Genomic DNA, 57,671 nt, shown 5'->3' on the forward strand with positions numbered 1-57,671 from the left:
CATACTATTATTATGCCCTCGTATGAGAACATATATTCTATTTGCAAATTATAAAAATGTTTTTACTAGCATAAAAGAACCACTAACTCACGATTGAAATCACGAGTGTGCATGGTTCAGTTATCAATAAGACTTCCAGCACATGCTATTAATACTTCTAGTTTATTTCTAACTAACTCCATTTGTTCGTTCATAATTATCACCCTTTTCATAAAACCCACAAGCTTAATGATAATACATTTTTTGTATATTTGCAACATAAAATGTTAATTTTCACTATATCTAAACAAATAAAGGTGAATATTTTTTTATTGTTTTTTATATTTTTAAAAAATTTTATGGGAATAACTTTAATAAAAGGAATATTTATTATGGCTTAAAAAACTATATAACCATCTTATTGCTCCATTTGCCACACCTATCTCCAAAGCAACCTACAATTTTCTCTCCATCTTTTATTGCAATTACTTCGCAATTATTACCACAATCTTTACACTCAATACTTCTAGGTACAAAATTATTATTTGCCACTTCAAAACCTTTAAAATTAGTTTTTCCATTTTTCATAAATTCTTCCTTCCCAAGTATTGCAGCCCCTATAGCTCCCATTACATCATGGTGCTCTGGAACGTAGATTTCAGTGCCTAGTGCACTTTCAAAAGCTGCTTTTATCCCCTTATTTGCTGCAACCCCGCCTTGAAAAAATACTTTTGCTCGAATTTCTTTTCCTTTCCCTACATTACTAAGATAATTTCTTACCATAGCTTCACAAAGGCCACCTATTATATCTTCTTCCTTATATCCAAGCTGTTGCTTATGTATCATGTCAGACTCCGCAAAAACAGCACATCTTCCAGCTATTCTTACGGGCGATTTTGACCTTAAGGCATACTCCCCGAATTTTTCAATAGGTATCCCTAGTCTTTCTGCCTGCCTATCCAAAAATGATCCCGTACCCGCAGCGCATACCGTATTCATTGCAAAATCTGTAACTATTCCATTTTTAAGTAAGATTATCTTTGAATCTTGCCCTCCAATTTCTAATATTGTACACACATCTTTATCAAGTTGAAGCGCTGCTACTGCATGAGCTGTGATTTCATTTTTTACTATATCAGCACCTATTAAAAAAGAAGCTATCTGCCTTCCACTACCAGTAGTTCCTACTGAAATTATTTGTTGACTACCATATTGCTCACCTAAAATTTTAAGTCCAATTTGGATAGCCTTTATTGGTTTGCCTTTTGTTCTTAAATATAATTTTTCAATAACCTTTAAAGTATTATCTAATAGTACAATGTTAGTACTTACAGATCCTACATCAACTCCCATATAATACATTGTTTTTCTTCCTTTCTAGCATATCTACAAATGCTTCTATTCTAGTAATATATCCAGCCTCTCCAGTCATTTCATCTACTATTAAAGTCATTATGGGAAAATCTTTATCATTGGAAATAGCAGGTAAAATAGCTTTTGATACAATTTCTGGCATACATCCCATTGGGAAAATTTGAATTGCCCCATCAAAATTATCTTTTTGCGCAAGTAGCACCTCTCCTATACATTCTCTTCCGTGCCCACCAATATAATGCGGAAGATATTCTCTAGAAGCCATTCTTATTCCAATGGAATTAAGCTTAAGTGGACTAAGTATAGCATCTTTAATCCACCAACTAGGAGTAAGCATCCTTTTAGTTGATACACCGTAATCCATAAGCTTATCTTCTATGTAAAAATTAGAAAAAGGTTCAATTATGGTATATATTTCACCTATAATTGCAATTTTTACTGGAGACTTATGTTTATTAATAGGAACTTCTTTAATCTTTTGCTTGTATTCTTTTAGACTATCCAACATTTGTAATGGTGTAATTGCCTTTGCAGCATTAAGCTTGCATTCTTTCAAAATTCTCTTGAATTGTCCTTTTTCAACTTCAAATCCTGTTAAATAATGTGCCTGCGCTTCAATTTTCTCTATTAGTTCAATTACATTATAAGATAGCTTTAGTGCTTTGATTTTTTGAATTTTGCCTTTTGTAGTATTATCAGAAATCTTAGATAGACGATTTAATAATTCTTTTTTGCCTATATCGAAAGGATTATCAACTACAATAAAAGTCAAATCGTGTCCTATTTTCTTTAGTGCATTAATTTGTAATTCACAGTACTCACCGAATCTACAAGGGCCACAACTTCCAGGAATAATTATAGTATCTGCCCCCATTTCTATGCTTTGTAAATAATTACCTATCATAATTTTATAAGGCAGACACATCTCTTCTGGAGAAAACTTTGAACCTAGTTCTAGTGTCTCATTACTACTAAATGGTGGAATTATACATTCTATTCCAAGTCCATTAAATAGTGCTTTAGCTGCAAGATGTGTGTTCCCTAAATGTGGAAATGTTATCTTCATTATTATTTTTCCTTTCGATCATATCAGTAAAAGCCTCAATCCTTGTATCTAAACCACCTTCACCAGTATGTTCATCAACTTTCAAAACGAGTAGAGGAAAATCCCCAATTTTTTCTTTAATAAGTTCTAAGACCACAGAGTCTATCCCGCAGGCAAAAGATGATATATATATTGCTCCATCGATTTCATTATTTTTTGCTATAGCAGTAGTAAATCCATAGGAATTTCTAGCAAAAGTCCAAAATGGTCTTTTAAAGAGATTACCTACTTCTAAGTTAATTTGATCTTCCTCCATATATTCTTCTGTTATAACCCCAACTCCCAGTTTGTTTAATTTTTTAACTACATTCATATTGATGAAAGTGTCATAAATATTATACGGATGACCAACTAGAGCAATATTTTTATTATAGCCTTCATCTTTAATACCAAATTTGAAGTTTCTCTGTTCTTCTAAAGCTTTGGTAAATGCGCCTTTTATCTTTCTCTTATCTTTAGTAATCATTTCCCCAAGTTTTTTACACCAATTATATAATTCATTCTCACTGGTAGCATATATGGGTTCTATCATTACCTTTGGCATATTGGGTATGCTATTTATTATCATTTCTGGAAGCCCACAAAATTTTGGACAAATAAATTCATGGCAGTGAACCCTCATAATTCTAGGTATTATTAATAAACCACATTTATCTTTTATGTCTATTACGTGTCCATGAAATATCTTTATAGGTAAACAGGCCTCGTCTACGCAGTATTTAACCCCTGCATTTATAATGTTTTTATTTGTATCTCTAGATGTAATTACTTCAACATCTAATTCAATTAAAAACCTCTCTATAAAAGGGTAGTATTTATAATACAACAAGCCTTTTGGAACACCAACTTTCATATTTCCTCCTTTTAATTCCATTCACTATAAAACAATTATTAATTATCTTGCTAGTCATGCTTCTATCTATAGGTACTTTCCTATTCTGAACTATTAAGCTAAAAAATATTCTTAAAGTAAAAAAAATCCTGATTAAATATCCAGATTTATCATCCTATTAATTTAGTCCAAATAACGTTTATCATTAAAAATATGTCAATATAACTACATTGTGTAATAAAATATTATTATTTAACATATTTTATTTACAAGGACTAAGGACTAAAAGGATGTGATTATTTGAATATTAATAGAAAGAAATATATTCTCATAGTAGGCTGTATGTTTTTTTGTTTAAGCCTCTTTGGCTGTAATTATAAATTGCATAAAAATGTTTTTACGAAAAGTAAGCCAAATAATTATTACTACACTAATTTATTAATGAAAGATTTATCTCTAGAAAAGCCAACAAGCCTTTATGCACTATACATGAATTTTTACAGAAAAAAAGATTTTTCTAAAGATGATATAGCCACCTTCACTAAATTTTTTAATTCATTAAATAAAGATAGCTTCATAGAAAAACCAGCTAATCTTCCAATTAAACCAATTTATAAGATATTTTTAACCTTTAGTGAAAATAAATATGTTATAAATATCTATAACCAAGATCTCATATCCATATATCCTTGGGACGGTGGCTACAACATGGATTACATTGACACAAGTAAAATGTACAAAGCCTATAATCTTTATGGCCTATGCAAATACCTTATACCTAAATAAGGTATTTGTTTTTTTCTAAAAAAATTACAGTATCCCCTATAAATAATCAAATTTAAAGTATATAATTTAAAATATAGATAAGATACATGGAAATAAATAACAATCTGTATAGTAGCCATAATTATCATGCACATAGGAACAAGGAGATATATCAAAACTCAATACACCACCGTTTGACATTGGCAAGAAGAAAAATACCCACTAGGAGGATATATATGCAGGTTTTAGATTTTAAAGAAGTTAATCAAAAAATATCTAAAAAATTATTAAGCCCTAAATTTTTAAAAAATCTTGGTATTCCAAAAATTACAATTGAAGATTTTTTATCCAGTTCCTGCTATTTAGAAAATTTAATAACTATGATAGAAAACATGGACTTCACATGTAACCGTACGCTTTTAATTTGTGAACATGTTATGAGCCAGTTATGTAAAGATATATTACCGGAAAAAACACTTCATTACTTATATAATTATGCATTAAACAAGTCCTTTCCAGAGGCTGTAACCCTACCACTTTATTCTACTCTGGATACAGCCTGTGAACTATATCTAACTGTTCTTCGAGTTGTATGCAATGTTCAAAAGGGCTCTGAGGATAACACCTGGCAAAGTAACTACGCCATGAATTTTTTGTCCCAAGAAGAAATAGAAAACTTAGAAAATAACGATGAATACATAAAATTCATTAAAGCTTTTAAAAAAGATTATATCTATGAAATGATGAAATTAAATGGTGAAGTGTTTAAATATAATACCCTAGATCACATTTGTGGAGTTCATTACCTTTCATTACATATCGCAAGGCAGCTCAAGCTGAAGGATGTTAAAATAGATTTGGGCAGAGTTTCAGGCGCTGCTGCTGGACATGATATTGGAAAATATGGTTGCATAGGTGAAGAACTTAAAAGAGTTCCTCATTTACATTATTATTATACAGATCAGTGGTTTAAAAAACATGGCATAAATTACATTAGAAATATTGCCATAAACCATTCTACCTGGGATTTAGAGCTTGAAAACCTTTCACTGGAATCATTAATATTAATTTATTCTGACTTTAGAGTTAAAAACCTTGAAACAAGCGCTGGCTCTACCATGAACATATTTTCCTTAGCTACCTCCTTTAAAGTTATACTCCATAAATTAGAGAATGTTGATGAAAAAAAAGAAAAAAGATACAGGAGAGTTTATGCTAAATTAAAAGATTTTGAAGATTATTTAATTAGTATTGGCATTAACACCTCCTCGGACGAAAAAGAAACTCCAGGAATTCAAGAGACACCAATTTATTCTTTGATGCAAGGAAATGATATAGTTCAAAATCTTAAATATCTTTCTATTAATCATAATATAAACTTAATGTATACCTTGCGTGATGAGTTTTCATTAGATGAAATACTAGAGCAAGCTAGAAGCGAAAAAAATTGGAAAAATTTAAGACAATATATAATGGTATTTGAGGAGTATTATACCTATTTAACTCAGAAACAAAAACTTCAGACTATTAAATTTCTCTACGATAATCTAACTCATTCTGAAGATGATATAAGACGTCTTTGTGCTCAGCTCATTGGATTGCTTTTAGCTATCTTTGACGAAGATTACAGCAAGGAAATTCCTAAAAATGTAAATATAGAAGGTCCCCTCGTATCTAGTTCAGATTTATTTGAGGATTATTTGAATGGGCTGCTCTACCCAAGTCACAAAATCATTCCAGACCATAGAACTTGGATGGGTTATAGCACTAAAATTATGGTTAACGCACTATTTAAAAATTGTAGAAAAAGTATGCTTATTCACTACAGAAACATTATTCTTAAATATTATGACATATCATGCTTTAGTAATACAGAAACTCAATTATTTTTATTAGAAACTGCAAAATATATTCCTATGGATCCATTTGAAGATAGTCTTAATATATTGTTTAATTATATTATTTCAATGACAATCAAACGGAGTAGCATTTTAAGACTCTCTGCCTTAGAAGTTATAAATGACCTATTAATTAAGCTACCAAAAGAGAATTATTTCAAAGATAGTTTATCAGTTCATTTTGCTAGTTGCTGTAATAAAAGTAAACTTCCTGCAGAAAATTTGCTTAGACTTAGAATTTTCACTCTACTTAATATGAAAACATATATTCCTGTTTTTCAAAGTTATTGTGAAAAAGATTATGTAAAGATACCTGATATCTTCTTAAGTAATTTAAAAACCGCAACTGATTGGATAAAAAAGAAAAACCAAATCGATTTATTGTTAAATTACACTATAAATAAAGCTCCCAGCACTAGTTTGCATACAGCCATTCACTTTTGTAATTTGCTTAAAGTAAGTGCTGTAGATAGTGTTAGAAATAGAGCCGGCATGGCCATACTTAAAATTATGCCTTATTTAACACTACCTGAGAGAAATGAAATTTCAGTGGAACTTCTTCGTGCACTAGAAATAGAAGGCCATAGATTTACTGAATATATTCCTCCCTATTTAGGTGAAATATTTCTTTGGCTACAACCTATGGAGTTAAATGAAATTATTGATGATTTGAAGGTTAAGATAAAGATAGCTAATGAGAATGTAAAGCCTCTTATTCTTAAGACCCTAGGTATTTTTCTAGCTAACTATCCAAAGTATAAAATTAGATTTATTGAAAAATCTGAAGACTATGATAGTCGCCTATTGAATATACTTGGCATACTGCTAAACGGACTTGGCGATTACAAAATAAAAGTCAAGCAGTCAGCCGTAAGTACCTTTGGAAAAGATGTTTTTGGCTCTAAGACTCTATCACTAGAAGAGAAAATTGTTATATTTAAATTAGCATCAAAAAAGATTCTTACTCTAATTACAGAGGATAATACAGAACAATTACTTTTTCTTACAAATTCTGCAGCACTTAATCACATATATAGATTCATATCAGACTATAATTTTTTTGTAGGCGAAATTGATATACCTATCCCTGAAAAAACAGCATTTTTTCCAGGCACCTTTGATCCTTTTTCACTTAGTCATAAAAATATCGCAAAATCTATTAGAAATATGGGTTTTGAAGTATATTTATCTGTGGATGAGTTTTCTTGGTCAAAGAAGACCCTTCCAAACTTACTACGTAAAAATTTGATAAGTATGTCAATAGCAGATGAATTAAATATTTTTATTTATCCGGAAAATTTTCCTACAAATATTTCTAACGAAAAAGATTTGAAACAATTAAAAGAAAACTTTAAGGAATCCCAAGTTTATTTCGCTTCTGGCAGCGATGTTATATTAAATGCTACTTGCTATAAAAAGCCTATAACTGAAAATTCTATACACAATTTCCCACATATAATTTTTGAACGTGGAAAAAACAAGCTATTAAACGAAGCTACTAAAAAAATTCTTGGAGAAATTAAATTTATAAATCTTCCTTCTACTTATGCTAGCATTAGTTCTAGTCAAATAAGACATTATATTGATGATAATCGTGATATTTCCAGTTTAATTGATCCGCTAGTTCAGCAGTATATCTATGAGAATGGTTTTTATCAAAGAGAACCTCTAGATAAATTATCACTGGGCTATCCGCATATAGATATTGAGTTTGCGGAGGAATTTACTGAAGTTTTCATAAAAAAGCTCTCTAATTCCTGTAATGAAAAAGGGCTAGTTTCCCAAATTTTAACTGATCTCTCAAAAAAAACTGCTCCAAAACTTGTAATAATTAAAGATATACAAACTCATGAAATACTCGGTTTTGCATCAATGCACTGGGTTCGTTCCAATATTTTATACAGTGAATTATATGATGATAAATTATCCAAATATGTTCGTGAAAATGCGTCTGGTAGAATTATCCTTATCGATTTAATGTATATAAACAATAAAGAAAAGAATAAACTACTTGAGCAAATACTTATTACGGAATCTTTAGCTTATGCCATATCTAAAGACTACGAATATGCAATTTTCAAACCAATTTTGCAAGAATTATATGCTCCTTCATTAATTGAGCTTCTATATTTACATGGTTTCACAAAGGTTGATACTACTGATCCTAGCTTAACGGTCCTTGTTGTAGATATGAATAATCCTTGTGTACTAAACCTAGATTTAGAAAATATTCTTAAAGAACCCTTCAGAAGCATCCCAAGAGTAAAGCAAGTTATTAGTAGTACACGAAAGAATTTGCAAGCAGCACTTTCCAATTTGTATCCTGGTGAATTAATATTATCCTTTGATAGTGATGTACTTCATCAACAAATGATAAAAAAGGTTTGCAATGAAAATAATGTTCCAATTAAAGTAAGTCACAATAAACAAAATGGGGATGCCATGTGCGTACCTTATGGGGATATCCTCGATGGATATATAGTTCCTAATACAGTTACAAAATCACTGCATACTGAGAAGTTCTTTAGCCCAGATATTAAGGAATTTCATATTGGTGAATTCCCCTATTACTTAAACCTTCAGCATCAAATTAAAATGATAAAGTCCTTTAATAGACCTGTAATACTAGTTGACAATATTCTTAATAAAGGTTATAGGATGAAAGCTTTAGATCCACTTTTAAAAAATGAATCCATCAATGTTAAAAAAATAATTGCTGGAATTCTATCTGGACGTGGAAAAGACCTTATGGATATGCAAAATCGGGATGTTGATAGTGTTTACTTTATACCTAAGCTTAAAATTTGGTTTAATGAGAATACACTATATCCCTTCATTGGTGGAGATGCGCTTTGGAGAGGTTTTTATCCTAACAGAAATTTGCTACCTTCCATTAATTTGATACTTCCTTATACTTATCCTGTTTTTATAAAAAATGCACCCGCAAAGGAAATATATGAATTATCAAAAGTGTGTATTGAAAATTCAATAGAACTTTTAAGAATTTTAGAATATGAATACCATATTTTATATACTCGTAATTTGACTTTGGCTTCTCTGGGTGAAGTGTTCACAATCCCTCGTTGCCCTGATATTGGACACGATATGCATTATGATTTAAATATATCTCCCTCCCACTATCTAGAAAACGATTTACAACAATTACGTAGATTAACCAATCTATTATAAAATATTAAATTATCCTGTAAATAATTATAAAGAGGTGTTTTAAAATGTTTTACTATATCTCCCATGAAAAACTATTAATATCTAATAAAAAGTATTCTAGTCTAGAAGTTATATCTGAAAGTAGTGCAGAAAAATATACGGGAATGATTTTTGCTCTTAATAAACTTGCCCCAGGACGTTCCCGAAGAAGTTTCTCTGTTTCACATGAAAACTTTCTATTTTTAAAAAAAGAAAACTTAGACCTGCTTGTTGAACCTACCTACTCTACTATCAACATACCACAGTGGTTAAAACAAGCTATTGATAGTAATAGAGTTACCTCTTTAAATACTGAGTATCCTAATTGGCAAGAAGTCTTAACCTATATTGAGCCTAATAAATGGAGAATAAACGTCATAGGACTTGGGGATGTTGGCGGTACTTTGCTTACAGGTTTAAAACTTTTAGGTGTTGAAAAAATTCAATGCTTAGGACTTTATGATAGAGATATTAATCGCAATAAGCGTTACAAATACGAACTTAGTCAAATCTTATCACCTGACATGAGTGAAAGTTCTATAAATATACTCTCTTTAAAAGAGGAGGATGTCTTTGACTGTGATATGTTTGTATTTTGCGTATCTGTGGGAGTGCCACCAGTTGGCAGTGAATCTACAGATGTTCGATTAGTACAGTTTAAAGGCAATGCTAAAATAATTGAACACTATGCTTGTCTTGCTAGGCAGAAAAACTTTAAAGGCATATTTGCTGTAGTATCAGATCCAGTGGATTTGCTTTGCAAAGCAGCCTTTATTGAAAGTAATAAAGATAATGACGGTAATATGGACTTTAAAGGCCTTGCCCCAGAACAAATTAGAGGCTATGGACTAGGTGTTATGAATGCTAGAGCCTGTTATTATGCATTGCAGGAAGATGCCACAAAACATTATATACATGAAGGTAGAGCTTTTGGACCACATGGAGAAGGCCTTATTATAGCAGACAGCATTGAAAATTATAATGAATTGCTTTCAGATGCTTTAACTCATAGCACTGTCACCGCTAACCTAGAAGTTAGGTCAACAGGATTTAAACCCTATATTGCTCCAGCTCTTTCTTCTGGCAGCTTGTCAATACTTGCCACTATTAATTCTAAGTGGCATTATAGTGCTACATTTATTGGTGGTACTTTTATGGGCTCTAGAAATAGACTTCTTCCTTCTGGCTTGGAGCTTGAAACAACCCAGCTAAATGAAACACTACTCCGCAAGCTAAATTCAACCTATAAACTTCTTAGTGAATTTATCTAATCTAATAAATTATTTGATTATTAAATTAATTGATTTATTTAACTATTTAAGAAGAACATGAAAAAGGGGTTTTATGATGGATATATTTGTAATTGCACCAAGTAAAAATATCTCTACCATGCTTTCAGATATGATAGAAAAGGTTACTCATTACATAAATTATACCTTAGTAGAAGATTGCAATAATATTCCTAATCTTCAAAACAAAAAAATATTCTTTGCATCTGAAAGCACAGATATAAATTGTGATATTGCAATGCTCCAATTCTTTTCAAAGCTATATGAAAAAGGTAATAAATGCCTTTTAGGTTCTACTGCTGCTGTGCTTGTTCATAGTAGTACGGAACATGGTACTAAACGTACCAGTCAAGACATTATATATCTTGCAAATAATTTAGGTTGCTCATTCATAGGTCATAGTGTAGTAGAAGCTACTTCTTCACTTAGAAATTTTCTCACCAGGCAAAAGAATTTAAATTTACCATTAGAAGAAATTTGTTTAATCATGTGCACTAGGTTAAAGAACCGATTATTAGAATATAACCCAGTTACTATAAATAATCCTAAAATATTAGTGCTTTACTCAAGTCCACATAAAACTTCTAATACTTTGGATTTATGGCATATGGCCTCAAAATGCCTCTCACTTTGTGATATTAAAGAACTCCAGATAGAAAATGGAGATGTTTTAGACTGTAAAGGTTGCTCTTATAAATTATGTACTCATTACGGCACTCAAAACAAATGTTTTTATGGAGGAGTCATGGTAGATGATGTCCTTCCCTCAATTGAGAAATCTGATGCAATAATATGGCTATGTCCTAACTATAATGATGCAATAGCTTCAAATTTGACTGCTGTAATAAATAGACTTACAGTACTATATCGGAAAATAGTTTTTTACGATAAGAATATCTTTGCAGTGGTAGTATCAGGTAGTTCTGGAAGTGATTCTATTAGCAAACAATTAATTGGAGCCTTAAATGTAAATAAAGGTTTTAGATTGCCACCATATTTTTCTTTAATGGCTATTGCTAATGATCCTGGTGAAATTTTTAATGTTCCACGAATTCATGAGCTAGCTAAAGATTTTGCAGATAATATAAAAAAAGAAATAAAAGCATAATACACTTTTATTTCCTTTAGGTATCTTTGAAAATTAACGTAGCAAAGTCAATAAGCATACTTACTAGTTATTTTTTAAAGATGCCTTGATTTGAATTATAGGTTTGTTTAGTATTGGATGCATAGCATATGGAGCTATATCGCATAGTGGCTCCAAAACAAACATTCGCTCCTGCATTCTTGGATGAGGTATAATTATTTCTTCTAGTGAACTTATAATATCGTCATATAATAGCACATCCAAATCTACAGTTCTAGGCCCCCATCTTATGACTCTCTCACGATTAAATTCCTTCTCTATAGATAAAAGGAATCTTACAAGTTCTAATGGGCTTAAAAGTGTTTTTACTTCAATAGCACAATTTAAAAAGTCATCTTGATCCAAATATCCTACTGGCCTGGTTTCATAAAATTTAGAGGTTTTTGATATTTTGGTATGCTGTGACTTATTTATATGTTCTAGTGCTCCTTTTATATTCTTCTCCTTATCACCCATATTACCACCTATACCAATATAGCTGGTATGCCACCTCCTATCAATCTCTACTGCCGCATATTTAAGTGGTTTTCCAATAGGTGCCCAAGGTTTTTTGATTTTAACTTTTACTCTATCAACTAAATCATATTTTAAAAGTATAAACTCAGCTATTTTTTCTGTAGCCTTTTCTATTAAATCATAGCTTTCTTTCACAAACTCTTCCTCCACCAGTTGGCAAAGTTCACCATAATGAACCGTTTTAGATATATCATCAGTAACACCTGCTTGTCTTAAACTTAGGAAAAGTTCCAATGAAATTAAAAATCGCTGTCCTAAGGTTTTCTCCTCTTTAAAAACACCATGGTGAGCAAAAACTTCTAAATCTTTTATATAAATTTTGTCCATAATATTGTCTCCTCGCTATATTCTTTTATAAATATGAATATTTTTATAACCTCTGAAATATTAAAGTATTGTGGCTTATCTATTTTTTAAAAGTCCTACATATAGCATCCGTCATAGCGCAAACTCTTTTATTTTCAAGTACATCATGTACCCTTATAAATTCGCAACCCTTCATTATCCCTATAGCCGTAGTTGCCAATGTACCCTCAAGCCTTTCTCCTACAGGTAAATCCATTGCAAATCCTATCATAGATTTTCTTGATGTTCCCAGAAGCAATGGATATCCTAATTCATTTAGCTTTTCTAGATTATTCATTGTTTCTAAATTATCCTCGTAACTTTTTGCAAAACCAATACCTGGATCTAATATTATATTTTCACTTTTAACTCCTGCTTTTAATGCAATTTGGATGCTTTCTTCTAAATCCACTAACATATCTTGAATTAAATTATTATATTTTCTATTATCTCTATTGTGCATTAAGCAACAAGGCACATTGTACTTAGCAGCAACTTTAGCAATGTATGCGTCCTTCTTAAACCCCCATACATCATTAATCATAGCTGCTCCCGCCTTAACTGCAAGTTCTGCAACCACACCTTTATATGTATCCACAGAAATAGGAACATCTATTTCCCTACAAAGCGCTTCTATAATAGGAACTACCCTTCTGATTTCTTCCTCTTCACTTACAGGCTCATGACCTGGTCTTGTAGATTCCCCACCAATATCGATAATATCAACTCCATCAGCAACCATTTTTTTTGCCTGCACTATGGCTGCTTCCATCTCATTAAATCTTCCTCCATCAGAAAAGGAATCAGGGGTAACATTTAATATTCCCATTATGTATGTTCTTTTACCTATTTCAAAATCACTATTTCCTATTTTCATAAGATTCCTCCAATAATAATCAATAAATATTTTTTCTAAAGCATTAAAATTTATCGAATCTAGATTTTATCCGCTCTAAATTTTCAAATAAATTCCTGGCAAACTTCTAGTACGTTATCTTGAAATTTTTCTTCTCCACTGGCCATTTGCAATTATCAGCAGCCTTGCAGTTAGCACAATTTCTTGAAAGCTTGTCGCACACATATAATATACGGCTTAAACTATTTGGTTTTTTAGTATCGCTTCTATGGTTACCTATAGCCTCTAGAATCTTATTTGTTTCCTCTGTATTATAACTACACTGTTGCAGTATGTTTTTAGCTATAATTATGCTAGAAGTGTCGTGTGGTGTACCATTCTCATACTCTTTTGCGCGACCTATATCATGCAAAAGTGCAGTTGCATAAATTACATGTTTGGGTAAATCTAAAGTATTTTCTAAACTCATTATATACATAATACGAGCCACATCTAAAAAATGCTGCATATTATGCTTACAAAATTCTCTTGATTTTTCTAAGCTTTCTATATTATTTATGTTATTCTGAAAAATATGATTTTCTATAATAAGATTGATTTTATCATTCATTAAATTATTATCTATGATTTCCACCCCTTTGGAGTAGTATTTAGGCTGAAACACACCTTACTATCTCCTATTATATCAAATAATTCGCAGAAAATCCTGCTACTTAAAATAAGGTCACTTTACAATGATTTCTCCTCAATTATTTCTTTATAATAATAATTTAATTATAAAAAGCAACTATAATTTTTATAAAGTAACAAATAATAATTATTATTTATCAAAAACCCCTTTTAATGTTCATCATTATTAGTTAAAATGGTATAGAGTTAATAAAAATATATAATTTATCATAATTATTTTATTTATTTTAATGTGATTTACGGTAAACTTTAGATTCGAGGTGATTATATGTACAATAAAGGAGACTTCCATCTTCATACAAATGCATCTGATGGAAAATTAAGTCCTAAGGAATTAATTTATACGGCTTCTTCAAGAGGTTTAGATATTATTGCAATAACAGATCATGACACTACTTTAAATGTTGAAGAAGGAATTAGGGAAGGTGAACGAGAAAATATAAGGGTAGTACCGGGTATAGAACTCTCCACTATTCACAATAAAGAAAGCATTCATGTTCTAGGTTATTTTAAAGATGATAAATATAAAAATGGAGATTTTCAAAATTTCTTAAAAGACATGGAAATCTATAGAAAGACAAGAGCTGAGAAAATAGTGGAAAATCTAGATACTTTTTTTGATATAAAATTAGATTACGAGAAAATTTTAGAAGATGCTAAAGGAGTAATAGCTAGGCCTCATATAGCTAAAGCCATAATGAATGCTGGTTATAGGTATGATTGGAAATATATATTTGATAATTTACTTTCCAATGATAGCCCTGCATATGTACAAACCAAGAAAATTTCAACAGCTGATGGTATAGAAATGTTAAAAAAGGTTAATGCATTAGTGGTACTTGCACACCCTGTGCTAATTAAACATTCTTCTATAGATGAAATGTTACACTTTGATTTTGATGGTATTGAAGCAGTATATCCAATAAACACAAAAAAACAAAAGGCTTTTCTAAAAGCAAAAGCTAAAGAATATAGTAAATTTGTTACGGCAGGTTCAGATTTTCATGGAATTACAACCTCTGATACCAGTCATGGTTCTATTGGTTCGGTATTCCTAAGTCATAATGAACTAGCTATTTTTGTAAAAGCATTAGATTCAAAAGAGGGATGTTAACCACATCCCTCTTTTTATTTTGTGCCCTATATACTTTGCGCCTTTAAGACGCAAAAGAAAGTATATATTACGTAAACTGCATTCGAACAAGCGTTAGTAATTCTTAGATGATTTTATGGAAGATACGTTAAGAAAAGTACATGTTTGAGCGTCAGCGAGTTTGTACTTTTTAGTATCTTTCATAAAATCAGCTTAGAATTACTCAGCGCAGTGAGTGCAGTTGTAGTAATATATACTTTCTTAGATTTCTATTAAGAATGCCTCATAAGCTCTACAAGCTTCATATATATCTGCTTTACTTGCTACTTCCCATGGTGCATGCATGTTATGAAGTGCAACTCCTGAATCAATAACTTGCATACCATACTCAGCTAATATATAAGCAATAGTACCACCGCCGCCTTGATCCACTTTTCCAAGCTCTGATGTTTGCCATGAAATTTTATGTTTTTCCATTATCCCTCTAAGCTCTGCAATAAATTCTGGGTTTGCATCGTTACATCCGCCTTTTCCGCGAGCTCCAGTATACTTATTTAAAACTATACCTTTTCCGAAATATGCAGAATTACGTTTTTCCATAACAAGTGGGAAATTCGGATCAAAAGCAGCACTAACATCAGAAGATAGCATTTTTGAATTAGCTAATGCTCTTCTTACTTTTAGATCACTATATTCTCCCATTAAATTAACAACTTCAGCAACAGTGTTTTCAAAGAATTTTGATTGCATTCCCGTTGCTCCAATACTTCCAACTTCTTCTTTATCCACAAGTAAAACAATACAAGTTTTATCAGTTTCTTTTATGTTCATCAAAGCTTCATAAGAAGTGTAAGCACAAACTCTATCATCATGTCCATAAGCCATAATCATACTGCTATCTAATCCATAGTTTCTAGCTCTCCCTGCTGGTACTACTTCAAGTTCAGATGATACAAAATCCTCTTCATCTATACCATATTTATCATTTAAAAGTCTTAATATATTTAACTTGACTCTGTTTTTAGCATCCTTGTCCTCTACTGGTATACTTCCCATAAACACATTTAAATCTTCGCCTTCAATACCTTTATCTAAAGTCTTTTTCATTTGGTCTGCAGATAAATGAATTAAAAGATCTGATATTCCAACTACTGGTTCTTTTTCATCTTCTCCTATTACTATATTTACTATTGTGCCATCTTTCTTAACCACAACACCATGGATAGCTAAAGGAATAGTAACCCATTGGTATTTCTTAATTCCACCATAGTAATGTGTTTTAACTAATGCTAAATCAGAATCCTCATATAATGGATTTTGTTTTAAATCTAGTCTTGGTGAGTCAACATGAGCACCTAAAATTTTAAAACCCTTTTCGATAGGCTCTGTTCCAATTAAAAACAATGCTAAAGTTTTTCCCATACAGTTTGAATAAACTTTATCACCAGCTTTTAATTTAGCACCATCCTTTATATAAGTATCAATGTTTTTGTAACCATTTTTTTCAGCTAGAGTAACAAATTCAGTTATACACTCTCTTTCAGTTTTACATTTTGACATGAAATCTATGTAATTATCCGATAGTGCAAATACTTTTTCTAAATCATTTTTGGTATATTTGTCCCAAGCTAATTCATATTTTTTTTCTAAATCTTTGACATCAGACATGTTTAATTACCTCCTACTATAATATTCTACTATTCTACTATTCTACTATTCTACTATTCTACTATTCTACTATTCTACCATTCTACTAAATATTCTGTTAAATTACAAACGCCAAAACTGTCTTATAAATCTATTTTTCATGTCATTGGGCTTAATTTCACTAAAACTTTCAAATTTCACACAAAATACATTATCTTTATAGTGATCGTTATATATTTGTGCAGTTTTATTATTTTAAAATTGCACATTTACAACAAATTTTTTTTATTTAATTTCACGATCTGCAGTTACTTCGGCTATTCTCATATTTATTGTTTCAACAGGTGTTATTTTAGAATTTAAACTATATCTATAATTAGCTGCAGCTGCTTCAATAATAACTGCTATATTTCTGCCCGGCCTAATTGGTAGTGTTATTTTCCTTAAAGGCACATTTAGAATATCCATAAATTCATTATCTATGCCAAGCCTATCATATTCTTCATTTTCATTCCACAAAGTAAGCGAAATCAATATACTTATAGTCTTAGTATTTAAAACGGAACTCATACCATAAATTGCTGGAATATCTATTATTCCCATACCTCTTACTTCAAGCATGCCACTGGTTATGTATGGACAGCTTCCAAGAAGCATACCATCGATTTCTTTAATATCCACTGCATCATCTGCAATAAGTCTATGACCCCTTTTTATTAACTCTAAAGCACATTCACTCTTACCTATTCCACTTTCACCACTGAGTAATATACCTATACCATAAACATCTACTAAAACACCATGAAGCCTAGTTTCCGGAGCTAGCTTAGTATCTAAAAAATTGGTAAGCTTACTAATAAATCTTGTAGAAATTAATTTTGTTCGAAGCACCCATTGTCCATTTTCCATTGCCGCCTTCAGAATTTCCTTATGAGGCTCCAAATGCCTAGTAAAAATAACACAAAGCGGATCCAATTTAAAATATTTGTTAATTCTTTTCTTCCTAAGTTCTATTTCCATACAATCTAGAAAGCCCCACTCTGCCATTCCTATTAATTGAACTCTCTTATTATCAAAATACTGATAAAAGCCTGCGATTTGAAGCCCTGGCCTATTAATATCACTAACATTAATTATCCTACCCTTGTCTCCTTCTACTAAAACCTCTAAATTGAAATGTTCTATTAATTCCTCTATAGTAACAGCCATTTAAACTCCTCATTTCTAATGATTTATTAATTTATTGTTTTTATCTTTAGGGTCTACTTTCACAATTGTATCTAATTGCGATTTAAAATTTCTTTTAACATTATCAATATACTTTTTCCTTAATTCTTGTTGTTCTATTTTCTCTTCCTCTGTTAGTCCTTCTGCTTTGCTTTTATTATAAAGATAATTTATCCTATTAGTTAATTCATCTATACTCATAATATCACTCCTATTCCATTGTTGTTTATTCTACCTTTTTTATTATACCAAATTTTTATGCATAAATAGTAGAAATCAAACATATTTCAGTTTATATAAAATAGTACAAGCAAATTAAGACTTTTTTCGTCGTTTACATATTATTACAAATAGCTTTGTCAAACACATACATGTACTTTCATGGTATATTTTACCATAATATTTTTGTGGTTTTTCCGTAACTATAGTCTAATTTGTAGTTTTCTATATTTATATGGCTACTAAAAAATTTAACATTCCTTCAACAATTTGGTATACTATATTTGTTCCACAAACACAAATTTGATGATAAGAGGTATAACAATATGAATCTTAAATTGAAACTTTTAAAAAGAGAATTAGAATCATTAAGAACCATTTTACATTTTTTATTGAATTTTAAAAAGCCAACTGATAAACTAGTTGTATCTTGCAGTCAGCAATTAGACGAAGTTATAGTTAGATATCAGAAAGTTAAAGCCACTTGTAAAAAAGTGGCTTAACAGTCCACTCATTCCTGTAAAAGAATTATATATCTAATTCAAGTAATATGTCATCAATATCGATATTTGCATCTTCATCATAAAAAACTACTGCGAATTCATTAAATTCATATGCATCTTGTGATATATCACATCCAATAAATTCGTACTCTATACACATTTCTTCAGCACATTCCTCCATAATGTCTTCCACATTATCTGCTGCAATATCGCTTAAATAGGGTAAAAAATATTCTTCGTACCATTCTTCACTGTCTCCATTAAAATTGCCCTCTTCGTCGGCAAAACATGTAGCCGCTTCCATTTCTACTTCATCATAATAATATTTAAACTTCAGCGCTATGGTATCCTTTTTATATTGAATTTCAGATATATCACTTAAGTCATTTTTATTTAAAAAATTAATTATATATTGTTTATTCAAATAAATCCCCTCCATACATCATTGGTAAACTATACGTTACGATTTTAGGCTTACATAAATAATACTAGAAATTCATTGTTTTTTCTATTAAAAGTTTACAATAATATTAAATAATATATTTTCATTATATTATTTACATTTGGTATGTTTGTAATTCTCTATAAAAAAAAGGAAAATTCCACTACATAAGTGAGATTTTCTTTTTTTACTATTAAATCAACAAAAACCACAGTTCTATAATAAATCTCTATTATAAAAGTTGTAAATAATCTTCCACAAATTTATCAGCCTCTTCATATTCTTTAGTATCCGGAACAAATTTAAATTTAAATCCTTCTTCTACTACTTTAAATTTTAAAGACTTTAACCTTTGTGTAAGCATAGGAACCCCTTCTCCACTCCATCCATATGAACCGAAAGCTCCTGCTGCCTTACCTCTATTGGTTATTGCACATACAAGTGATAGAACGTCCCAAGCAGGCTTTACTGCATCTTGATTAATAGTAGGTGAACCTATCATAATACCACTAGCCTTTTCAATAAGCGCCACAATATCATCTAAATCCATAGATGTAATTTCATGAGCCTCTGCTTTTATGCCGTTTTTTTTGATTTTCTCAGCTAAATATTTTGCCATAGCTTCAGTATTACCATAAGCAGAAATATAAAATATCTGGATGTTTTTTTCTTTTATTTCTTCGACTTTAGCCCACTGTCTATAAAGATCTACATACATTTTAACATCATTTATATGTACAGGTCCATGACTTGGGGCTACCATATCAAGTTCTAAATCTTTAATTTTATCTAGTCCCATATTTACAAATTTCTTAAAAGGTCCCATTATAACATCAAAATAATATTTCATTTCGTCAAAATAGTCACCAGAGCAAGCATCCGTTATGCAATTAGCTGGTGAATAGTGACAACCCATTACATCACAAGTAAACAATATTTTTTCTTCCTTAGCATAAGTAAACATTGTATCTGGCCAATGTAAATTCGGAGCAGAGATAAACTGTAAGGTATTTTTACCTAAACAAAGTTCCCCCTTAGCCACCCTACTATTAAAGTCCTTATTCATAATTTCTTTTAAATAGTTTATAGCAGCATTTGAAGCAATCACTACAGCTTCTGGGTAAACTTCCAAAAGCTCACCTAAAGAACCACTATGGTCTAGTTCCGTATGCTGAACTATTATATAGTCAACTTTTTTCTCACCAATGACACCTTTTATTTTTCCTAGTGAATCTTCTAAAAAACCATTCTTAACAGAATCTATTATAGCAACTTTCTCATCATCTATTAAATACGAATTATATGTAGTTCCCTTCTTAGTCTCCATTATAATATCAAATACCCTAAGTTTAGAATCATTTACTCCAACCCAATAAATATTATCTTTTAACTTTGTTGTCTCCATTCTTAAATTCCTCCTTTTAGTTCTCTAGAAAGACAGTAATTATTAATTTATATCTTCCATACAAACCCACATGTTTTTACGCATATTATATATAGTACATTTTATCACATTTATCAAAGCTGTTCAACTGATACTAATTGTAAACCTAAGGGGACGGTTAACAACTTTCCTGAAATCCCCCCCTTATAAAAATTGTTTATTGCCATTATTACCCACCCTTCTATAAGACCGTTTTAAAAAAAGCATCTAATTCTTTAATATTAAAGATACTGTGTCATATACTTTAGTAGCATGAAATTTAAGGAGGTATTTATGAATATTTTAATAACTGGCGCAAAAGGTAATATTGGTACTTATCTTTGTAATGTCTTATCAAAATCACATACTATATATGGACTAGACAAAACCCAGCTTAACATAATGGATAAAATAGCTACTGAAAAAGTTCTCAACGAATTAAAGCCTGATGCAGTAATCCATACTGCAGCCATAACGAATAAATATATTTGTGAGTACAACGAAGCTTTAGCCTACGGTGTAAACACGGTAGGTACTTTAAATATTGCTAGCTGTTGTAATTCGCTTAATATACCCATATTATATCTATCTAGCACAGATGTATACGGCGATTTTAAATCTTCTCCCTACAGTGAAATTGATGAATGTACCCCAATTAACGCATATAGTAAGAGTAAACTCGGGGCTGAAGAATTAATCCAAACAATTTGCACAAAATATTTTATTCTTCGCAGCTCAAATATATTTGGTGGCAATGATTGCTTTGTAAGAAACCTAATAAAGGGAAAACATACAGCAATTTATCTATTTTCAAATCCTACCCTTTCTGTAACTTATATTGAAGATTTGGTTTACGTGCTTAAGCAGCTTTTGGCCACTAATAAATATGGTATATATAACTACACCAATGAGGGATGTTTATCAAAATCACAGCTAATAAATAGTATAATAGAATTTAGTAATCTCAATGTTCCGTTGGTAGTACAATCGGATAAACTTCTATCTAATATTATTAACGAACCTAAGTACACCTGCGTTGATAGCTCCCATATAAAATCCTCCCTGGGTATTGAAATTCCTTCTTGGGATAATAGACTAAAAGATTATATTAATATGCAGATGAAATAGGCTAAGCCATAATAGATTCGTCTATTATATGAATTAGAATGCTGAATTATCGTATATTCAAATTAACCAATATGCTTTAATTTTAAATATTACTTATTTTATCGCATTGACATTCAATCACTTTCAGATTAATATATAAGTATAGATATACCCAGCACGGGTATGGAGGTGTTTTATGTTAACTATAGACGATAAAGCAATAAGTGCTATAAAAAAATCAAATTCAGTTTTAATAATTAAGTCTGTAATAAATTCTTGCGGGTGAGGAGGCACACCTACAAGAAGTCTCTGGATTGAGACTCAAAAGAATTTTTCTCCTTCAGAACAATTTATTTTAATGGAACATGAGGGTGTAAAGGTGTATCTTCATAAAAGCCTTAACATAAATAAAGATATACATGTATATCTAAAGTTAAAAATCCCATTTTTCGGCTCCGTATACGGAGTTAAAGGTGTTAGATTATAACTTTCACTGTATCTCTAATAACTATTTATCTACTAGCTATTTATCTACTATGCCCTTAAGAATAGACTTAAAGATTATATTAATAAAAACCTGAGAATAGGCCAGTCTATTCTCAGGTTTTTTATTTTATGGGAAATGAAAAAAGCATCCCCCTATGATATTTAAAATCATGGGAATGCCTTTTTCAAAATATTATTTAAGAACTTATAAAAATCCATCACGTAAGATGATAAACAATTAATAATTTTTTACCCTCCCACATTAAATACAGCTGGTTTTATAGTATAATTTACTCTTCTTCGTCAGCCAGCTCGTACATTTCCTCAGCTCTGTCCATATACATTATTCCATCTAAATGATCAATTTCATGACAAAAAGCTCTTGCCAGTAGCCCTTCTGCTTTATAGTTTACTGGTTTTCCTTTATAATTAATTCCTTCTACTGTAACATTTGTAGGTCTAAATACTTCACCTTCATGTCCTAAATAACTTAAACAACCCTCAAAATCCTTTTCATTGCCAGATCGTGCTGTTATTTTAGGGTTTATAACTATTATTGGTTCTTCATCTTCTTCTCCTAAATCGATTAAAATAACTCTTTTTAAAGCACCTATTTGAGGAGCAGCAAGGCCTATACCAGTACCCTCATAGAGTGTGTCCATCATGTCGTCAATTAAATTTAATATTTTCCTATCTACTTTTTCAACCTTCGCACATACTGTTTTAAGACGCTCGTCACCATATTGTAAAATTTTTCTAACTGCCATAAACATTCTCCTTTAACTTATATTAATTGCTTTACCTCGCAATAAATTTAATTCCTTATATTATATATTCTATTCTAAATCACTGCATACATCAACAAATTTTTTTCAAAAAAAATTAAGGTGTTATAAAAAACACCTTAATCCTATTTTATTTATGTGCTAATTTTCTTTGCATCTGCTATTGCCTCCGCTTTCTCCATCATGCTTTTAACTTTCATAAGCCTAGTTAAAGCTCCTCTTTCATTTTCACCAAGCTTCATTTTTATATACTTAATGGTATCCTGAAGTTGAGGTATTATCATATACTCAAGAGCGTTAACTGTTCTTCTAGTTTTTTCGATTTCATCTGCCAAAAGTTGACAAGTTTTTTCTACTTCCGCTAGTTCTAAAAGTTTTGGTAGAATTAGATATAGCTTTTCTATAGCTCCATCAAGGTCTGCTGAAGTGCTCGCAAATCCATAAGGATATATGCTGCCAGGATCATTTTCTAATTTTCTTACAAATTTCATTATTGGAACATTAACACTCATAAGATTTTTTGTCTCTACTTCCACAGAAATACTTTCTTTTGGATAGGCAATAGCCTCCTCTAGAAATTCTGAAGACATCAAAGCGCTTGACATTAGAAAATCCTTATAAGCATTTTGTAATTCTTCCTCAACGCTCTTTCTGAGTTCATTATTATGTTTTATAAGATCAATAAACCTTCTCATAAGTTCATCTTGTTTGTCTTTTAATAATTTATGCCCACGAGTCGCTGTACCTAATCTTTTTTTAAGTTTAGTAAGCTCCATTCTAGTAGGATTGACATTTAGCCTAGCCATTTTTACTCACCCTCTTTTTTTGGTAAGTATTTTTCTACAAATTCATCTCTAATTCTCTTAAGTTCATTTCTTGGTAGAATAGATAGAAGCTCCCATCCTAAATTTATTGTTTCATCAATTGTTCTATTAGTTTCGAAACCTTGTGATACATAGCGCTTCTCAAACTCATCTGAAAATATTGCATATTTTTTATCTGCTTCAGATAAAGCTGACTCACCTAGTATAACAGCTAGCTCTTTTGCTTGCTTACCTTGAGCATATGCAGCAAATAATTGATTCATTGTATCAGCATGGTCTTCTCTTGTTTTACCTTTACCAATACCTTTATCTTTAAGTCTTGATAATGAAGGCAAAACATCTATTGGTGGCATAATTCCCTTTTTATAAAGCTCTCTACTTAAAATTATCTGTCCTTCAGTTATATATCCTGTTAAATCAGGAATTGGATGAGTTATATCATCCTCAGGCATGGTTAAAATAGGAATTTGTGTTATTGAACCTTCCTGTCCTTTAATCCTTCCTGCTCTTTCATATAGCATGGCAAGGTCAGTATAAAGATATCCTGGATATCCACGTCTACCTGGAACTTCTTTTCTTGCAGCTGAAACTTCACGTAGTGCTTCACAGTAATTTGTAATATCAGTCATAATTACAAGAACATGATATCCTTTTTCATAAGCAAGATATTCAGCTGTAGTTAACGCCATTCTAGGTGTAGCTATTCTCTCAATAGCTGGGTCATTTGCAAGATTCATAAATAACACAGTCCTATCAATGGCACCAGTTTTCGTAAAATCATCTACGAAGAATTGTGCTTCTTGAAAAGTTATACCTATGGCTGCAAATATAACAACAAATTTTGATTCTGAATTTAATACCTTCGCTTGTCTTGCTATTTGTGCTGCAAGCTGCGCATGTGGAAGACCTGAACCAGAAAACACTGGTAATTTTTGTCCTCTAACTAGTGTATTAAGTCCATCAATAGCCGAAATTCCTGTTTGAATAAATTCAGAAGGATAGTCCCTTGCTACAGGGTTTATTGCTTCTCCATTTATGTCTAATTTCTTATCAGGAATGATCTTAGGTCCACCATCTTTAGGTCTACCAAGTCCATCAAAGACTCTTCCCAGCATATCTTCAGAAACGCCAAGTTCAAGTGGTCTTCCAAGGAATTTAGCCTTACTACCTTTTAAGTTAATTCCTGCAGAACTCTCAAATAATTGAACCATTGCTTTATCTTCATTTATTTCAAGTACTTTTCCGCTACGTATTTCGCCAGTCTGTAGTTCTATTTCAACTAGTTCATCATAACGAACTCCTTCAACTTTTTCTACAACCATTAAAGGACCAACAACTTCTGTTATTGTTCTGTATTCTTTAAGCACTAACAACCCCTCCTTCCGTTATTAATTTTTCTACTTGATCAGATAGTTCTTTGTATATATCATCAATTTTTGACATTTCAGTTTCTGGAATATATTTTGCTCTTGCTATTTTATCCCTTACGGTCATTTCTAATATGTTCTTCAAATAAACGCCAGCACTCAGAGCTTTTTCAGCTTCATGATGGAATGTTATTACAAGCTTTAACATTTTATATTGTTTATCTAAAGATGCATATGTATCAACCTCATGGAAAGCATTTTGTTGCAGATAATCTTCTCTAATTGTCTTTGCAACTTCGAGTTTCAATCTATCTTTTTCAGATAGTGCATCTACTCCTACAAGCCTTACTATTTCATCAAGTTTTGATTCTTCTTGAAGTATTATCATAGCTTTAACTCTAAGCTCAGTCCAATCTTCTGCAACATTCTCATTCATCCAACCAGTTGTCTGATCTAAATAAAGTGAATAAGACTCTAGCCAGTTTATTGCTGGGAAATGTCTTTTATAAGCAAGTTGAGCATCCAGTCCCCAAAATACCTTAACTATTCTAAGTGTTGCTTGAGTAACCGGTTCAGATAAATCTCCACCTGGAGGTGAAACTGCACCAATAACTGTAATCGCACCTACCCTATCACCGTCTCCAACACATTTTATCTTTCCAGATCTTTCATAAAAATCAGCTACACGTGAACCTAGATATGCTGGATACCCTTCATCACCTGGCATCTCTTCAAGTCTACCTGACATTTCACGAAGTGCCTCTGCCCATCTAGACGTAGAATCTGCCATTAATGCTACAGAGAATCCCATATCTCTAAAGTACTCTGCAATAGTTATCCCAGTATATACAGAAGCTTCTCTAGCTGCAACTGGCATATTAGAGGTATTAGCGATTAGCACTGTTCTTTTCATAAGTGATTCGCCTGTTTTTGGATCTTTTAGTTCTGGGAACTCGTTCAAAACATCTGTCATTTCGTTTCCACGCTCACCACAGCCTATATAAACTATTATTTCAGCATCTGCCCATTTTGCTAATTGATGCTGAACTACTGTTTTACCACTTCCAAAAGGACCAGGTACACATGCAGTACCACCTTTAGTTACTGGGAAAAATGTATCTATTACTCTTTGACCTGTAACTAATGGCTCTACTGGGTTTAATTTTTCAGCATATGGTCTTCCACGCCTTACTGGCCATTTTTGCATTAATGTAATTTCTTTAATGCCATCTTTAGTTTCAATTTCTGCTATCATTTCCTCTACGGTGAATTCTCCTTCTTTTATAGAAGTTATAGTTCCGGAAATCCCCTTAGGTATCATTATCTTTTGAGTGATAACAGTAGTTTCCTTAACTGTACCTATTTCATAACCATATGAAACTTCATCTCCAACTTTTGCACTAGGAACAAATTCCCATTTTCGCGTCCTATCTAAAGGTGCAACATTCACGCCCTTTGTTAAGAAATTTCCAGCTATAGCTCTTATTGCTTCAAGGGGTCTTTGAATACCGTCAAACATTGATTCCATAAGCCCGGGTCCAAGTTCAACACTTAGTGGTTCCCCTGTAGTTTCTACTGGATCTCCTGGTCCAAGTCCTGATGTTTCCTCATATACTTGAATGGAGGCTCTATCTCCTCTCATTTCGATAATTTCGCCAACGAGGCCTTTTTCTCCAACCTTAACTACATCGTATATATTAGCTTCTTCCATTCCTTTAGCAACAACTAACGGACCTGAAACTTTTACAATTTCACCGATTTTCAAGTTATCTCCCTACCTTTCTATAAAATATTTATGCCCACCGCTTTTTCTACATTATCTCTAATTTTTTGCATTCCTATATTAAGTGAGCCTTGATTACTTGGTATTAATATAATGGCAGGAAGCATCTGTCTATTATATCTTTTTATAGTTTCACCTAAATGCTGAGCTATTTGCTCTGTAACAAATATGACCGCATAATTATCAAATGCCATTTTATCTATAACTTTTTTAGCCTCTTCAATTTCAATAACCGGATATACGTCAATTCCAAGGGCTTTAAAAGCAAGTATTGAATCTTTATCTCCAACTACTCCTACTTTATGCATAAACCTCACGCACCCTTTCTCTTATAACCGCCGTATCAACGTTATTTAATTTTCCAACCATAATAATTCTTATTATTTTTATTTCTGTTTCTTTTGCTGCAATAAATGCAAATATTGGCTCAGGTCCAAAAGTGATATATTTAGCAGGTTTTAAATCTTTCATGATAAAATTTTCTGAAAGTTTTTCAAGAAGAGAAAGTTTCCCTGTTTTTATATATTCTTCTAGTCCCATTCTTACAATTTCTCCATACTTAGACGCGGAAAATTTAGCTGCCATATTTTCAATAGGTTCATCAAAGGCTCTTATTAAAATATCCATGGGTATATCCCCACCTAGAAGGATAATCTCTTTTAAAAATTCTACATCCTTTTCTTGCTTCTTTAATCTAATAACTGACTTTATGTTAGAAAAATCCATACTTCTTACAATATAATCAAGTATAAATTTATTTTTTAATTCTTTTGCTCTGGCTAATATATCTATATACATATACTGATCTACTATAATATCTATTTTCTGAGGATCTCTAAGTTTCTGGTAGACCTCATCAGCCTTAAGTATAGTATCTCTCATGCTAGGATTTAATTCTCTATAATCCTCTGTTTTCATGCAGACCTTTAATTTCTCTATCCCCACTGTACCTACAGGAATTAACATATGAAAAAAGTCCTTGTCTAAAGCTCTGCCCTTTAACATTACCTTAATATTATGATAATCATATTTTAGGCTCATAATATCTATTATAGCAGGATCTGGAGAAATACTATACATAAGCGCATATACTCTATTTAACTCCTCTTTAAGTAATAAATTGTAGTCTTCTGGTCTTTTTACAATTCCCATCAAACTTGCATATTCAGTTTCCTGCAAGATTTTAAGCACTTCTTCCGCAGAGGTACTATCAATCATCCTATCAATCTTTACTTTATTAAGGAGTCTTGTTTCTAATACTCTTAGCCTAGCCACAGCTTGTGTAAACTTCATATTATCCATATATGGCTATCCTCCTTGTTTTGCTTTTGGAAGGATAATAATTGTAGTTTATTATCCTTCTTCTTAACTTTAATTGAATAGTACATTAACAATTTCTGACTCAAGCTCATCTCTTAAGGAATTAACTAAACTTTCAAAAGTATTGTTAATTTCTATACCGTTTTTAGCTACAATAAATCCACTTTTTATATCCCTATCTTCAGAACACAATTTTATTTCACCTAGTTTACCTGATGCTACAAGTGCTGAATTTATTCCGGATAAATACTCCTCATTTACAATGTTTTTATATTTCCCAGGAAGTATTATTTCCTCATTTCCAACTATTGGCATTGATAAAAGATATGTTTTCATAATTTCTAAATATTCTACATCACTAATGACTAAAAGTTTTTCTAATGCTTCTACAAATACCTTATTAATCATCTTTTGCTTAGCAACTATCTCTTCGTTTCTTACAGATAACTGAGTATTAGATATAATTCTCTGTTTAACTGTAATCGCTTCAATTTTACTTTCTTCTAGCATTTTACCTTTAAGTACTTCTGCTTTATTTATTTTATTTTCTATCATTAACTTTCCATTATCACTTGCTTCTTTCAATATAGTCTCTGCTTTAATACTCGCATCCTCTATTATCTTAGCTGATAAGTTATCTAAATTTGACATATATTCACTTCCTCTAACTTCTTAGTTTTAAAATTAGAATATCTTGTTTACTAAGATTATACAGTTTGTATAACTAAAATTATTGAAATAACAAATGCTAAAATAGCATATGTTTCAACCATTACAGCGAATATTATAGCTTTTGCCATATGTTCTGGTTTTTTAGCGAGTATTGCAATACCTGCTGCTGAAGTTTTAGCCTGAGCTATTGCAGAATAGTATCCTACAAACGCTATTGGTAAACAAGCCATAAATAAATATAATCCCGAACCTAAAGTCATAGCTGCAACTAATTTAGGTAATACCATAAGTCCTATAACGAAACCATAAAGTCCTTGCGTACCTGGTAACAATTGAAGAATAAGTACTTTACCAAATTTCTCAGGTTCTTCAGTTGTGAGTCCCGCACCCGCTTCACCAACTAAACCTACACCTTTTGCTGATCCAATTCCAGGTAAAATAACCGCTAGTGCCATCCCCAATACAGCGAATACAATTCCACCATTTTTAGATAAAAATTCCATAAATGTCATTATTAATTCCTCCTCAAATTTGCTTTTCTTTAATTATAGTAATATACTGATTTGCTGATTTAAACACTTTGAAGGCTTTTCCTCCACCTTCATAAAATTTACTGAAATATTCTACATATTGAAGCCTAGCACTATGAACAAACGCTGATAATGCACTTAATAATAAATTAAACGTTTGTGTAGCTACAAATATAAATATACCTATAATAATATTAAAAGGTGTTGGCATCATTCTAATAATCATATTAAAAGATGCTGCTATGAATCCACCAGCAAGTCCGATTGCCATAATTCTTGAATAGGAAACTAAATCTCCTATATAGCCAGATATGCCATATAATCCATAAAGACCTCCGGCAATTTTTCCGCCAATGCCTTTGTTTTGTCTTCCTTGGGTTAGTACTAGTGCAACCATCCCTGTTATCATAACCCATTTACCTATATTAATTACAGCTGGGCTTAAACCTAATGATGATCCACCTAATAATAAAAATGCTCCAGTTAATGCAGCATACCATGTTAGAACATCATAAACAGCATCCATTGGTTTACCATCGCGAATAAGTATATATCCTTTGATTCCCAAACCAAAATAAATTTGGAATGCACCCATTATAATGGATATTATAAGTAAAAGCATTATATCTTCTTTAGGAGTTATTATAGATTTAAAAGGAATTAAATCCCCAAAGAAACTTCCATAAACAATTCCTGCCATTACTGTTGGTATACTTAGAAACATGAAAAACTTAGCGAATCTTCGTTGCCCTTCATCTAAATTGAATTTGGTTAATGCAAGCAATGTTACTATAAATATTACTACCCCATATCCAATATCAGCCAGCATCATTCCGAAAAACACCATGTAAAAAGGTGTCAATAGCGGTGTCGGATCTATCTCTGAATATTTAGGTAAACTATACATTGATGTTATTAGTTCAAAAGGTTCAACAATAGAACTATTTTTTAAAAGTATTGGTACTTCTTCATCTTCTTTATTAGCCTCTTCTACTTCTAAATAAAAATTTTCATTAGTTATAGCCTTTATCGACTCTTCTAACTCACTGACAAATCCTGTTTGTACCCATCCCTGCACTGCAACTACACTTTCTGTTTTCAAAAAATTTTCACAAGCTGATGCCTTTATATGTTTATTGGATAAATATTCAGATACTATTTTGAAATCATCTAAATACTGACAATCATCTTTTATTTCCGCATTTGTTCTTTGTTCTTCTTTTGATATCTCTTCTAACCTAGCCTTATATCCCTTTACTACCTCAGCTGGAATTCCATCACATTTCAAATTAATATTACTGAAATTGTAAAGTTTAAGTATTTCTTTTGCTTTATCTTCATAATCTTTATAAACTATAGCAATTATATTTACAGCCTCTTTTACTTCGCTAATAATTTCTAGGTATGAATATGGGATTTCACTTTCAAATTTTTCTCTAAAAGTCTCTTTTGAAACTTTTGACAGTGACCCCATTAGAAATATGGAGGACTTCAGTGTTTTTAGATCTTCAAAAGGTGCATCTAAGGATATCCATGGAGTTAACACTTCTATTTCAGAATCAATTTTAGCTCTTTCACTTTTCATTTGTAACAAATAATTATCTTTTTCTTTTAACCTATTATAGTTTTCATTATAGTTTGATTCTTTAGCTAGTTTTTCTAATTCATCATAACTAAGTATTCTTTTACCCTTGACTAAGGATTTTATAGCCCCTTGTTTTTCTGTGTGCTTTAGTAACAGCTCAAGAGCAAATTTTACTTTCGCTTGTTCACCTTCTAAATAAGAAACTTTTTCATTCTCAGAGTCTTTTTTAAGAGATTGCAAATGTTCTTCATCAAGTTGTTGCAGATTTATAAATTGAACATTTTCAAATCTATGAAGTTTATCGAGCAAAGTTTCTTTTTGTGATTCAAAGGCAAATAATGTAAACTTACTCATTTTAACTATTGCCATTATTTTTCACTATCCTCTCAACCACTTTGTTAACCGCCTTATCAAATTTTTCGCACTCTAAATTAAGTATATTATCTACCTCTATTTTACCTTGATTTAAAATTGGTTCAGAATTTATTCTTCCTTCCTCTTTAGCAATTTCGATGATTTTTTTAATTTCTTCTTTAGCTGCATCCAAAACCCTTTTGTACTGACCTTCAGCTTCAATCTCAGATTTCTTTAGTATATCCTTACTACCTTCAATTGCCTTATTGATATTCTCTGTTGCCTGCTGTTCTGCATCTTTTATACTCTTTATTGCCTCTAATGCCAAAATATCACCACCTTTTTTCTAAAAAGGGACATGTAAACAAATAGCATGTCAGTATGCTACTCAATTTTTATGTACCTAAATAGGTTTAATGAGTCAGTTCAATTATTACTACTTTTGATAATAACAAACACTGAATATAATTTGGTATTTATTATTATACTTTATGTAGTATCGAATACAACTTGTATTATACTTAGTATTTTTACAAATTTCAACTTCTTTTTTTAAATCAATGAATATTCATAAAATTAGCTTAACTTAATATAGTATATATCATTTTAGAGGAAAATATAGTTTTTTTTGTAATTTTATAATATTTTTTTATACACAATCTAAAATGGATGTTATATCTACTATATTCTCCTCATCGTTAATATCATAAACTAAATAATGAATTTCTTCACAAATAGTATTGTTATCTATATATTGTAAGATATCAATCATAAATCTTTCAATATGAATATTATTTGCTTTTTTCATACTATTATTTTCTAAATATTTATCCTTAATTTCTCTCTCTATTTCTTTATCTATATCCCTAACTAAAAAATCTGGAAGCCATTTCTTTTTGTTATATTTAAGATAGTCATATTTAACAATCTCTTTTAGTGCAAAATCTTCTTGTTTAAGTTTTTCCGCATTAAATTCAATAAATATCCTATAATAATCTACCGAAGAAATTTTCCTTGCTAAACACCCCTTATCATAAAAAAATAATCCTAGCTGGTAATAAAAATCAAAGGGTGTATTAAATTTTCCTACAAAATAAGTTAAAATAGTGCTGAATTTTTGTGAGTTATAGTATTTGTCTACCATTTTCTCTACCCTTTTTAGCTTAACTAACTCGTCATAGCTTATATCCTTAGTTCTTAGAATTTCATAAGGTGAGTAAGGTGAATAGGACATTCCCCAAATCCCCACTTCATTCATCATGTCTGAACCTTTAAGTAATTTCAAAAATCCTAGTTGTATTACTTCTATATTAAGGCTATAAACATCATTAAAAGAATTTCTAAAAGATTCGTAATCTTCTCCGGGAAGACCAGCTATTAAATCTAAATGTTGATTAATAGTCTTTATTGCCTTTACCCTTAGAACCTTTTCCTTTATTTCCTCAAAGGTTACAAATCTATTTATATTATTAAGGATTGTAGGATTTGTTGTTTGTACTCCCACTTCAAATTGAAATCTCCCCTTTGGAGCCTTAGATAAAACGTCTAACTCCTCATCAGATAATAAATCTGCTGAAATTTCAAAGTGAAAAGTTATTTCCCCTTGTATCTTTAATAAATATTTCCAAATTTCTATTGCAAATTTATGATTACAATTAAAAGTTCTATCTACAAACTTTACTAGAGTTACTTTTTTATCAGCAAGAAATTGCAACTCTTTTTTTACTCTTTCAACATCTAAAAATCTAGCTCCATGTGAAGTAGAGGAAAGACAATATTTACACTTAAAAGGGCATCCTCTAGATGCTTCATAATAAACTATTTTATTGGTCAACTCTTCATCATCATTATATGGAAAAATAATCTTATTCATATCCATTAATGGTCTTTCCCCATTGTATTCAACTTTTTCATTTTTCCAATAACACAATCCAAGTATTTCTCCAATTTTTACATTATTTTCATGTCCATTCCTAGTTTTATCCATATTTTGCTTATCACTTTTCTCACTAGCAATCTTCCACTTAATAAATTCACTATATGTTATCTCACCTTCACCTTGAATTACATAATCACCTACATTCTCCACAAGAAAATCTTCACAATTATAACTAACCTCTGGTCCGCCATAAAGTATTTCAATCTTACTACTTACAAGTTTTATAAGATTTGCTACCTTCTTAACATACTCAATATTCCAAATATAACATGAGAATGCAACAAGATCTGGTTTGCACCGCAAAATCTCCTCTAAAATCCTCTCAATTTGATCATTAATAGAAAACTCCATAATTTCACATTCATAATCTAAATCTTTAGTATATGTTTTTAAATACCGTACCGCCAAATTGCTGTGTATATATTTTGCATTAATCCCTACTAATGTTACTTTCATCTTCTGATTTTCCTCTCCTTTTACATACCATGTAATAAATATTATCTGAATTTTTCAAAGTGGTTATTTTAAAATAAGGTTGTAGAATTCTCATTGTACTTTCTTTAGAATTATTTTTAAATATATTTAAGTCTCTTAAATTTATTTGTTTTGTACTTTTATCAGGTAAAAGTATATTAATACTAGAACTAAAAGTATTGAGGAACCCTTTATCTATGTCCCATATATATAAGAGCCCGTCTTCTTTCAAAAATTTATATATATCTTTTATTAATGTTTTTTTACTCTGTGTCAATTTTATTCCACTTAAAGTAAGAAAAAGCACACAGGTGTCATAAGACCCTTCTTTTATTTTGTGCATATCATTTTTACCCTCTACATACTCTACACAACTTCTGTCATCAATATATTGTTTACATATATTGTATATGATTCCATGGTTAGAAAAACCTATATCCAATAAATTTCCTTTGAAAATTTCTTTCTCTAGATTTATAAAAACCTCCCTTTTCAATTATTGACCCCCTCGCCAAATATATTTTACTTGTTTTTAAAATATTCTTCAAAAATAAAATAATTCCTCTAAAATAAAGGAATTATTTCTTAATTTGGTTATAAAAATTCAACATTAATCCCGCTGTAGTCTTTTGTGCTCTTTGAACTATGAGCACAGATATTTTATTATACTTTTCTTCTTTACTTTTTACATTTGCATAATAAATATAAGTTTTATTAGCAAATAATGCGTTGTTTTTTATATAGTCTTCTACCTTATCCTCTTGTATTATTTCATTAAAAATGGGAAAAGAATAATCACTCATTAATTTACTTATAATCCAAAGTTCAAAATTTCTATGACTTTTTAGGAGCTTATTATTCACATGTTGAGGAACTGTAGAATCTTGAACTAAATGGCATGCTGCTCCAAAATAGAACAACGCTTGCCTATTGTCTCCTTCTTCCACAAATTTCAAAGCAGTTTTATAATATTTTTGAAATTCCGTTAATGCATTTGAAAATCCATAAAGGCCAGTACCTTTTAAATGATGATAAAAATGATTTGAACTTTTAAAATCTTGATCTGCCCAAGTAACCCCTTTGTTTAATTCTTTTATATGTGATTTGTAGAAACTATGAACTTCACCGTACCCTTGATTTTTTAATATTTCTATAGCTTGAATATTTATAAACTTATGAACAATACAATGAGTCTTCATAATCTTTTTTTTAATTGGATTTGCTGCTATCATTAATCCTTTTAGTGTTTTTCCGTAGGTAGCTTCAATTGTTTTCTTCAAACTGTTCACCTCTTAATTTAGTATACACTAAATATACTTTGAAAACATATTATCAAAATATATTTACTCTATTTTAGTTCTTTTTGTACAAACCCACAAGTATACTACCTATTAAAGTTAATACAATTGCCATTAGATAATAATTGGTTTTTTGCGTTACTGTGCTCATATCAAGACTTTCATTTTTTCCTATACTAATTATATATCCACTTTTAGAGTCTAAAACTATTAAATTGTTAAAGAACTTCATACTAGATATATAGTTATCCTTGTAGAAATTGATTTTTTCATTAATAGCACCCGTGCTATTTAAACTGTATATACTATTATCATTCTTTTCATAGAAATATATACAGTCTTTCTCTCCTAGTATTCCTTTTTGATCAACTGCTAAACTTACTAAACTATCTACTGATTTATGTTGATAAATTGGTGCAGGTGGGTTTGTTGTGGGATGCTGTTCTAAAATAAATGGTATAGTATTATTATTTGAACCTTTAAATTTAGGAGAATTTATTGGATCTCCACCAGTATAATCTGGAAAACCATACCATGCGTTTTTTTTAATTTGGTATATATAATCACTGTCTCCTATTACTGGTCTTAGTCCTCTATTCTCCATGCCCCCCACTATGGCTAATACCTTGCCCCCCGTATTAAAGTCTATGGACTTTATATTTCTTATGCCCCAAGCAAAATTTCCTTGTGCTCCTGTTTTTAGATTGTAAATTATTATAGATGAATTTCCAGGCATATGTTCTGTTATAATTTGTCCCTTAATATTTCTAGTTTTATATGAAACAAATGCTCCTGTTTTTTCTTCTCCAAAATCAGTTCCTTTTATAGTTATCCTTTTGGCTGTAATATCATGGTTTTCAGGGTAATCATCTATCCACTGATTGTCCAACCCTACTACTCCAGAGTTTGTTGCTGCCCCTATTGTAACAAATAGATATTCACCATTAACTCTAATAAAGCTCTTATTATAATCCCCATAATTAGGTATATTTTTAATTATTTCAATATTTTCTTTTGATATTAAACTATAAGAATAAACTTTAGTACCTGATGCGTAGTACAATACCCCATTGTTATAATCTAAACTAGTTATAACAAGATTTTTGTTAGTAAATATATTGTATGCTTTACCATTTTTCTCAATGTACTGTATCTTATCTTTAAATGCTACGTAATAATTACCTTCACTATCTCTCGTAAAATCTACCGCATCACTTAAACCTTTAAACAATATCTCTGATTTTATAAGTTTATCCTTTACAGTAACCTTATATTCTTTAAAAGAACCCTTCACCGAAAATAATACAAAAGCCATTGTAACTAAAATCACAATAAATCCAATGGTCTTCTTCATACTCCCCCCCTAAATTATAAATACTCTAATCTATATATATTTATATAAATTAGAGTATATGTGTTAATAATCACTAGCAATTCGTATATGATTTCGTTCAACCTCAGCTAAAGCAACAAATGCCTCTTTAACAATTAAACTACTTACTTCTTTTGCATATTTTTCATAAAATTTCACAGCATGAGTTTCTTTGTTCTCTGCTAGCTTCATTAAACTTTTGTCGCTTTTATATTTACTATAATCTATATGAACTAATTTAGGTAGTTCATTGAAGCTTCCTAAATTTTGATTGACTATAGCATGCATCCTTTCAATGTTTGCAAGTGCTACAAAAATTTCTTTTACTTCCATACTATGAGCAAGCTTTGATGCTGCATTATAAAATTCATAATTGAATGTTTCTAGCTTCATAGCATGGTCTAATATTATTAAAGTATTCTCATCTAAACTTTCAGCATTAACCCTATACTTTTCTCCTCCAGTTTTTAAATACTTAGCAGTCACACCACAAAAGGGGCAATACTTAATATCTTCCCTTTCATTTTGTTCTAATAAGCTTAGATTATTCATACCAAAATTATTTGTAGTTATTTTCATACCACATATCACACATCTCACATTACTAACCCCCATGATTACCCTTAGAATAGGATCTAATTTTTATTTACAATAATATTTAGAACGCATTTAAATATACTAATACAGTTATTTTAACATAAAAAGCCCTCCTAAGCATTTATGTAACGCAATTTATTTTCATGTTCCCATAGAATATAATCAGGTCGTTTCACATACTAATTATTAATACCTGTTACTTGCACAAGTTAAAGAACAAGGAGGTGGCTTTTATGCTTAAAGATAATTTCTATAGAGATTCGATAATACTCACAGTTTCTAATCTTACTGCCGGTATACTCAGATTTATGTTTTCCATTTTACTTTCAAAAAAATTAGGGGCAGAAGGTATGGGTCTATATAGTCTTGTAATGCCTATTTACGATCTATTTGTTTGCCTTATTTGTGGAGGAATGGTAACCGCTATTTCAAAAGAAGCCTCAGCCTATTATGGAATAAATGACTATGGCAACCTGAATAAAACTGTACATACCACCTTAGTCTTTGATTTTATTTTTGCTATATTGATAACAATTTTAGTTTTTCTTTTTTCACCTTTTATTAGTACATATATAATTAAGGACGTAAGAACGCTTTATTCCCTTTGGGTTATTTGCCCTGCATTAATATTTGTTGCACTCTCTTCTATATATAAAGGCTATTTCTATGGTATTTCAAATGTTAAAGTACCTGCAATCATAGATATAGTTGAAAAGTTCGTAAGAATGGCTATAATACTAGCATTAATTAATGTTTTTGCATTAAAAACTATAACTTCTACTGTAACTGCAACTTATATTTCCTTAAGTATTGGAGAATTTATAAGCTTTATTCTATTATTTATATTTTATAATAAAAGCAAAAATAAATTTAGAAATTACAGAAATAAAACAGAAGGAAGAGCTCAACTTTTATTTAATGTTCTTGTTGTTTCCTTGCCACTAAGCTTAAATGGCTTTTTAACCACTATTATTTCAGCCCTGTCCACTTTAATCGTGCCTAGGCGACTAGTTTATGCAGGCATAGAATACACAGCGAGCTTAGCTCTAATAGGTAAATTTTCAGGAATGGCTATGACTATTGTTTTCTTTCCATTTATTATAGTAATGTCCATGGCAACCATGTTAACTCCAGATATTTCTAAAAGTGTTATAAAAAATGATTATCATTCTTTAGAGAATAGAATAGTAGAGGTTATAAAAATCTCGTTTTTACTTGGTATTTCAACTATGATAGTATGTTTAAGTGCTGGAGACTCCCTTGGGAAACTTTTTTTCGACAGATATGACTTAGGTACTTATATACGCCTGGCTGCCCTAAGCGCACCCTTCATGTATATGTCCGGTTCAACCTATGGAATTTTAAATGGACTTGGCAAACAAAAGGCTCTTTTAATAAATTCAGTAATAACCGCTATTTTACAGCTTATCTTGCTATATGTGCTTCTAGGTATTCCAAGCATAAATATTTTAGGTTATGGTATAACACTTTTCATAACCTCTGTAGTAAACTTTATACTAAATATTGTTGCAATCAAAGGAAGCTGTTATATTAAATTTTCAGCCACAGAACTTTCAATAGATATTTGTCTTAGTATATTTTTATACTTTATATTGAAAATACTAGATAATACTCTACCAAATTCTATATTTATTACTAAAAACATATTGATTATTATTACCGGATTCTCCCTTTTATTCTTTTCTATTTTACTCACAAAAAAAAGCAAACAAGCCTAAGGCACAAAATAGCCTTAGACTTGTTTATTTTGTTATCTATATTTCTATCTAATTCTATGTAAAATAGACTTAGGTATAAGTTTTGTAATTTTGCTTGGGAATACCTCCAAATCCTCTTTAGATATTCCACCTATTATAACTAAGGTGAAGAAATAAGTTAATATGGCAAAAATTATAGCAACTAATATAGCAAAAGCATTAGCAAAATACCCTTCGCCAGCAAGACTAAATGCAAAATTAAATCCACCATATATTACTTTTGCTATAAGTGCCATAACACCCGAGGCTATTATTGGTTTACTTGCATGACTAAATAGATTAGTTTTAACCCTTAGCGCTTTGTTCATTGCATAATAATTCAATATTAAAACTATGCCAAAACTTACTCCATTACCCATAACAGCACCTAATATATTAAAGCTGGGGATGGCCACAAAAATATAATTAACAATTATTTTCCCTATTAATCCTAATACTGCATAGAAGGTAACTAAATAAAGCTTTCCAATTCCTTGAAGAATTGAGGTTTGGATAGTAACCACAGCCATGAGTATTATTACCCCGGAACCATATATAAGTAATCTTGATACATCAGAATCATATTGTAGAAGCTCTATTATTGGTTTAGCTAAAACTGCAAGTCCAACAGCTGAAGGTACTGCAACTAAAAAACATAGCCTAAAGGCATAATTAACTTTAGATCGAACAGCTTTTTTATCCCTAACAGCCATTAAGCTAGATATAGATGGCAGAATAGTTATAGCTAGTGAAGAAATAATAGCTATAGGAACACCTATTAATGTTGTATATTGAGTTAATACACCCCATAAAATAGTAACTTGTCTTTCAACAATTCCAGCATCAAACATTCTTGCTTGAACTATCCTTAAATCAATTAGTAAACCAGATTGTTGTATTCCTAAACATATAGTCATTGGCATTGCATAACTAAATAGCTTTTTTATTAGTCTTTTAGTAGTCAATCTTTTTATATCTAATTTATTATGTCCTTTGGGCACTCTAAAAACTTTATTTTTTTTATAGGCATGAATCATATATGTAACAGCAACTAAGGCTCCTAAAGATGTACCCACCGTACCGCCTGCCGCACCTGCTGCTATCCCATATTTCATAAAATATGCTGCAAAAACCAAACTAAAAATAGTATTTGCAATTTGCTCTAGTACTTGTGATACAGCTGTTGGAGTCATATTTCCTCTTCCTTGAAAATACCCTCTATATGCTGATAATACAGATGATACTAAAATAGTTGGAGCAAGGGCCATAATTGCTAGTTTTGCAGTAGCACTTTTGGTTATGTTTGCCAGCTGCCCTGCAAAAATAAGCATTAATAATGACATAGTCAGACCTAAAATAAAAAGTAAAAATCTAGCTATTTTAAAAGTCTTCACAGCATCTTTGTAATTTCCTATTGCTATGAGCTCTGATACCATCTTGGATATAGCCACAGGAATACCTGCATTTGTTAATACATATATGTATACAAATATAGGATATGCACGTGCATATATACCATACCCCTCTCTTCCTAATATTTTAATTAGAAAAGGTACATAGAGTAAGGATATAATCTTAACCATAAAACCTGCCGCAGATAATATGGCAAAGCCTTTTGATGTAGATTGTTTTTTTGGATTTGCACTTTCACTCATTAAATCATCACCTTCAGTACTAAAATGTTGACTAAACAAACACTAAAATTTGAATACATCCTTTTTAATCTTCTTTAATACTGGTGGTAAGCTTTCTGCAATAGTTTTATTCTCCATATAAGAAAATTCCTCTGGGCAATTCTTAAATGTTGCCTTATATGCATATAAAAATTGATAGTTCAAACCATATTTATTATCGAAGAAACTATTCATTTTTTTATCTCCATATTTTGGATCGCCAATAATTGCATTCCCTAAGTGACTTAAATGCGCTCTAAGTTGATGGCTTCTTCCTGTTAATAAATTAATATCTATTAGAGAAAATGTACCACAGCTTTCTATAGTTTTAACTTCCATTGCTATTCTTTTTGTATCTGGCATTTCAGTGTCAAACACCTGTGATATATTTGCATCCTCATTTTTATATATATATCCCTCATAAATTCCATCTTTAATTCTATTTTTTACAAGTGCCATGTAAAATTTCTCAACGTTTCTTTCTCTTATCATCTCATTTAAAAGCTTAAGAGATTTGAAATTTTTTCCAAATATAACTATGCCTGAAGTGTTTCTATCTAATCTATTACATGGTGCTGGTGTAAAAGTTATTTCATTTTCTGGCTGGTAATCTCCCTTATCATACAAATAAGATAACACATAATCTATTAAGGTAGCTTCTCCACCCTTTTTATCAGAATGAACTAAAACACCTGGCCATTTTTCCACCATTAATATATTGGAATCTTCAAAGGTTATTTTTAATTTATTATCAATTCTTTGAAAGGGTTCTTTTTTAACATCGCTAGTAATATATTTTGTTTCAACAATATCACCTTCAATTAAACAATGTTTTTCCTTGATTTTACTACCATTAACCCTAATATCACCTTTTCTAAAAGCTTTATATATTTTGCTTAGTGGTACATCTCCAAGTACTTTTCTCATAAATTTATCCGTTCTTTGTCCTGCTTCATTTGCTCCAATTTCTATTCTCATACAAATCCTCCTAATTATTCCATCTCTAGTACATCTATCTATAGTTTTTTATCTAATGACGAATTCCCTATATAATTAAATTTATCTCGTAATAAATCACTTTACACTTTTAAAAAATTACATCAAGCATTAATTATATACTAAAATGTGCTATGAATTCAATAGAAATTCATAAGCTAATTTACATTGCAATGCTACACCTATGGATAAACAGCTCTCATCTATGTCAAATAAACTTCCATGAGCCGGATTATCTATACCTTTTTCCTGGTTTCCACATCCTAAAAAGTAAAATAGCGCTGGTCTTTCATTTGAGAAATAAGCAAAACTTTCCACACCCATGGTAGGCTGGTCTACTTTATAAACATTACTTTTTCCAATTGCTTCACTTGCCTTTATTTCAAACAATCCTGCTAAGTCATCATTATTATAAAGACAAGGATAACTTTCCTCTATTTTAATTTCACATTTCCCCCTCATAGAACTAACTATGCCTTCTACTACTTGAACTAATCTTTTCTTTATGTATTCCCTATGTTCACTTTTCATCGATCTAATAATTCCTGATATTATAACTTCTTCTGGTATAATATTTTGAGCTGTGCCTCCATGAAAAGTACCTATAGTAATTACAGCAGCATCTGTAGGTGGTATTTCCCTGCTTACTATGCTTTGAAGTGAAATAATAACATTACTTGCTATTACAATAGGATCAATAGTCATATGTGGACTTGCACCATGCCCTCCTTTACCCATTATTTTTATAGTAAATGGGTTTGATGCTGCATATGCCACACCTCTTTTTAAACCAACAGTTCCCGCCTCTAACCACTCTTCTACATGAAGCCCAATAACAGCATCCACCTTAGGGTTTTCTAGTACTCCTGCACTAATCATGAGTGGTGCCCCACCAGTAGTTTCTTCTGCAGGTTCAAAAAAGAATTTAACGTTTCCATTAATTTCATCTTTAATACTATTTAAAATTTTAGCTGCACCTAAAAGTATAGTGGTATGAGCATCATGTCCACAAGCATGCATTTTTCCAGAAGTTTTTGAGGAATAACTGCATACTTTCTTATCCTCTAGGGGAAGTGCATCCATATCTGCCCTTAGTGCGATGGTTTTATCACCCTTACCTCTAATAATCGCGCAGATTCCTGTTCCCGCTACCTCGTAAAACTCAATACCTTCCTTTGATAAAAAATCTTTTACCTTTTGGGAAGTTCTAAATAAATCGAAACCTAGTTCTGGATTTTCATGAAGATCCCGTCTTATTTTTATTAATTCACTCTCAATATCTTTTGCCTTAGCTAAAAAATCCATTATTAACACCTCTTTACTTGCATGCCATCCAAAAAAATAACTAGTGAGTAAACTGCTTATTCTAGTCTTTTGTTTCGGATGAACCAATGCTATTTTTCCCAATATATCTTGATTATATCTCCATTGTTTAGTGGCTGGTAATAACTAGCTTTGATGTCATTCAGCATCAGTATTAGATTTCCCTTTGACTTAGATAAATCAAATTCTACATAATCAAATATATCCACAAATATATATTTTTCTTTATTTTTAAGGGTTATGATTTTTTTATTAACTTCGACAACAACTTGAACCATGACTTTTCCTACTTCATTTCCTACTTTATTATGTACATCTTTTGTTCCATCATATTCATTATTAATTACCTTGCTCTCATATCTTTCTACAACAGGTTTTTCATCTTTTATAGTTGCACTATATATTTTGTCCCCTTCTTTTATAACATATTCCACAAAAATTTCACTATTATTCATTATGAAAGTTGAGGCTTTTACAATATCCGGATAATTTTCTGCATAGTCCTGCATTGTAGTAGGGATTACTATAGTAACATTGTCATCTTCTTTTATTACAGCATTTATTAGAGCTCTCTCCCCATTAATGAATCCTATTGGTTCAATGTTTTGTATTATATCATCAAAGTAAAAACTCACGGCTTGAATATTCTTCACAAAATCCATAATTCTAGGCTCAGCATTTTTCCCATCTTTAGAGAAACTAACTTCTATAATATCGCCCTCTTTTACCTCAGAATCAATATTACTAAGGGTATCATTTATCTTGATCTCTGCCCCCACACCTAAAGTTCCAAAAGCTACTCTTTTTATTCCATCAACTATAAATCTTATATTACGTCCATTCTTACCAATCAATATTTTAGGGCTAATGCCTTCTTGCACCATTACATCCATAACAGTATGTTTATGTGCATTAAATAAACTTACAATTTTATCATTTATAGTAACATCAACAAAGTCATGTCCTAATTTCTTAATTGATATAAGTGCTATCCCTAAAACTGTAACCCCAACACTTCCCATTTCGTCGTTACAAATACAGTCAACCACTGCTTCTCTGCCTTTAATTGCAACCCTTTGTATTGGAAGATTTAAAATTTTCGATATATTTTCTTTTATTAATGGCGTATGTGCTCCACCTCCTACTAGAAATACAGCATTAGGAGCTTTCCCTCCATTTAATTCAATTATTTTGTTTCCAATTTCTTCTGAAATCTTCATTACTACAGGACTAATTATTTTTAATACTTCCTCTGGCTCTATTTCATTATCAAGCCCTAAAACATCAGTATATTGAATTTTGTTTTTGCCACCGCATTGCTTTTTAATTTCTTCAGCTGTATTAAAATCCACTAAATATGCTTGTGCTACTATTTCTGTTACCTCATCACCCGCCATAGGTACCATACCATATGCACTTATACTATCCTTACTACTAATAGCAATATCGGAAGTACCTGCACCAATATCCACTAATGCTAAATTCAAGAGTCGCAGCTTCTGTGGTATTGCAGCTTCCATGGCCGCTATTGGCTCTAGGGTTAAACTTACAACCTCAAGTGAAGCCTTATTCATAACTACATAAAGACTATCGACTACTGACCTAGGAAGGAAGGTAGCGATTATTTCAACTGCAATCTTTTCTCCTTTGTGTGAGTTTAAATTTGAGATTATGTATCCATTTAAGTAATAATTTTTCACGCTATATCCTACACAATAAAGCTTACCTTGAGTAGACTTATTGACTTCATTTTCTGCCATTTTAACCGCAGTAAGGTCTAAACTTCTAATAACTTCCCTATTAATCTCACTATCGCTTTCTACTTCTATTTCTGACTTTATTGTTGTAGTCCTTAAAAATCTTCCAGCAGCAGCAATAGCTACTTTAGATAATGAAATATTTAAGATTCCCTCTAACTGCTTTTTAACCCTTTTTACTCCATTAGCTACAAGTTGAATATCATGAATCTGACCATCGACCATAGCTCTTTCTTCATGTTCTATATAACTTTCAGCAATAACTTGAAATTTTTTCTCCGTGATTACTCCTACTGTCCCTATGATGGATCTTGTCCCTATATCTAATGCAAATATGAGTTCTTCACCATTTATATTTGTGATTTCCATTTTTATACCTCTTCTTCACAAAATTATTTAAATATATATTAGGCAAATATTATACAAAATTTTATTAAGCTCATATTCTATGAATATGAGCTTAATAAAATTATATAACATTATATAACAATATTCAACAAAACTACTGCATTAACTTAATTACTCCAGAGTTTTCTGATATATATGGTAATTCTTTTATAATATTGTAAATATATTTAGGTTTTAATTTATCATCTTTCAAAACCTGCTCTAATGATAATTCATTGTAGTACAATAGCTTACACCAAAAATCCACAAAATCATCTCTTGTAATAAAAATCACATTACCTCGCTCTTTAACTGTAAATCCGCAATTAAATTTCTCCAAAATTTCTACATTTGGATAGTCTTCATCTGCCAAAATTCGGCGTACATCCTCCCACATTTTCTTAAATGGAATCATAAAACCCCTCCTAATTGAACAATTTACTTTCTTAGTATGCCAAGTATCCTTGTTATGTAAAATATTACGTCTGATTACATTATATGTTTTTTTCTTTTCCTTTGCAAGCAAAGAATAGAATCAATAGAATGCATTGTTTAATTTATAACTCTATTTTATACTTTCGAAATTAAAGCATTATTATATAACACCTCAGCATCAAATTTTCTTATAATTCCACCCTCGAATTCAAGATTTATATCTCTATTAGTAATAGAAATTACTTTTCCAGTTCCAAAATTTTTATGTAATATAATATCTCCTTCTTTGAAAGGTAAGTTCGCTCCGCCTTCCCCCATAATTTTGCATTCCACAACAAATCGTGAAGTTTCTTTTACTTTTCCTTTTACACTTTTACAAATGCTAAGCCAAACATTATCTATGGCTCTTGTTATTCCTACATAAAATAGTCTTCGTTCTTCTTCTATGTTTTTATCCATGCTATTTACATGTGGGATATTTTCCTCATTACAATTAATTAAAAATACATTTTTAAACTCCATACCTTTTACGCCATGAATTGTACTAAGTATTACAGCATCCTCATCCACATTTTTCTTTCCTTTACTAATTTCTTCTTTAACCTGATCTACATGGGCCAAAAAAGCAATAATAGAGTTATAGCCTTCTATAGATTGTCTAAATTCGTCAATAACATCCTCCATCTCCCCTAAATGAATTTTAAATTTGCTGCAGTACTCCACAATATAGTCATGATAGCCAATACTTAAAACTATATTATCTATTGCGCTTTTAAGTGAAAGTTTGTTCAAAATATGAATATCTTTTTTTAACTTATCTAACATTTTCATTTGGAACACTGGTATTCCTTCAGATTCCTTTAACATTTCAAAGCAGTCTTCACGTACAATATTTCTTCTTAATTTATCTAAATTTAATTTACTTATATATCTAAAGGGCTTATTAATTATTCTAAGAAAGCTAAATTTATCAGAGCTATCAATACTTAGTTTTAAATATGCAATTATATCCTTACAAATGAAATGCTGAAAAAAGTCATATTCCCTATCTAAAAGCTTAAAAGGTATTCTTTTTTTAATAAAAATATCTATTATACTTCTGCACTCTACATTTGTTCTGTACAATATGGCATTATCACTATAATTTTTATCCTGTGTTTCCTTGCGCCTTTGGATAATACAACTAATCTCCTCTGCCTGAGAGTTTTCATTTATATTATTAATTACAACAATACCGCCGTCCTTCTCTTTAAATGCCACTATGTCTTTTTCATTTCTCATTTTGTTATTCCGTATAATATTCATGGATATTTCCACTATATTCTTTGGACACCTATAGTTAGTTGAAAGAGGCAGCTTCCCTCCCCCTTTAAAGTGCTGTGAAAACTTAACCATACACTCAGGGTTTGATCCCCTAAACCCATAAATACATTGGTCCTCATCGCCTACTGCAAAAATAGAATTATCTTCATTTAGTAGTTTTAATATCTCCACCTGCATAGAATCGCAGTCTTGAAACTCATCAACTAAAATATGCTGAAACAGACTTCTATATCCCTGTAGCACCTTGTAATTTTTTATAAACAAATCTCTACAGCCTATTTGTAGATCATCAAAGTCATATAAGTTTTTTTCTTTCCTATACTGCTCATATATATTATAGGCTGCTGTAAATATTCCTTTATCAATACTAGGAGCAAAATTTTCCATTGAATCACCGCTTGTTTTAAATACAGAAATACTATTTATTACCTCTTTTACTTTTTCATCACTTACCTCATCTAAATAGGACATTAAAACATTTTTTATTAGCTTATATACCTCAAGTGTGTCTATTATAGCTATCTCACCATAATAATTTTTGAGAATTTTATAAAATAAGCCATGGAAGGTTCCAAAAAACGGAACTCTGTCTCTTCCATTTATAGCAATATATCTATTTTTCATATTTATTGCCGCAGCTCTTGTAAAAGTAATGACAATAATATTTTTAGGACTAGTCTTTTGCTCATTTATTAAATTAACAATTCTATTAACAATAACCACCGTTTTACCTGAACCTGGCCCCGCTGTAACTAACAAATTCCTACTATCTGAAAAAACAGCTGCTCGTTGTTCTTTACTTAATTTTGTATTTATCCTGCTATTACTTACTTTATTATTCATACTGATTTTTGTCTCCATTTTCATTCACCCGCTTTAAATTGTCGTATATTATGTTTATACCCAAAACCCTATTGTAATAATCCTATTTAAACATTAAAATATAAATATGTTATAATTTCATTATATACTTTTATTAAATTTCAAAGGGGAAAAAATTATGAATTACTCAAAAGAATTCAATATACACAATGAAAGAAACCTAACAATGCTAGTAGACTTTTATGAATTAACTATGGGAAACGGTTATCTCCATAATAATGTTCAGGACAAAATTGCCTACTTTGATATGTTTTTCAGACGAATTCCTGATGGCGGTGGATATTGTATCATGGCTGGGGTACAACAATTAATTGAATATCTTTCAAATTTAAAATTTTCAGAAGATGATATATCTTATCTTAAAAGCAAGGGCACTTTTTCAGAAGAGTTTATAAATTATCTAGTAAATTTTAAATTTACTTGTGATGTATGGGCAGTGCCAGAAGGCTATCCTGTTTTTCCAGGGGAACCTTTGGTTATAGTTAAAGGACCTGTTATGCAGGCTCAATTTGTTGAAACAATGGTGCTTCTCACAATAAATCACCAAACCTTAATAGCTACAAAAGCAAGTAGAATATGTAGAGCTGCAAAACATAGACCCGTTATGGAATTTGGTTCTAGACGTGCTCAGGGTTATGATGGGGCTATATATGGGGCTCGTGCAGCCGTAATTGGTGGTTGTGTTGGTACTGCCTGTACCATAGCTGATGAAATGTTTGGCATTCCTGCACTAGGTACCATGGCTCATAGTTGGGTGCAGCTTTTTGATTCTGAATATGATTCATTTAAAGCTTGGGCTGAAACTTACCCTGATAATTGTGTACTACTTATAGATACCTATAACGTACTACTATCTGGTGTTCCAAATGCCATAAAGGTATTTAATGAGATACTTAAACCTATGGGCAAAAGACCTAAAGGAATCAGGATTGATAGCGGAGATATTACTTATTTAACAAAAAAAGTCAGAATAATGCTAGATGATGCCGGATACGAAGATGTAAAAATCACTATTTCCAACTCACTTGATGAATATATAATAAGAGGAGTTTTGGAAAACGGAGCACAAATTGATAACTTCGGTGTAGGTGAACGACTTATTACTGCAAGATCAGAACCAGTATTTGGTGGTGTTTACAAGCTTGTTGCTATTGAAAATAATGGAGAAATAATACCAAAAATTAAAATCAGCGAGAATGAAGAAAAAATCACCAACCCCGCTTTTAAAAAGCTATATAGAATTTTTGATAAAACTTCACACAAGGCTATTGCAGATTTCATAACCTTACATGATGAGGTAATTGATGAAAGTAAACCACTTGAAATATTTAATCAAATATACACTTGGAAAAAGAAGAAAATTAAAAACTTCTATGTGAAAGATCTTATGGTTAAAATTTTCGAAAACGGACAGCCTATATATGAATCTCCCTCAGTTTTGGAGATAAAAGCACTTTCGGCTAAAGAAGTTTCTAAATTATGGAGTGAAGTTTTAAGATTTGAAAACCCACATGCATATTATGTGGATCTTTCTTCGGATTTATGGAATCTTAAGCAAGGATTATTAAATTATTATTCTGAAAGCTTTGAGGAATAACTAGAACGTTTTGTTATCCACCTCAAAGAACAACTAGGAGGTATTTATGGAGCAAACGCTAAAAATCAAGCTTTCAAAAGCAGCTCATGCTGAGCTTATTAAAATGATTAAAAAAAGTGTTGACTATTCTAGTATAAGATTTGTGTATACAAGTGGTTGTTGCAAATCTGCTAAAGTTGATATTTATTTAGACAATTTTAAAACAGGTGATATTAAAAATAATATTGATGATTTGCCAATATTATATGAGAACACTCTTTTGGACAACATTAACGAACTTACAATAGCCTATACAGATTCTAGATTTTGGGTTAAAACAGTATCTCCAAAAGATATTAACAAACATAGTTCCAAGGCTAATAGTGATTCCTGTAATGGTTGCTCTGGAAGTTGCGGTTCTCATTAGTTCTTATTTAAAATAATAAAGAAGGAAACCAATATTAATTTGGTTTCCTTCTTTTTCTTATACATTTATTAATGGGCCATCAATCTTTTTGAATGAATCCACATTTTTCTTATACTTATCTTCATAAGTAAGTTCTGGAAACCAAATTGCAATTTCACGTTCTGCACTTTCAGGACAATCTGAGGCATGAACTAGATTGTGAGTTTTATCTAATGTAAATTCCCCTCGGATGCTAGCTAGTTCTGCTTTTACAGGGTCCTTATCTCCATTGATTTTACGCACTACATCAATAGCTTTTTCGCCCCTAATAATCATTGCACACATTTTACCTTCAGTAACATAGTTTATTAATTCTTCAAAATATTCTCTTCCCGCATGTTCGATATAATGTTGTTTTGCATCATCCACTGTAGCAGTAATCATTTTTAATGCCACAATTTCTAGTGACTTTTCTTCATAATGATTAAGAATTTTCCCAATAAGTCCTCGTTTAACTCCATCAGGTTTAATTAAAACTAAGGTTCTTTCCATATAAATTCACTTCCCTGCTCTTTATTAATTATAAATTTAATTATATCCCATAATTACATAAAATACACAACTGCACAAAAAATCCTATGAATATTTTTCTTTATATAACATTTTTAATTGGGAATTGAAATCATCATTAAACAAATCATAGTCAGAAATATTTTTGATAGTGAAAGGTTTGAAATTTTTTAGCTCAACGAATGGACATTTACCACCATTCTCTGCCCATTTATATAATGCACACTCCTTAAAACAGTCTATTTCTTCTTCTATAGTTGTTAGAAAAGGACACTGTAACATTTCATCACCTCATTCCCATAATTTTCTATTATCGTAACATTATAAGACATTTAAGCAATAATTTATAGTGTTTTTATAAATTAATTTACAAAATAATTTATTCTAGTCTTTGCATATAAAATATATCAATGATATAATTGTATTTATTAGAGCTTTTTAATCAAGTACTCACTTAATAGTAACTTAGTATATTAATAACACTTACCCACTCACATCAATACTAGGAGGTATTATGAGCGACAAAATAATGAAGATAAACAATAAAGAATATAGTTGTGCCATTGAATTAACCCTGGATATTATAGGTGGTAAATGGAAACCAATTATTCTCTGGAGATTAGCCAAAAACGGTGTATTAAGATTCAGCGAATTGAAAAGATCCATGGGCATAATAACACAAAAAATGTTAACACAACAACTTAGAGAATTGGAAGCATATGAAATGGTTAATAGAAAAGTATATGCCGAAGTCCCTCCTAAAGTAGAATATTCGCTAACAAAGCAAGGCAAAAGTGTGATGCCTATTTTAGACATTATGTGCAAATGGGGAACAGATTATTTTGAAAGTGTTGAAGAACAAAAAAAAGAATAGTATTTTTTTAAAAGAGAGTGAATTTTCCCTCTCTTTTTTTGATGTTTCGAAATTAGATATACTTGAATGCTCACATATTTTGTATATGATATAAACATATGTTTTAATTTTTAGGGCATATTAATTATACTAATATATTTTTTTGATTATCTTAGTAATGATATTTCTAAAAGGAGTGATTTTTATGAATATTACTAGCATCTCTTTAGCCTATATATTTTTTGGAATTTCTATAGTAACATTTGTATTTTTTTTATACTACAAATTCCTAGTAATTAACACTGGGGATAAAAGCAAAAGACGGGATAAAATTATTGGTTCTATGAAAGACCCGGATAATTGGAGACACAGAAATAATATCATGGCATTTATATCCTTGTTTTGGGCATTTGTCTCACAAACTGCTTTTATATATCTAAAATTTTTCAATAAATCAGGGTTGATATCTATTATATATGTTTTTGTGTATATAGCCGTTGTTGTGTTAAGTGTTTCAATATTCCTCAAGAAAAAAAAACTTTTAAGCAGTAAATAAGTATATCTAATAAAAAAGCCTCCATTTAATTATAAGTATAAATGAGGGCTTTTTTAAATCATCTAAAGTATGATTTTAAATCTTATTACTGTTTTTTAAAACCTCAATAAAACTTTTAACTATTTGCGCTGTAAAACCCCATATTATATAGTTATTGTACTCATAAAAGTACTCATCTAAATACCCTTTTCGAAACTTATACTCTTTACCTCCATTTATTAAATGAAAAGGAAAACCTTCTTGGTTTACAGGCCCTATCTGCATTTTATAAAGCAATGGCTCATGTTCTAAGAAAAATTTTAATGGGACTTTAAATATATGATGGACTTCATCAGCACTAGGTGTTATTTCACCATATTTTAATTTACTAACAAAAGCATACATAATATTTCCATAAGGACTTATATAATAGTCCATATCTCCTATAAATTCAATTTGATCTCTTTTTAAATTTAATTCTTCCATGGTTTCACGTAGCGAAGTTTCCCTTGGATCCTCATTTTCTTCAACTTTCCCTCCAGGTAAACAAACATCCCCTGGCTGATTCCTTAATTTAAGAGCACGCACTTCAAATACTATAGATAATTCCCCTAAGTCCTCTGTAAATAATATCATAACTGAACTTTCCTTAAATTCCCCTATGGCCTTGGAATGTCTATTTTTAAATATTTTCTCTAGCTTATTTATTATGTTAATCACCACCAAATTTATATTAAAGTAATAATATCACAATTGGCTAACAAAAACATATGTTTTATTAAAAATATGATTAAGGGTGATATTTACAAAATATTTAAATAATAGTATAATAGATAATATTGTAACAAGGGCTATAAATTTATTTTTTATGCCCTTTTTTAAACTTCAAATTTATTATGGTTGTAAAAAAAGTTTGTTTTGTTTACATAGGGGGCTAAAAAATGAAGAAGCTATCATCATTACTTAATCCGTATAGAGGACTTCCAAAAGAAATTTATGTGATTTTTGTTTCGAAAATTATAAATGCCATGGGATGCTTTGTCATGCCACTACTTACCCTTATTCTTACAGAAAAAATCGGTTTATCTAAGGAGTTGTCAGGAGTTTACATTAGTGCATCAGGATTAATATCTATGCCTGCAGCTATAATTGGCGGCAAATTAACTGATATTATTGGCAGAAAAAAGGTTATTATTATATTCGATTTTTTATCTGCCATGTTATATATTGTTTGTGGTTTTATGAATCCATCCATGAATATGATTTACGTATTGATGCTTGCATCTGTAAGTATGTTTATTGCAGGTCCGGCTCACGATGCTCTTATTGCAGATTTAACAACACCTGAAAATAGGGATGGTGCCTATGCGTTAACTTATATGGGGTGGAATATTGGTTTCGCCATAGGTCCAATTATTGGTGGACTTCTATATGAAAATCATTTAGCCCTTGTATTTATAGGAGATGCGGCAACTGCAATTATATCCCTTAGTTTAATATCTATTTACATTAAGGAAACTATACATCTTACAAAACAAGAAGTTACACAAGAGTGTAGAACTTTAGAAGCTAGAGAAGAAGGAACAATATTATCAGTGCTCTTAAAGAGGCCGATTCTCATATATTTCGCCTTATGTACTTTTGGATACAATTTTGTTTATTCCCAGTGGTCTTTTATGATGCCAATACATTCCACACAAAATTTTCTCAGCCTTGGGGCTAAATATTATGGCCTAATGGCAGGCTTTAATGGATTAACAGTTATGCTTTTCACTCCTTTTATAACTAAAATTTTTGAAAACGTAAATCATATTAGAAAAATGGTTTATGGTGGCCTTTTATATGCAGTGGGATTTGGCATGCTAGGCATATTAAATACATTACCCTTCTTCTTTTTGTCTGTACTCATATTTACTTTTGGAGAAATTATTTTGTCAATAAGCATTCCACCATTTATTGCAAATCATACGCCTATGTCACATAGAGGTAGAATGAATGCCGTTCTTCCCATAATATTTGGAATGGGCTATACTCTAGGACCTATAACTATGGGCAAAGCCTTGGGATATATAAGCATAGAATCTGCATGGCTAATTTTAGGTCTGGTAGCATTTATATCCTCGCTATTTATGTGTATTCTTGAAAAATATGATAAAAAACAGAATAAGAATAGAGACTATATTAAATTAGAACATAATAATGATTTTATAGCATAACATAAAAAATGTTTTAGATTATACTCAAACCTATATTTTGGTAATTTTTTTCAAAAAACCAATGCACCTTGTTCTTAATATATTAAAATGATATACTTATTTTATGTTTATCAGTTGATAGATATAAAATCTGATTATAATGGAGAGATGAAAATTGAAGAGAATAAACCGACTTTTATTATTTGCACTAGTATTTACTTTAGTCTTTTCTACAACTGCTTTTGCTACCGCTCAGCCACTAGAATTAATTGGTAAAGCTGCTATTTCTGTAGATATAGATACTAATGAAATTATTTACACCAAAAACATTGATAATAAGATGTATCCAGCAAGTATTACAAAACTTATTACAGCCTTACTACTTGCTGAAAATAAGAAGACAACTGATAATTTAATCTATACAAAAAATGCAAAAAATCAACCAGCTTTCTCTTATAATCTAAATGTTCATCCTGTAGCAATAGGAGATACAATGTCAGCCGACAACGTAATGGACGGGCTTCTTCTTTATTCTGGAAATGATATTGCATATATGATTGCAGATAACATTGGTGGAAATCCTACTAATTTTGCTAAAATGATGAATGAAAAAGCTGCTAAGTTAGGAATGAAAGGGTCTCATTTTATCACACCCAATGGTTTGGATGATGTAAATGATGGACATTATACAACCCCTTATGACTTAACTCTTTTAGGTAGAGCTGCATATAAAAATGAATGGGTAAAAAAATCTATGGGCAAAAAAACAAGCTCAATAAAATCTGCTAATGGCCCGGTCGCTATTGTTGAGAATAGGAACAAACTTCTTGGAGTTGACGGTAACTTAGGTGGCAAAACTGGCTATACACTAAAGGCTGGAAGATGCTTAATTTCTATATATGAACGTAACGGTCGTCATATCTTAGGTGTTGTTATGAACTCTGAAAATGATGCAAAAGATACAAAGGTCTTTGAAGATATGCAAAAACTAATTGATTGGAGTTATGCCTCTAAAAAAGAAGTGCTTAACAAAAAAGATACTACACTTAAAACAATTTCTGTACCCTATAAAGTTATTCCATTTATAGGACCAGAAAGAACAATTAACATTCCATTAGAATCAAAAGAAGATGTTACTTTTTATAATAATGATATCAAACCTCAAACTACTATTAAAGTTTCAGGAATAAATCCATGGAAACTTGATAAAAAGACTTCTATTGGAACTTTAGAACTTAAACAAAGAGATGTAAGCAAAAGTATTAAATTATATCCAATGATTTCAAAATCTACTCTCCTTAAAGATAATATAATTATCTATGCCGCAATAGCTGTTTTGCTAATTGTGTTTATAGTATTAATTTTGTTATTAATTGCTTCTATAAATAGACGTAAAAATCGTGGTGGTGGTAGTAGAAGAAGAAATAGATATTAAGTAATCATTTTAATAACTGCAAAAGAGCTTATATTAATTTTTAAATTAATATAAACTCTTTTTTATATTCGTTATTGTATTGTGCTAATTTCCAGTAGCACATACTTTTTCAAAATTATTAGAATTAAATTTAAACTATTCTTCATCTGGGAACATTGCATTTACAACATTTACGATAGTTTCATTACAAATTTTATAATTAATTTGTAAGCCATCTCGTTCACCTTTTATAATTCCTAAGGATTTTAGCTTTTGAAGGTGTTGAGAAACCGTAGATTGAGGAATGTTTAGACAATCCTGCATATAACTAACATTGCAGCTCCCTTTACTCATAAGTCCTCTAATAATACATATTCTAACGGGATGAGCAAGGGCTTTTAATAATTCTGCTATTTCTGTATATTGTTGAAAATTCGCCTCCATAATTGGTCTCCTTTTATATATGAATAAATTTTAGTTTTATTTTTAATAAAATAGAATGAAGTATCATAAATATATGAATACAACAATATAGATTATTATATTGCTATATTCTTATATTAATATATTGCGATATCAATGTCAATATTTCAACAAGGTTTTTATTAATGCATAACAACAAAGTGCCACCCACGTGGCAAGTGGCAAAATTGACAAGCTCTAGCATATAAATATTATCCACCTCCGCAAGCTGTTTCCTATACAACAAAAAAATATTATCTACTTTTCTACTGCGATACTTTATCTCATATCCTCTTGAGTTTTCTAAGGTTTATCCTACCATCCAAACTCACTAAAGTTACACCTATTATTATGATAATACACCCTATTACCTGCCAAATAGTAACAACTTCATGTAGTATGAATCCAGCAGCAAATAAACTCATAATAGGTTGTAAATTTATATAGGTTGTTATAACAGTTGCTCCAAGCTCTTTTAAACAATGTACATACAGTACATACCCAATGCAAGAGCAAAAGATTGATAAGAATATTAAATTTAAGACAACTTTTGTAGATGGAATTTGCAATGGACTTAAAAATAGTGAAGGACTGAGAAACAAGGACCCCCACATAATTTCATAAGTAGTTATAGTAATAACTTTATAATTACCTTTAAAACTACTACAAACCATGTTATAAATCACCCAAGAAAAGACCGCTCCAAGTGCCATCAAATCTCCTATATTTCCTTTTGATAATAAGCTTACCCTTTGCTTAGATGCAATTATTATAATAATTCCAACTAAGCTTAAGGTGGCACCAAATATTTTCCCATAGGTCAGTTTTTCTTTATAAATTAGCCTTTGAGAAAATATAGTAAATACTGGTATAGTCGCAATTAAAATTGCTACGTTTGATGCTGAGGTATATGCTACAGAATAGTTTTCAAATATAAAATATATTGCTACTCCAAATAGCCCTCCTAGTGCAAATTTGAGCTTGTCCGCTTTTAAAACTTTCTCTTCCGGGAATTTTACTTTTAATATTATAAATAAAATTATTGCGGCTAACATAAATCTATAAAATGCAGATAATGCAGGGCTTACCTCTTGTGATACAACCTTTATGCTCAAATAAGATAAACTCCAGATAAACATTAAAATTATTGCCATTACATGAGATGTTCTTTTGTTTTTCACAATACCACGCCCTTTACTTTTTATTTAACATACGACAAAATAAACAATAGTATTATTATATCTTAAAATTACCAAAGATTACACCATAATATTATTCGAATTTTTTATTGAAATACTATTTTTGCAATTTCAATGTTGCCAATATTTCATTTTCAGAGTATTATAGTGTAGTATTGAAATATTAATTACTGATTATGATAATATATGTTATAATAAAATTCATTTTGTTTTTCTAAAAAAATTGTATACTAACCTATGGAGGTGCAGATTTGAAAAAGGAATTTTCTTTAAGTAACGACAATGTAATGATAAATTTCACTGCTAAATATTGTAATAGTCCTGAAAAGCTATTAGAAAGTACAGGTTTTAGAAGAGTCTTTAATTCTTACCTCAAAAAGATAAAGAAAAAAAACTCAAATATCTATAAATATTTAATCCAAAATGCGCGAACAGAAAATGAGGACTTAGATGTTTTTATGATACATTTATTTAAACTCTTATCAGTACTAAATGTAAATGAGATTATAAATTTAAATACAAAATATAGTTCACTTATTAATAGCCGCGGTACTTTTGTTGATTTTATAGAAGATTTCTATAGTTTTTGGAGAAAGCTTGAAAGATACACGGTAATTCACAACAATAAAATTAATGAGGGTTTAGAGAAAACAAGTTTTATTGAAGCTAACAATGATTTTTCTATGCTTATACTTAATTTATACAGAAAAATTGAGGAGAATGTTCTTGGCTATAAGCCTATGGTTTACAGGCAACTACCTGCTGGTGGAAATGCGGGCCTAATTGTTAATAATGCAAATTGGCCAATTCCTTCAGGATATGAACTATTAAAAGATGTTCCCTTTATTGAATCAATAATGCTAGATTTGCCTTATATA

General features: G+C 30.7%; 52 protein-coding genes (1 of these 52 running past the window's edge). 15 read left to right on the plus strand and 37 right to left on the minus strand.

Annotation, left to right across the window (positions count from 1 at the left end):
- Positions 1–384: 384 nt before the first annotated feature.
- The 3 genes from ACREVU_RS14105 to ACREVU_RS14115 are packed head-to-tail and all read right to left on the minus strand — an operon-like array spanning position 385 to position 3,311.
- Positions 385–1,341, minus strand: a complete 957-nt coding sequence (locus ACREVU_RS14105; protein WP_431552243.1) for an acyl-CoA dehydratase activase — start codon at positions 1,339–1,341, stop codon at positions 385–387.
- A complete protein-coding gene (locus ACREVU_RS14110; RefSeq protein WP_431552244.1) occupies positions 1,322–2,419 on the minus strand; it encodes an acyl-CoA dehydratase activase-related protein in 1,098 nt (365 codons plus the stop codon). Before ACREVU_RS14110 ends, ACREVU_RS14105 begins: the two co-directional genes overlap by 20 nt.
- Positions 2,373–3,311, minus strand: a complete 939-nt coding sequence (locus ACREVU_RS14115) for an acyl-CoA dehydratase activase-related protein (protein WP_431552245.1) — start codon at positions 3,309–3,311, stop codon at positions 2,373–2,375. The genes ACREVU_RS14110 and ACREVU_RS14115 overlap by 47 nt, the downstream gene beginning before the upstream one ends.
- Before the next feature lie 321 nt (positions 3,312–3,632).
- On the opposite strand from ACREVU_RS14115, the gene ACREVU_RS14120 reads away from it, so the two are divergent.
- The 4 genes from ACREVU_RS14120 (at position 3,633) to ACREVU_RS14135 (ending at position 11,557) form a co-directional block, all read left to right on the plus strand.
- Complete coding sequence (locus ACREVU_RS14120) at positions 3,633–4,076, plus strand: DUF4883 family protein (RefSeq protein ID WP_431552317.1); 444 nt, start codon at positions 3,633–3,635, stop codon at positions 4,074–4,076.
- 215 nt (positions 4,077–4,291) lie between these two features.
- Positions 4,292–9,142, plus strand: a complete 4,851-nt coding sequence (locus ACREVU_RS14125; protein WP_431552246.1) for a cytidyltransferase — start codon at positions 4,292–4,294, stop codon at positions 9,140–9,142.
- Between the two features lie 44 nt (positions 9,143–9,186).
- Complete coding sequence (locus tag ACREVU_RS14130) at positions 9,187–10,431, plus strand: lactate/malate family dehydrogenase (RefSeq protein WP_431552247.1); 1,245 nt, start codon at positions 9,187–9,189, stop codon at positions 10,429–10,431.
- A 73-nt stretch (positions 10,432–10,504) separates the two neighbouring features.
- Positions 10,505–11,557: a flavodoxin family protein gene (locus ACREVU_RS14135; RefSeq protein WP_431552248.1), complete on the plus strand. Its 1,053-nt coding sequence runs from the start codon at positions 10,505–10,507 to the stop codon at positions 11,555–11,557.
- A 63-nt stretch (positions 11,558–11,620) separates the two neighbouring features.
- On the opposite strand, the gene folK is transcribed toward ACREVU_RS14135, so the two are convergent.
- From folK to ACREVU_RS14150, 3 genes are all read right to left on the minus strand, one after another.
- A complete protein-coding gene (gene folK / locus ACREVU_RS14140; RefSeq protein ID WP_431552249.1) occupies positions 11,621–12,439 on the minus strand; it encodes a 2-amino-4-hydroxy-6-hydroxymethyldihydropteridine diphosphokinase in 819 nt (272 codons plus the stop codon).
- A gap of 79 nt (positions 12,440–12,518) precedes the next feature.
- Positions 12,519–13,334 carry a dihydropteroate synthase gene (gene folP / locus ACREVU_RS14145; RefSeq protein ID WP_431552250.1) on the minus strand — a complete coding sequence of 272 codons (816 nt, stop codon included), beginning with the start codon at positions 13,332–13,334 and terminating at the stop codon, positions 12,519–12,521.
- 106 nt (positions 13,335–13,440) lie between these two features.
- On the minus strand, positions 13,441–13,947 hold the full coding sequence (locus ACREVU_RS14150) for an HD domain-containing protein (RefSeq protein ID WP_431552251.1): 507 nt from the start codon (positions 13,945–13,947) through the stop codon (positions 13,441–13,443).
- 324 nt (positions 13,948–14,271) lie between these two features.
- Between ACREVU_RS14150 and ACREVU_RS14155 the strand changes: the two genes are divergently transcribed.
- Positions 14,272–15,117, plus strand: coding sequence for a PHP domain-containing protein (locus ACREVU_RS14155; protein ID WP_431552252.1), 846 nt, complete (start codon positions 14,272–14,274; stop codon positions 15,115–15,117).
- 240 nt (positions 15,118–15,357) lie between these two features.
- Here the strand turns inward: ACREVU_RS14155 and ACREVU_RS14160 are convergent, their stop codons facing one another.
- The 3 genes from ACREVU_RS14160 to ACREVU_RS14170 form a co-directional block, all read right to left on the minus strand.
- Positions 15,358–16,764 (minus strand): aminopeptidase, encoded by a 1,407-nt coding sequence (locus ACREVU_RS14160; protein ID WP_431552253.1) that lies wholly within the window; start codon positions 16,762–16,764, stop codon positions 15,358–15,360.
- Between the two features lie 264 nt (positions 16,765–17,028).
- The gene (hprK, locus tag ACREVU_RS14165) at positions 17,029–17,952 is read right to left on the minus strand and encodes an HPr(Ser) kinase/phosphatase (RefSeq protein WP_431552254.1); all 924 of its coding nucleotides are present in this window, start codon (positions 17,950–17,952) and stop codon (positions 17,029–17,031) included.
- 15 nt (positions 17,953–17,967) lie between these two features.
- A complete protein-coding gene (locus ACREVU_RS14170) occupies positions 17,968–18,171 on the minus strand; it encodes a DUF896 domain-containing protein (protein WP_431552255.1) in 204 nt (67 codons plus the stop codon).
- A 344-nt stretch (positions 18,172–18,515) separates the two neighbouring features.
- Here ACREVU_RS14170 and ACREVU_RS14175 point away from each other — a divergent pair, with 344 nt between their 5' ends.
- On the plus strand, positions 18,516–18,692 hold the full coding sequence (locus ACREVU_RS14175) for a Spo0E family sporulation regulatory protein-aspartic acid phosphatase (RefSeq protein WP_431552256.1): 177 nt from the start codon (positions 18,516–18,518) through the stop codon (positions 18,690–18,692).
- Positions 18,693–18,717: 25 nt separating this feature from the next.
- Here ACREVU_RS14175 and ACREVU_RS14180 read toward each other — a convergent pair whose 3' ends face one another.
- Together ACREVU_RS14180 and ACREVU_RS14185 are read right to left on the minus strand one after the other, a co-directional pair.
- Positions 18,718–19,116: a hypothetical protein gene (locus ACREVU_RS14180; RefSeq protein WP_431552257.1), complete on the minus strand. Its 399-nt coding sequence runs from the start codon at positions 19,114–19,116 to the stop codon at positions 18,718–18,720.
- Positions 19,117–19,366: 250 nt separating this feature from the next.
- Positions 19,367–20,539: an FprA family A-type flavoprotein gene (locus ACREVU_RS14185; RefSeq protein WP_431552258.1), complete on the minus strand. Its 1,173-nt coding sequence runs from the start codon at positions 20,537–20,539 to the stop codon at positions 19,367–19,369.
- A 312-nt stretch (positions 20,540–20,851) separates the two neighbouring features.
- Between ACREVU_RS14185 and ACREVU_RS14190 the strand changes: the two genes are divergently transcribed.
- Positions 20,852–21,685: an SDR family oxidoreductase gene (locus ACREVU_RS14190; RefSeq protein WP_431552259.1), complete on the plus strand. Its 834-nt coding sequence runs from the start codon at positions 20,852–20,854 to the stop codon at positions 21,683–21,685.
- A 755-nt stretch (positions 21,686–22,440) separates the two neighbouring features.
- Here the strand turns inward: ACREVU_RS14190 and def are convergent.
- The 15 genes from def to ACREVU_RS14265 form a co-directional block, all read right to left on the minus strand.
- Positions 22,441–22,917, minus strand: a complete 477-nt coding sequence (gene def, locus ACREVU_RS14195) for a peptide deformylase (RefSeq protein ID WP_431552260.1) — start codon at positions 22,915–22,917, stop codon at positions 22,441–22,443.
- Between the two features lie 152 nt (positions 22,918–23,069).
- A complete protein-coding gene (locus ACREVU_RS14200; protein ID WP_431552261.1) occupies positions 23,070–23,741 on the minus strand; it encodes a V-type ATP synthase subunit D in 672 nt (223 codons plus the stop codon).
- A gap of 2 nt (positions 23,742–23,743) precedes the next feature.
- Positions 23,744–25,126 (minus strand): V-type ATP synthase subunit B, encoded by a 1,383-nt coding sequence (locus ACREVU_RS14205; RefSeq protein ID WP_431552262.1) that lies wholly within the window; start codon positions 25,124–25,126, stop codon positions 23,744–23,746.
- Entirely contained in the window at positions 25,119–26,891 is a 1,773-nt protein-coding gene (locus ACREVU_RS14210) for a V-type ATP synthase subunit A (RefSeq protein ID WP_431552263.1), read from the minus strand. The genes ACREVU_RS14205 and ACREVU_RS14210 overlap by 8 nt, the downstream gene beginning before the upstream one ends.
- A 17-nt stretch (positions 26,892–26,908) precedes the next feature.
- Entirely contained in the window at positions 26,909–27,217 is a 309-nt protein-coding gene (locus ACREVU_RS14215; RefSeq protein WP_431552264.1) for a V-type ATP synthase subunit F, read from the minus strand.
- A complete protein-coding gene (locus ACREVU_RS14220; RefSeq protein WP_431552265.1) occupies positions 27,210–28,211 on the minus strand; it encodes a V-type ATP synthase subunit C in 1,002 nt (333 codons plus the stop codon). Before ACREVU_RS14220 ends, ACREVU_RS14215 begins: the two co-directional genes overlap by 8 nt.
- Positions 28,212–28,280: 69 nt before the next feature.
- Complete coding sequence (locus tag ACREVU_RS14225) at positions 28,281–28,880, minus strand: V-type ATP synthase subunit E (RefSeq protein ID WP_431552266.1); 600 nt, start codon at positions 28,878–28,880, stop codon at positions 28,281–28,283.
- A gap of 56 nt (positions 28,881–28,936) precedes the next feature.
- Entirely contained in the window at positions 28,937–29,413 is a 477-nt protein-coding gene (locus tag ACREVU_RS14230) for a V-type ATP synthase subunit K (RefSeq protein ID WP_431552267.1), read from the minus strand.
- Between the two features lie 13 nt (positions 29,414–29,426).
- Positions 29,427–31,385 (minus strand): V-type ATP synthase subunit I, encoded by a 1,959-nt coding sequence (locus ACREVU_RS14235; protein WP_431552268.1) that lies wholly within the window; start codon positions 31,383–31,385, stop codon positions 29,427–29,429.
- Complete coding sequence (locus ACREVU_RS14240; RefSeq protein WP_431552269.1) at positions 31,372–31,698, minus strand: hypothetical protein; 327 nt, start codon at positions 31,696–31,698, stop codon at positions 31,372–31,374. The genes ACREVU_RS14235 and ACREVU_RS14240 overlap by 14 nt, the downstream gene beginning before the upstream one ends.
- A gap of 321 nt (positions 31,699–32,019) precedes the next feature.
- Entirely contained in the window at positions 32,020–33,765 is a 1,746-nt protein-coding gene (locus ACREVU_RS14245) for a B12-binding domain-containing radical SAM protein (protein WP_431552270.1), read from the minus strand.
- The gene (locus ACREVU_RS14250; RefSeq protein ID WP_431552271.1) at positions 33,740–34,279 is read right to left on the minus strand and encodes a class I SAM-dependent methyltransferase; all 540 of its coding nucleotides are present in this window, start codon (positions 34,277–34,279) and stop codon (positions 33,740–33,742) included. Before ACREVU_RS14250 ends, ACREVU_RS14245 begins: the two co-directional genes overlap by 26 nt.
- 82 nt (positions 34,280–34,361) lie before the next feature.
- Positions 34,362–35,063, minus strand: coding sequence for a zinc dependent phospholipase C family protein (locus ACREVU_RS14255; protein WP_431552272.1), 702 nt, complete (start codon positions 35,061–35,063; stop codon positions 34,362–34,364).
- Between the two features lie 73 nt (positions 35,064–35,136).
- Positions 35,137–36,435, minus strand: coding sequence for a PQQ-dependent sugar dehydrogenase family protein (locus ACREVU_RS14260; protein WP_431552273.1), 1,299 nt, complete (start codon positions 36,433–36,435; stop codon positions 35,137–35,139).
- Between the two features lie 63 nt (positions 36,436–36,498).
- Complete coding sequence (locus ACREVU_RS14265) at positions 36,499–37,053, minus strand: ferritin-like domain-containing protein (RefSeq protein ID WP_431552274.1); 555 nt, start codon at positions 37,051–37,053, stop codon at positions 36,499–36,501.
- A gap of 230 nt (positions 37,054–37,283) precedes the next feature.
- Here ACREVU_RS14265 and spoVB point away from each other — a divergent pair, with 230 nt between their 5' ends.
- Positions 37,284–38,789 carry a stage V sporulation protein B gene (gene spoVB, locus ACREVU_RS14270; RefSeq protein ID WP_431552275.1) on the plus strand — a complete coding sequence of 502 codons (1,506 nt, stop codon included), beginning with the start codon at positions 37,284–37,286 and terminating at the stop codon, positions 38,787–38,789.
- 44 nt (positions 38,790–38,833) lie between these two features.
- On the opposite strand, the gene ACREVU_RS14275 is transcribed toward spoVB, so the two are convergent.
- The 6 genes from ACREVU_RS14275 to ACREVU_RS14300 all read right to left on the minus strand — a co-directional run bounded on the left by ACREVU_RS14275 (position 38,834) and on the right by ACREVU_RS14300 (position 47,562).
- Complete coding sequence (locus ACREVU_RS14275; protein ID WP_431552276.1) at positions 38,834–40,462, minus strand: putative polysaccharide biosynthesis protein; 1,629 nt, start codon at positions 40,460–40,462, stop codon at positions 38,834–38,836.
- 42 nt (positions 40,463–40,504) lie between these two features.
- Entirely contained in the window at positions 40,505–41,458 is a 954-nt protein-coding gene (locus tag ACREVU_RS14280; RefSeq protein ID WP_431552277.1) for an RluA family pseudouridine synthase, read from the minus strand.
- Positions 41,459–41,608: 150 nt separating this feature from the next.
- Positions 41,609–42,781, minus strand: coding sequence for a M20 metallopeptidase family protein (locus ACREVU_RS14285; protein ID WP_431552278.1), 1,173 nt, complete (start codon positions 42,779–42,781; stop codon positions 41,609–41,611).
- An 89-nt stretch (positions 42,782–42,870) separates the two neighbouring features.
- A complete protein-coding gene (locus ACREVU_RS14290) occupies positions 42,871–44,925 on the minus strand; it encodes a cell division protein FtsA (protein ID WP_431552279.1) in 2,055 nt (684 codons plus the stop codon).
- 133 nt (positions 44,926–45,058) lie between these two features.
- The gene (locus tag ACREVU_RS14295) at positions 45,059–45,358 is read right to left on the minus strand and encodes a hypothetical protein (RefSeq protein ID WP_431552280.1); all 300 of its coding nucleotides are present in this window, start codon (positions 45,356–45,358) and stop codon (positions 45,059–45,061) included.
- Positions 45,359–45,513: 155 nt separating this feature from the next.
- Positions 45,514–47,562: an ATP-dependent helicase gene (locus tag ACREVU_RS14300; protein WP_431552281.1), complete on the minus strand. Its 2,049-nt coding sequence runs from the start codon at positions 47,560–47,562 to the stop codon at positions 45,514–45,516.
- Positions 47,563–47,701: 139 nt separating this feature from the next.
- Here ACREVU_RS14300 and ACREVU_RS14305 point away from each other — a divergent pair, with 139 nt between their 5' ends.
- Positions 47,702–49,180: a nicotinate phosphoribosyltransferase gene (locus ACREVU_RS14305; protein ID WP_431552282.1), complete on the plus strand. Its 1,479-nt coding sequence runs from the start codon at positions 47,702–47,704 to the stop codon at positions 49,178–49,180.
- Positions 49,181–49,226: 46 nt separating this feature from the next.
- Positions 49,227–49,586: a hypothetical protein gene (locus ACREVU_RS14310; protein WP_431552283.1), complete on the plus strand. Its 360-nt coding sequence runs from the start codon at positions 49,227–49,229 to the stop codon at positions 49,584–49,586.
- Positions 49,587–49,643: 57 nt separating this feature from the next.
- Here the strand turns inward: ACREVU_RS14310 and ndk are convergent, their stop codons facing one another.
- The gene (gene ndk, locus ACREVU_RS14315) at positions 49,644–50,117 is read right to left on the minus strand and encodes a nucleoside-diphosphate kinase (RefSeq protein ID WP_431552284.1); all 474 of its coding nucleotides are present in this window, start codon (positions 50,115–50,117) and stop codon (positions 49,644–49,646) included.
- Positions 50,118–50,201: 84 nt separating this feature from the next.
- Positions 50,202–50,417 carry a hypothetical protein gene (locus ACREVU_RS14320; RefSeq protein WP_431552285.1) on the minus strand — a complete coding sequence of 72 codons (216 nt, stop codon included), beginning with the start codon at positions 50,415–50,417 and terminating at the stop codon, positions 50,202–50,204.
- Between the two features lie 232 nt (positions 50,418–50,649).
- Between ACREVU_RS14320 and ACREVU_RS14325 the strand changes: the two genes are divergently transcribed.
- Complete coding sequence (locus tag ACREVU_RS14325) at positions 50,650–51,009, plus strand: winged helix-turn-helix transcriptional regulator (protein ID WP_431552286.1); 360 nt, start codon at positions 50,650–50,652, stop codon at positions 51,007–51,009.
- Between the two features lie 184 nt (positions 51,010–51,193).
- A complete protein-coding gene (locus ACREVU_RS14330) occupies positions 51,194–51,544 on the plus strand; it encodes a hypothetical protein (protein ID WP_431552287.1) in 351 nt (116 codons plus the stop codon).
- A gap of 75 nt (positions 51,545–51,619) precedes the next feature.
- On the opposite strand, the gene ACREVU_RS14335 is transcribed toward ACREVU_RS14330, so the two are convergent.
- Positions 51,620–52,246 (minus strand): NUDIX hydrolase, encoded by a 627-nt coding sequence (locus tag ACREVU_RS14335; RefSeq protein WP_431552288.1) that lies wholly within the window; start codon positions 52,244–52,246, stop codon positions 51,620–51,622.
- 218 nt (positions 52,247–52,464) lie between these two features.
- On the opposite strand from ACREVU_RS14335, the gene ACREVU_RS14340 reads away from it, so the two are divergent.
- Complete coding sequence (locus tag ACREVU_RS14340) at positions 52,465–53,739, plus strand: MFS transporter (protein ID WP_431552289.1); 1,275 nt, start codon at positions 52,465–52,467, stop codon at positions 53,737–53,739.
- Between the two features lie 154 nt (positions 53,740–53,893).
- The gene (locus ACREVU_RS14345) at positions 53,894–55,153 is read left to right on the plus strand and encodes a D-alanyl-D-alanine carboxypeptidase family protein (RefSeq protein ID WP_431552290.1); all 1,260 of its coding nucleotides are present in this window, start codon (positions 53,894–53,896) and stop codon (positions 55,151–55,153) included.
- A gap of 135 nt (positions 55,154–55,288) precedes the next feature.
- Here ACREVU_RS14345 and ACREVU_RS14350 read toward each other — a convergent pair whose 3' ends face one another.
- Complete coding sequence (locus tag ACREVU_RS14350; protein ID WP_431552291.1) at positions 55,289–55,576, minus strand: ArsR/SmtB family transcription factor; 288 nt, start codon at positions 55,574–55,576, stop codon at positions 55,289–55,291.
- Positions 55,577–55,878: 302 nt separating this feature from the next.
- Positions 55,879–56,775 carry a DMT family transporter gene (locus ACREVU_RS14355; protein ID WP_431552292.1) on the minus strand — a complete coding sequence of 299 codons (897 nt, stop codon included), beginning with the start codon at positions 56,773–56,775 and terminating at the stop codon, positions 55,879–55,881.
- A 269-nt stretch (positions 56,776–57,044) separates the two neighbouring features.
- Here ACREVU_RS14355 and ACREVU_RS14360 point away from each other — a divergent pair, with 269 nt between their 5' ends.
- Positions 57,045–57,671, plus strand: the beginning of a protein-coding gene (locus ACREVU_RS14360) for a phosphoenolpyruvate carboxykinase (ATP) (protein ID WP_431552293.1). Its footprint extends 1,134 nt past the window's final position; the window shows 627 of its 1,761 coding nt (coding positions 1–627); its start codon is at positions 57,045–57,047; the stop codon falls past the right edge of the window.

The sequence above is a fragment of the Clostridium sp. genome (genome assembly GCF_050717535.1).
GTDB lineage: Bacteria > Bacillota > Clostridia > Clostridiales > Clostridiaceae > Clostridium_AD.

Excerpts from the sequence above, each read along its gene's own strand:
- ACREVU_RS14295 (WP_431552280.1), bottom strand. The coding sequence starts at position 45,358 with ATGATTCCATTTAAGAAAATGTGGGAGGATGTACGCCGAATTTTGGCA.
- ACREVU_RS14130 (WP_431552247.1), top strand. The coding sequence starts at position 9,187 with ATGTTTTACTATATCTCCCATGAAAAACTATTAATATCTAATAAAAAG.
- ACREVU_RS14285 (WP_431552278.1), bottom strand. The coding sequence starts at position 42,781 with ATGGATTTTTTAGCTAAGGCAAAAGATATTGAGAGTGAATTAATAAAA.
- ACREVU_RS14175 (WP_431552256.1), top strand. The coding sequence starts at position 18,516 with ATGAATCTTAAATTGAAACTTTTAAAAAGAGAATTAGAATCATTAAGA.
- ACREVU_RS14310 (WP_431552283.1), top strand. The coding sequence starts at position 49,227 with ATGGAGCAAACGCTAAAAATCAAGCTTTCAAAAGCAGCTCATGCTGAG.
- ACREVU_RS14115 (WP_431552245.1), bottom strand. The coding sequence starts at position 3,311 with ATGAAAGTTGGTGTTCCAAAAGGCTTGTTGTATTATAAATACTACCCT.
- ACREVU_RS14185 (WP_431552258.1), bottom strand. The coding sequence starts at position 20,539 with ATGGAGACAACAAAGTTAAAAGATAATATTTATTGGGTTGGAGTAAAT.
- ACREVU_RS14135 (WP_431552248.1), top strand. The coding sequence starts at position 10,505 with ATGATGGATATATTTGTAATTGCACCAAGTAAAAATATCTCTACCATG.
- ACREVU_RS14170 (WP_431552255.1), bottom strand. The coding sequence starts at position 18,171 with ATGAGTATAGATGAATTAACTAATAGGATAAATTATCTTTATAATAAA.
- hprK (WP_431552254.1), bottom strand. The coding sequence starts at position 17,952 with ATGGCTGTTACTATAGAGGAATTAATAGAACATTTCAATTTAGAGGTT.
- ACREVU_RS14350 (WP_431552291.1), bottom strand. The coding sequence starts at position 55,576 with ATGGAGGCGAATTTTCAACAATATACAGAAATAGCAGAATTATTAAAA.
- ACREVU_RS14340 (WP_431552289.1), top strand. The coding sequence starts at position 52,465 with ATGAAGAAGCTATCATCATTACTTAATCCGTATAGAGGACTTCCAAAA.
- ACREVU_RS14105 (WP_431552243.1), bottom strand. The coding sequence starts at position 1,341 with ATGTATTATATGGGAGTTGATGTAGGATCTGTAAGTACTAACATTGTA.
- ACREVU_RS14235 (WP_431552268.1), bottom strand. The coding sequence starts at position 31,385 with ATGGCAATAGTTAAAATGAGTAAGTTTACATTATTTGCCTTTGAATCA.
- ACREVU_RS14230 (WP_431552267.1), bottom strand. The coding sequence starts at position 29,413 with ATGACATTTATGGAATTTTTATCTAAAAATGGTGGAATTGTATTCGCT.
- ACREVU_RS14200 (WP_431552261.1), bottom strand. The coding sequence starts at position 23,741 with ATGGCTAGGCTAAATGTCAATCCTACTAGAATGGAGCTTACTAAACTT.
- ACREVU_RS14280 (WP_431552277.1), bottom strand. The coding sequence starts at position 41,458 with ATGAGAATAGAAATTGGAGCAAATGAAGCAGGACAAAGAACGGATAAA.
- ndk (WP_431552284.1), bottom strand. The coding sequence starts at position 50,117 with ATGGAAAGAACCTTAGTTTTAATTAAACCTGATGGAGTTAAACGAGGA.
- folK (WP_431552249.1), bottom strand. The coding sequence starts at position 12,439 with ATGGACAAAATTTATATAAAAGATTTAGAAGTTTTTGCTCACCATGGT.
- ACREVU_RS14225 (WP_431552266.1), bottom strand. The coding sequence starts at position 28,880 with ATGTCAAATTTAGATAACTTATCAGCTAAGATAATAGAGGATGCGAGT.
- folP (WP_431552250.1), bottom strand. The coding sequence starts at position 13,334 with ATGAAAATAGGAAATAGTGATTTTGAAATAGGTAAAAGAACATACATA.
- def (WP_431552260.1), bottom strand. The coding sequence starts at position 22,917 with ATGGCAGTTAGAAAAATTTTACAATATGGTGACGAGCGTCTTAAAACA.
- ACREVU_RS14220 (WP_431552265.1), bottom strand. The coding sequence starts at position 28,211 with ATGGATAATATGAAGTTTACACAAGCTGTGGCTAGGCTAAGAGTATTA.
- ACREVU_RS14300 (WP_431552281.1), bottom strand. The coding sequence starts at position 47,562 with ATGGAGACAAAAATCAGTATGAATAATAAAGTAAGTAATAGCAGGATA.
- ACREVU_RS14215 (WP_431552264.1), bottom strand. The coding sequence starts at position 27,217 with ATGCATAAAGTAGGAGTAGTTGGAGATAAAGATTCAATACTTGCTTTT.
- ACREVU_RS14260 (WP_431552273.1), bottom strand. The coding sequence starts at position 36,435 with ATGAAGAAGACCATTGGATTTATTGTGATTTTAGTTACAATGGCTTTT.
- ACREVU_RS14160 (WP_431552253.1), bottom strand. The coding sequence starts at position 16,764 with ATGTCTGATGTCAAAGATTTAGAAAAAAAATATGAATTAGCTTGGGAC.
- ACREVU_RS14120 (WP_431552317.1), top strand. The coding sequence starts at position 3,633 with ATGTTTTTTTGTTTAAGCCTCTTTGGCTGTAATTATAAATTGCATAAA.
- ACREVU_RS14305 (WP_431552282.1), top strand. The coding sequence starts at position 47,702 with ATGAATTACTCAAAAGAATTCAATATACACAATGAAAGAAACCTAACA.
- ACREVU_RS14125 (WP_431552246.1), top strand. The coding sequence starts at position 4,292 with ATGCAGGTTTTAGATTTTAAAGAAGTTAATCAAAAAATATCTAAAAAA.
- ACREVU_RS14190 (WP_431552259.1), top strand. The coding sequence starts at position 20,852 with ATGAATATTTTAATAACTGGCGCAAAAGGTAATATTGGTACTTATCTT.
- spoVB (WP_431552275.1), top strand. The coding sequence starts at position 37,284 with ATGCTTAAAGATAATTTCTATAGAGATTCGATAATACTCACAGTTTCT.
- ACREVU_RS14275 (WP_431552276.1), bottom strand. The coding sequence starts at position 40,462 with ATGAGTGAAAGTGCAAATCCAAAAAAACAATCTACATCAAAAGGCTTT.
- ACREVU_RS14290 (WP_431552279.1), bottom strand. The coding sequence starts at position 44,925 with ATGGAAATCACAAATATAAATGGTGAAGAACTCATATTTGCATTAGAT.
- ACREVU_RS14245 (WP_431552270.1), bottom strand. The coding sequence starts at position 33,765 with ATGAAAGTAACATTAGTAGGGATTAATGCAAAATATATACACAGCAAT.
- ACREVU_RS14325 (WP_431552286.1), top strand. The coding sequence starts at position 50,650 with ATGAGCGACAAAATAATGAAGATAAACAATAAAGAATATAGTTGTGCC.
- ACREVU_RS14110 (WP_431552244.1), bottom strand. The coding sequence starts at position 2,419 with ATGAAGATAACATTTCCACATTTAGGGAACACACATCTTGCAGCTAAA.
- ACREVU_RS14155 (WP_431552252.1), top strand. The coding sequence starts at position 14,272 with ATGTACAATAAAGGAGACTTCCATCTTCATACAAATGCATCTGATGGA.
- ACREVU_RS14320 (WP_431552285.1), bottom strand. The coding sequence starts at position 50,417 with ATGTTACAGTGTCCTTTTCTAACAACTATAGAAGAAGAAATAGACTGT.
- ACREVU_RS14330 (WP_431552287.1), top strand. The coding sequence starts at position 51,194 with ATGAATATTACTAGCATCTCTTTAGCCTATATATTTTTTGGAATTTCT.